Source organism: Citricoccus zhacaiensis, assembly GCF_014645315.1.
GTDB classification, from domain to species: Bacteria; Actinomycetota; Actinomycetes; order Actinomycetales; family Micrococcaceae; genus Citricoccus; species Citricoccus zhacaiensis.
In genome coordinates this window covers 173007-230677 of sequence record NZ_BMLQ01000001.1, presented here as the reverse complement: position 1 = coordinate 230677, position 57671 = coordinate 173007, and the positions used below count along the sequence as shown (strand labels likewise).

The 57671-nt window shown below is 69.5% G+C and carries 54 protein-coding genes and 1 tRNA gene (2 of these 55 cut by a window edge); 41 read left to right on the top strand and 14 right to left on the bottom strand.

All coding sequences use genetic code 11. The annotated features are described in order from the left end of the window. The 3 genes in view from IEX49_RS01005 to putP are tightly spaced (at most 9 nt apart) and all read left to right on the top strand, a layout consistent with a single transcriptional unit that may run on beyond the window. A protein-coding gene (locus IEX49_RS01005; protein ID WP_188803338.1) for an ABC transporter permease crosses the window boundary here: on the top strand, positions 1–444 show its 3' portion. It extends 543 nt beyond the left edge of the window; the window shows 444 of its 987 coding nt (coding positions 544–987); its start codon lies off the left edge, out of view; the stop codon is at positions 442–444. Beyond that, entirely contained in the window at positions 444–1235 is a 792-nt protein-coding gene (locus IEX49_RS01000) for an ABC transporter ATP-binding protein (protein WP_188803337.1), read from the top strand. The genes IEX49_RS01005 and IEX49_RS01000 overlap by 1 nt, the downstream gene beginning before the upstream one ends. Positions 1236–1244: 9 nt before the next feature. Next, positions 1245–2783, top strand: coding sequence for a sodium/proline symporter PutP (gene putP / locus IEX49_RS00995; RefSeq protein ID WP_188803335.1), 1539 nt, complete (start codon positions 1245–1247; stop codon positions 2781–2783). A gap of 18 nt (positions 2784–2801) precedes the next feature. Here putP and IEX49_RS00990 read toward each other — a convergent pair whose 3' ends face one another. Beyond that, a complete protein-coding gene (locus tag IEX49_RS00990) occupies positions 2802–3830 on the bottom strand; it encodes a GNAT family N-acetyltransferase (protein WP_188803333.1) in 1029 nt (342 codons plus the stop codon). A 29-nt stretch (positions 3831–3859) separates the two neighbouring features. On the opposite strand from IEX49_RS00990, the gene IEX49_RS00985 reads away from it, so the two are divergent. Beyond that, complete coding sequence (locus IEX49_RS00985; protein WP_188803331.1) at positions 3860–4195, top strand: META domain-containing protein; 336 nt, start codon at positions 3860–3862, stop codon at positions 4193–4195. A gap of 58 nt (positions 4196–4253) precedes the next feature. Here IEX49_RS00985 and IEX49_RS00980 read toward each other — a convergent pair. After that, positions 4254–4329: transfer RNA gene (locus IEX49_RS00980), tRNA-Arg, on the bottom strand. 129 nt (positions 4330–4458) lie between these two features. Between IEX49_RS00980 and argS the strand changes: the two genes are divergently transcribed. The 20 genes from argS (at position 4459) to IEX49_RS00880 (ending at position 25833) form a co-directional block, all read left to right on the top strand. Then, positions 4459–6123, top strand: coding sequence for an arginine--tRNA ligase (gene argS / locus IEX49_RS00975; protein ID WP_188803329.1), 1665 nt, complete (start codon positions 4459–4461; stop codon positions 6121–6123). 2 nt (positions 6124–6125) lie between these two features. Continuing rightward, complete coding sequence (lysA, locus tag IEX49_RS00970) at positions 6126–7583, top strand: diaminopimelate decarboxylase (protein WP_188803327.1); 1458 nt, start codon at positions 6126–6128, stop codon at positions 7581–7583. Positions 7584–7637: 54 nt separating this feature from the next. After that, positions 7638–9014, top strand: a complete 1377-nt coding sequence (locus IEX49_RS00965) for a homoserine dehydrogenase (protein WP_188803325.1) — start codon at positions 7638–7640, stop codon at positions 9012–9014. Between the two features lie 5 nt (positions 9015–9019). Next, entirely contained in the window at positions 9020–10147 is a 1128-nt protein-coding gene (gene thrC, locus IEX49_RS00960; RefSeq protein ID WP_188803324.1) for a threonine synthase, read from the top strand. Then, entirely contained in the window at positions 10147–11136 is a 990-nt protein-coding gene (gene thrB / locus IEX49_RS00955; protein ID WP_188803322.1) for a homoserine kinase, read from the top strand. Before thrC ends, thrB begins: the two co-directional genes overlap by 1 nt. 240 nt (positions 11137–11376) lie before the next feature. Further along, the gene (gene rho, locus IEX49_RS00950) at positions 11377–13563 is read left to right on the top strand and encodes a transcription termination factor Rho (protein ID WP_188803320.1); all 2187 of its coding nucleotides are present in this window, start codon (positions 11377–11379) and stop codon (positions 13561–13563) included. Between the two features lie 144 nt (positions 13564–13707). Next, positions 13708–14787 carry a peptide chain release factor 1 gene (gene prfA / locus IEX49_RS00945; protein WP_188803318.1) on the top strand — a complete coding sequence of 360 codons (1080 nt, stop codon included), beginning with the start codon at positions 13708–13710 and terminating at the stop codon, positions 14785–14787. After that, on the top strand, positions 14780–15715 hold the full coding sequence (gene prmC, locus IEX49_RS00940) for a peptide chain release factor N(5)-glutamine methyltransferase (protein WP_188803316.1): 936 nt from the start codon (positions 14780–14782) through the stop codon (positions 15713–15715). Before prfA ends, prmC begins: the two co-directional genes overlap by 8 nt. After that, positions 15712–16353 carry an L-threonylcarbamoyladenylate synthase gene (locus IEX49_RS00935; RefSeq protein WP_188803314.1) on the top strand — a complete coding sequence of 214 codons (642 nt, stop codon included), beginning with the start codon at positions 15712–15714 and terminating at the stop codon, positions 16351–16353. The genes prmC and IEX49_RS00935 overlap by 4 nt, the downstream gene beginning before the upstream one ends. Then, positions 16350–17465: an MraY family glycosyltransferase gene (locus IEX49_RS00930; protein WP_188803312.1), complete on the top strand. Its 1116-nt coding sequence runs from the start codon at positions 16350–16352 to the stop codon at positions 17463–17465. Before IEX49_RS00935 ends, IEX49_RS00930 begins: the two co-directional genes overlap by 4 nt. A gap of 8 nt (positions 17466–17473) precedes the next feature. Next, complete coding sequence (locus IEX49_RS00925; RefSeq protein WP_229672073.1) at positions 17474–17902, top strand: hypothetical protein; 429 nt, start codon at positions 17474–17476, stop codon at positions 17900–17902. Between the two features lie 306 nt (positions 17903–18208). After that, positions 18209–19021: a F0F1 ATP synthase subunit A gene (atpB, locus tag IEX49_RS00920; protein WP_188803308.1), complete on the top strand. Its 813-nt coding sequence runs from the start codon at positions 18209–18211 to the stop codon at positions 19019–19021. Positions 19022–19168: 147 nt separating this feature from the next. After that, on the top strand, positions 19169–19378 hold the full coding sequence (locus tag IEX49_RS00915; protein ID WP_188803306.1) for an ATP synthase F0 subunit C: 210 nt from the start codon (positions 19169–19171) through the stop codon (positions 19376–19378). A 70-nt stretch (positions 19379–19448) separates the two neighbouring features. Continuing rightward, positions 19449–20024 carry a F0F1 ATP synthase subunit B gene (locus IEX49_RS00910; protein ID WP_188803304.1) on the top strand — a complete coding sequence of 192 codons (576 nt, stop codon included), beginning with the start codon at positions 19449–19451 and terminating at the stop codon, positions 20022–20024. After that, the gene (locus IEX49_RS00905) at positions 20024–20833 is read left to right on the top strand and encodes a F0F1 ATP synthase subunit delta (RefSeq protein WP_188803302.1); all 810 of its coding nucleotides are present in this window, start codon (positions 20024–20026) and stop codon (positions 20831–20833) included. The genes IEX49_RS00910 and IEX49_RS00905 overlap by 1 nt, the downstream gene beginning before the upstream one ends. 80 nt (positions 20834–20913) lie before the next feature. Next, positions 20914–22551 carry a F0F1 ATP synthase subunit alpha gene (atpA, locus tag IEX49_RS00900; RefSeq protein WP_188803300.1) on the top strand — a complete coding sequence of 546 codons (1638 nt, stop codon included), beginning with the start codon at positions 20914–20916 and terminating at the stop codon, positions 22549–22551. Between the two features lie 89 nt (positions 22552–22640). Beyond that, positions 22641–23534, top strand: a complete 894-nt coding sequence (locus tag IEX49_RS00895; protein WP_115930932.1) for a F0F1 ATP synthase subunit gamma — start codon at positions 22641–22643, stop codon at positions 23532–23534. An 82-nt stretch (positions 23535–23616) separates the two neighbouring features. Further along, positions 23617–25074, top strand: a complete 1458-nt coding sequence (gene atpD, locus IEX49_RS00890) for a F0F1 ATP synthase subunit beta (RefSeq protein WP_188803298.1) — start codon at positions 23617–23619, stop codon at positions 25072–25074. A 5-nt stretch (positions 25075–25079) separates the two neighbouring features. Next, complete coding sequence (locus IEX49_RS00885; RefSeq protein WP_188803296.1) at positions 25080–25373, top strand: F0F1 ATP synthase subunit epsilon; 294 nt, start codon at positions 25080–25082, stop codon at positions 25371–25373. A gap of 1 nt (position 25374) precedes the next feature. After that, on the top strand, positions 25375–25833 hold the full coding sequence (locus tag IEX49_RS00880; RefSeq protein ID WP_188803294.1) for a DUF2550 family protein: 459 nt from the start codon (positions 25375–25377) through the stop codon (positions 25831–25833). Positions 25834–25911: 78 nt separating this feature from the next. Here the strand turns inward: IEX49_RS00880 and IEX49_RS00875 are convergent, their stop codons facing one another. Further along, positions 25912–27093 (bottom strand): N-acetylglucosamine-6-phosphate deacetylase, encoded by a 1182-nt coding sequence (locus IEX49_RS00875; RefSeq protein ID WP_188803292.1) that lies wholly within the window; start codon positions 27091–27093, stop codon positions 25912–25914. Then, complete coding sequence (gene nucS / locus IEX49_RS00870) at positions 27071–27766, bottom strand: endonuclease NucS (protein WP_188803289.1); 696 nt, start codon at positions 27764–27766, stop codon at positions 27071–27073. The genes IEX49_RS00875 and nucS overlap by 23 nt, the downstream gene beginning before the upstream one ends. Positions 27767–27845: 79 nt before the next feature. Between nucS and IEX49_RS00865 the strand changes: the two genes are divergently transcribed. Continuing rightward, positions 27846–28181 (top strand): Rv1322 family protein, encoded by a 336-nt coding sequence (locus tag IEX49_RS00865; RefSeq protein WP_188803287.1) that lies wholly within the window; start codon positions 27846–27848, stop codon positions 28179–28181. Between the two features lie 38 nt (positions 28182–28219). On the opposite strand, the gene IEX49_RS00860 is transcribed toward IEX49_RS00865, so the two are convergent. After that, positions 28220–29545: an AI-2E family transporter gene (locus IEX49_RS00860; protein WP_188803285.1), complete on the bottom strand. Its 1326-nt coding sequence runs from the start codon at positions 29543–29545 to the stop codon at positions 28220–28222. A 158-nt stretch (positions 29546–29703) separates the two neighbouring features. Between IEX49_RS00860 and IEX49_RS00855 the strand changes: the two genes are divergently transcribed. The 6 genes from IEX49_RS00855 (at position 29704) to IEX49_RS00830 (ending at position 37667) form a co-directional block, all read left to right on the top strand. Beyond that, entirely contained in the window at positions 29704–31614 is a 1911-nt protein-coding gene (locus IEX49_RS00855; protein WP_188803283.1) for a DUF8094 domain-containing protein, read from the top strand. A gap of 69 nt (positions 31615–31683) precedes the next feature. After that, complete coding sequence (locus IEX49_RS00850) at positions 31684–32706, top strand: tetratricopeptide repeat protein (RefSeq protein ID WP_229672072.1); 1023 nt, start codon at positions 31684–31686, stop codon at positions 32704–32706. A gap of 84 nt (positions 32707–32790) precedes the next feature. Beyond that, positions 32791–33609, top strand: a complete 819-nt coding sequence (locus IEX49_RS00845; RefSeq protein WP_229672071.1) for an ABC transporter ATP-binding protein — start codon at positions 32791–32793, stop codon at positions 33607–33609. Further along, positions 33594–35171, top strand: coding sequence for a transporter (locus IEX49_RS00840; RefSeq protein ID WP_188803282.1), 1578 nt, complete (start codon positions 33594–33596; stop codon positions 35169–35171). The genes IEX49_RS00845 and IEX49_RS00840 overlap by 16 nt, the downstream gene beginning before the upstream one ends. A 70-nt stretch (positions 35172–35241) precedes the next feature. Continuing rightward, positions 35242–35616 carry a DUF3039 domain-containing protein gene (locus IEX49_RS00835; protein ID WP_188803280.1) on the top strand — a complete coding sequence of 125 codons (375 nt, stop codon included), beginning with the start codon at positions 35242–35244 and terminating at the stop codon, positions 35614–35616. 206 nt (positions 35617–35822) lie between these two features. Beyond that, positions 35823–37667 (top strand): DEAD/DEAH box helicase, encoded by a 1845-nt coding sequence (locus tag IEX49_RS00830; protein ID WP_229672070.1) that lies wholly within the window; start codon positions 35823–35825, stop codon positions 37665–37667. 21 nt (positions 37668–37688) lie between these two features. Here IEX49_RS00830 and IEX49_RS00825 read toward each other — a convergent pair whose 3' ends face one another. Beyond that, positions 37689–38360 (bottom strand): isochorismatase family protein, encoded by a 672-nt coding sequence (locus tag IEX49_RS00825; protein ID WP_188803278.1) that lies wholly within the window; start codon positions 38358–38360, stop codon positions 37689–37691. Positions 38361–38414: 54 nt separating this feature from the next. Next, positions 38415–39743, bottom strand: a complete 1329-nt coding sequence (locus IEX49_RS00820; protein ID WP_229672134.1) for a nicotinate phosphoribosyltransferase — start codon at positions 39741–39743, stop codon at positions 38415–38417. Positions 39744–39849: 106 nt separating this feature from the next. Here IEX49_RS00820 and clpS point away from each other — a divergent pair, with 106 nt between their 5' ends. The 7 genes from clpS to IEX49_RS00785 all read left to right on the top strand — a co-directional run bounded on the left by clpS (position 39850) and on the right by IEX49_RS00785 (position 45767). Continuing rightward, on the top strand, positions 39850–40266 hold the full coding sequence (gene clpS, locus IEX49_RS00815) for an ATP-dependent Clp protease adapter ClpS (protein ID WP_188803273.1): 417 nt from the start codon (positions 39850–39852) through the stop codon (positions 40264–40266). After that, positions 40266–40976 (top strand): DUF2017 family protein, encoded by a 711-nt coding sequence (locus tag IEX49_RS00810; protein WP_188803271.1) that lies wholly within the window; start codon positions 40266–40268, stop codon positions 40974–40976. The genes clpS and IEX49_RS00810 overlap by 1 nt, the downstream gene beginning before the upstream one ends. Before the next feature lie 104 nt (positions 40977–41080). After that, a complete protein-coding gene (gene murI / locus IEX49_RS00805) occupies positions 41081–42139 on the top strand; it encodes a glutamate racemase (protein WP_229672069.1) in 1059 nt (352 codons plus the stop codon). After that, complete coding sequence (locus tag IEX49_RS00800; protein ID WP_188803269.1) at positions 42136–42957, top strand: MBL fold metallo-hydrolase; 822 nt, start codon at positions 42136–42138, stop codon at positions 42955–42957. Before murI ends, IEX49_RS00800 begins: the two co-directional genes overlap by 4 nt. A 103-nt stretch (positions 42958–43060) precedes the next feature. Continuing rightward, entirely contained in the window at positions 43061–43858 is a 798-nt protein-coding gene (rph, locus tag IEX49_RS00795) for a ribonuclease PH (protein WP_188803267.1), read from the top strand. Next, positions 43855–44526 (top strand): RdgB/HAM1 family non-canonical purine NTP pyrophosphatase, encoded by a 672-nt coding sequence (rdgB, locus tag IEX49_RS00790; RefSeq protein ID WP_188803266.1) that lies wholly within the window; start codon positions 43855–43857, stop codon positions 44524–44526. Before rph ends, rdgB begins: the two co-directional genes overlap by 4 nt. Further along, the gene (locus tag IEX49_RS00785) at positions 44526–45767 is read left to right on the top strand and encodes a 3'-5' exonuclease (RefSeq protein ID WP_188803264.1); all 1242 of its coding nucleotides are present in this window, start codon (positions 44526–44528) and stop codon (positions 45765–45767) included. The genes rdgB and IEX49_RS00785 overlap by 1 nt, the downstream gene beginning before the upstream one ends. A gap of 70 nt (positions 45768–45837) precedes the next feature. Here IEX49_RS00785 and IEX49_RS00780 read toward each other — a convergent pair whose 3' ends face one another. Together IEX49_RS00780 and IEX49_RS00775 are read right to left on the bottom strand one after the other, a co-directional pair. Continuing rightward, a complete protein-coding gene (locus IEX49_RS00780; RefSeq protein ID WP_188803262.1) occupies positions 45838–47715 on the bottom strand; it encodes an HNH endonuclease signature motif containing protein in 1878 nt (625 codons plus the stop codon). A gap of 276 nt (positions 47716–47991) precedes the next feature. Then, entirely contained in the window at positions 47992–48939 is a 948-nt protein-coding gene (locus IEX49_RS00775; RefSeq protein ID WP_188803255.1) for a LysR family transcriptional regulator, read from the bottom strand. A gap of 229 nt (positions 48940–49168) precedes the next feature. On the opposite strand from IEX49_RS00775, the gene IEX49_RS00770 reads away from it, so the two are divergent. Further along, entirely contained in the window at positions 49169–50485 is a 1317-nt protein-coding gene (locus tag IEX49_RS00770; protein ID WP_188803253.1) for a Glu/Leu/Phe/Val dehydrogenase dimerization domain-containing protein, read from the top strand. Between the two features lie 24 nt (positions 50486–50509). On the opposite strand, the gene IEX49_RS00765 is transcribed toward IEX49_RS00770, so the two are convergent. Beyond that, on the bottom strand, positions 50510–51259 hold the full coding sequence (locus tag IEX49_RS00765) for a maleate cis-trans isomerase family protein (protein ID WP_188803251.1): 750 nt from the start codon (positions 51257–51259) through the stop codon (positions 50510–50512). Then, positions 51256–52014 (bottom strand): maleate cis-trans isomerase family protein, encoded by a 759-nt coding sequence (locus IEX49_RS00760; RefSeq protein WP_229672068.1) that lies wholly within the window; start codon positions 52012–52014, stop codon positions 51256–51258. The genes IEX49_RS00765 and IEX49_RS00760 overlap by 4 nt, the downstream gene beginning before the upstream one ends. A gap of 237 nt (positions 52015–52251) precedes the next feature. Here IEX49_RS00760 and IEX49_RS00755 point away from each other — a divergent pair, with 237 nt between their 5' ends. Further along, positions 52252–53634 (top strand): amidase, encoded by a 1383-nt coding sequence (locus IEX49_RS00755; protein WP_188803247.1) that lies wholly within the window; start codon positions 52252–52254, stop codon positions 53632–53634. A 3-nt stretch (positions 53635–53637) separates the two neighbouring features. On the opposite strand, the gene IEX49_RS00750 is transcribed toward IEX49_RS00755, so the two are convergent. Beyond that, on the bottom strand, positions 53638–54180 hold the full coding sequence (locus IEX49_RS00750) for a DUF3830 family protein (RefSeq protein ID WP_188803245.1): 543 nt from the start codon (positions 54178–54180) through the stop codon (positions 53638–53640). Positions 54181–54199: 19 nt separating this feature from the next. Continuing rightward, the gene (locus IEX49_RS00745; protein WP_188803243.1) at positions 54200–55459 is read right to left on the bottom strand and encodes an aspartate aminotransferase family protein; all 1260 of its coding nucleotides are present in this window, start codon (positions 55457–55459) and stop codon (positions 54200–54202) included. Positions 55460–55569: 110 nt separating this feature from the next. Here IEX49_RS00745 and IEX49_RS00740 point away from each other — a divergent pair, with 110 nt between their 5' ends. Next, positions 55570–57042: an NAD-dependent succinate-semialdehyde dehydrogenase gene (locus IEX49_RS00740; RefSeq protein ID WP_188803240.1), complete on the top strand. Its 1473-nt coding sequence runs from the start codon at positions 55570–55572 to the stop codon at positions 57040–57042. A gap of 38 nt (positions 57043–57080) precedes the next feature. Here the strand turns inward: IEX49_RS00740 and IEX49_RS00735 are convergent, their stop codons facing one another. Continuing rightward, positions 57081–57671, bottom strand: partial view of an ADP-ribosylglycohydrolase family protein gene (locus IEX49_RS00735; RefSeq protein ID WP_229672067.1) — the 3' portion only. 570 nt of this gene lie beyond the right edge of the window; 591 of the gene's 1161 nt are visible here — the last part of the coding sequence; its start codon lies beyond the right edge, outside the window — the gene reads right to left on this strand; the stop codon is at positions 57081–57083.

Below are 57671 nucleotides of genomic sequence, written 5' to 3'. Positions count from 1 at the left end.
GCCCTGTCCAACGCCCTCGTCGGAGTCAGCGGGGCCGTGGTCGCCCAGTTCCAGGGCTTCGCGGACATCGGCATGGGCATCGGCCTCATCATCGCCGGCCTGGCGTCCGTGATCCTCGGCCAGGCCATCTTCGGCACGCGCTCGATCCTCGTGGCCGTCCTGGCCGTCATCGCCGGTTCCGTCCTCTACCGGGTGGCCATCCAACTGGCCCTCACGGTGGGACTGGACCCGAACGACATGAAGCTCGTCTCGGCCGTGCTGGTGGTGATCGCCCTGGTGGTACCGCAGATGCCGTTCTTCCGGCGTCGCAAGGCGCTGGTGAACCGGGCCGACCCGGGCGGTGCCGCCGCCGCGGGAGCCGAGGCGCCGACGTCGCCGGCCGGCGCGACCGCCGGGGCACCCGCAGGCGCACCGGACGCCCCCACCGCAGGAGGAACCCGCTGATGCTGACTCTGACGGACGTGAACAAGACGTTCTTCCCGGGCACCGTCAACGAGCGGCGCGCCCTGCGGGGGATCGAGCTCCACCTGAGCGAGGGCGACTTCGTCACGGTGATCGGCTCCAACGGGGCGGGCAAGTCGACGGTGCTGAACGTGATCTCGGGCGGACTGGCGCCGGACTCCGGCACCGTGACGATCGACGGGCGCAATGTCACGCGGCTCAAGGACCACCGCCGGGCCGCCCTGGTGGGCCGGGTCTTCCAGGACCCGATGGCGGGAACCGCGCCGCACCTGAGCATCGAGGAGAACATGGCGATCGCGGACAAGCGCGGCGCCACCCGGATGCTGGGCCGAGGCGTCACCCACGCCAAGCGCCGCCGTTTCAGGGAGGCGCTCTCCGTACTCGAACTGGGCCTCGAGAACCGGCTCAAGGCCAAGGTCGGACTGCTCTCCGGTGGCCAGCGGCAGGCCCTCAGCTTGCTCATGGCCACGTTCTCGGACCCGCGGATCCTGCTGCTGGACGAGCACACCGCCGCCCTGGATCCGCAGCGTGCCGAGCTCGTGACCCGGCTGACCGAGCAGATCGTCACGGATCAGGGGCTCACCACTCTGATGGTCACGCACAACATGGAGCAGGCGCTGCGGGTGGGCAACCGACTGGTCATGATGCACGACGGCCAGATCATCCTCGACCTCGACGAGGAGCAGAAGTGCGGCAAGACCGTGCGGGACCTGCTCGGCGAGTTCGAGAAGATCAAGGGGGCCACGCTGGACGACAAGACCCTGCTGCAGTAGGAGACCTCCATGGACACCACCTTCAAACTCATAGCGATCCTGTTGTACTTCGCCGCGATGCTGGCCATCGGCTTCTACGCGTCCCGGAAGAACAACGACCTCGACGACTACATGCTGGCCGGGCGAAAGCTCCCGCCGTTCGTGGCGGCACTCTCCGCCGGTGCCTCGGACATGTCTGGCTGGTTGCTCCTCGGCCTGCCCGGCGCGGTCTACGCCGCTGGCCTGGTCGAGGCCTGGATCGCCGTCGGCCTGACCATCGGCGCCTGGCTGAACTGGAAGTTCATCTCCCCGCGCCTGCGGGCCTACACCGAGGTGGCACGGAACTCCATCACCATCCCCTCGTTCCTGGAGAACCGCTTCCGTGACCGCACGCACCTGCTGCGGATCGTGGCCGGTGGGATCGTGCTGGTGTACTTCACCTTCTACGTGTCCTCCGGCATGGTGGCCGGCGGCAAGTTCTTCGAGTCCTCGTTCGGCTCGACCTACCTCGTCGGCATGCTGCTCGTGGCCGGCGTGACCATCGTCTACACCCTGTTCGGCGGCTTCCTCGGCGCCTCGCTCACGGACGTGGCGCAGGGCATGCTCATGCTGGCCGCACTCATCGCCGTCCCGGTGGTCGCCATCATCAACGTGGGCGGCTGGGGCGAGATGGTCAACCTGATCGGGTCCGCGGACGCCGGGATGGAGGAGGGCACCAACCGGCTGTCCTTCCTCGCCAACGCCACGTGGGTCGGTGTGATCTCCGCCTTGGCCTGGGGGCTGGGCTACTTCGGCCAGCCCCACATCATCGTCCGCTTCATGGCCCTGCGTTCAGCGAAGGACGCCGTGGCCGGACGTCGTATCGGCGTGGCCTGGATGGCCATCTGTGCCTTCGGCGCCATCATGACCGCGCTGGTGGGCATCGCCTACTTCCAGGCGAATCCCGGCACCACGCTGGACGATCCGGAGACGGTGTTCCTGGTCCTGGCCCAGATCCTGTTCCACCCCTTCGTGGCCGGACTGGTCCTCGCGGCCGTGCTGGCCGCCGTGATGTCCACGATCTCCTCCCAGTTGATCGTGTGCTCCTCCGCCCTGGTGGAGGACCTCTACAAGCTCTTCGGCCGCCAGGCCAGTGCGCGGAACGAGTTGTGGCTGGGCCGCGGCGGGGTCATCCTGGTGGCCATCATCGCGATCCTCATCGCCCTCGATCCCGAGGCCAGTGTCCTGGACCTCGTCAGCTTCGCCTGGGCCGGCTTCGGCGCCTCCTTCGGGCCGGTGGTGATCCTGGCCCTGTTCTGGAAGAGATTCAACGCCTGGGGCTCCCTGTCCTCGCTGGTGGTCGGCGCCGTCATCGTGTTCTGGTGGGGCAACATGCCGGACGAGGCCTGGGGTGGGGTCTTCGAGATGTATGAGATCGTTCCCGGCTTCGTGCTGGCCGCCATCGTGGGCATCATCGTCTCCCTGGTGACCCACCGCTCGGAGGCCGTGGAGACGGCCGAGATCAGCGCCGAGTTCGACGAGGCCGTCGCAGTGTCCAAGGGCAAGGAGTTCGTCGCCTCGGAGGCCTGAGCTGCGCGGTGGGACGGTTCACCCGGGATGCTGAGCTGTCACTCTCGGCCCTCGGTAGCCGCGCAGTGCCGCGTCTTCCCGCATCCCCAGGGACAGGTACAGGGCGTGCGCCGCCTCCCGGGACTCGCGCACCGTCAGGTGCAGCATCTCAGGATTTCCCGCGGCCAGTAGCCGTTCGGCGAGTCCGACGACGAGCCGACGGCCCAACCCGTGGCGCCGGGCTTCGGGGACCACGGCCGTGAAGTCCACATAGGCCTGCCCGTCGTCCTGGAGAGAGCCCGCGGCGTAACCCAGCACCGCGCCGGTGGAATCCTCGGCCACCACGGTGTGGTGGCGGGAGAGCAACTGGGCGGCCGTCGCGTAGGCCTCGCCGAACTCGACTGTGTGCAGCGGTTCCAGGAGCCCGACGTCGGCCGGTTCCGCCGGGCGGATATGCACCGGTTCCCGAGGGCGCACCGGCGGCGCCGCGCCGGCGTCAGACCCGGTGAGCTGGTCGGCTTGGTGGGTTTGGTGGGTTTGTTTGGCTTGTTCAGCCGGTGCTGCCGGCTCCGCCCACCGCGCCGCCGTACGGGCCGGGACCACCATGGCGTAGTTCACCTCCGTGGCGTTCCAGCCCAGGTCGGAGGCCAGCGCGGCCATGGACCCGTTCGCCACGTGGCCGCACATCTCGAAGCGTTCGATGCCCTCAGGGACGGCGTGGCACACCGCAGCCACCAGGGCGGCGCCGTGGCGGGCCACCTGCTCGGGAGCGCCCCACGGGCCGTGGACCCAGGCCATCGACGGCTCCGGGTCCCAGTCGACGGTGCACGCGGCGACGACCGTGCCGTCCTGTTCCACGACCTTCAGGCCCTGCAACCAGGGCTGGTCCAGGCCCTCGAGTTCGGCCTCGATCCCGGCGGCATCCTCCCCGAGGAACGCGGTGCCGGTGGCGGGGTCCTGTTGGCAGGCGATGATGAAGGCGAGGGCGGCGCTTCTGTCCACCGTGCTGCCCTCCACCGTGCTGCTGCCCTCCACCGCGTCTGCCGCCACTGGGTTTCTCTCGACCATGAGGGAATCGTCTGCCCTACGATGGCGTGATGGAAGAGCTCGCTGCCGAACTCGTCGATCACCGTTGGGGCTCTGACGCCCCGGGCCAACCGTGGCTGGGCTTTGAGGCCGGGGGCCGGCTGTACGGTTCAGACGGCTGCAATCGCCTGATGGGGGAGTGGACCCTGACGGAGGAGCGGGTCGACTTCGGCCGTCTGGTCTCGACGATGATGTTCTGCAAGGGTGTGGACACCTGGCTCAACGGCGCCGTGTCCGCACTGCTCCTCCGTGACACTTCCGGAGATCGGCTCGAGGTCCTCGATGCAGCCGGCCAGGTCATCGGCGCCCTGCTGCGGGCCGTGCCGGACTCCGGGACCACCGCGTGACGTTCAGGCTGTGGGTGATGCCGCCGACGCGGACATGAGGAGAGAGAAGAGGAGATGATGGTGCCCCCGGCAGGAATCGAACCTGCGGCCTTCTGCTCCGGAGGCAGACGCTCTATCCCCTGAGCTACGGAGGCGGGGGTCCCTCAAGCGGCGGGCCGATCAGGACTTGATAACCCTACCCCATGTGGGGCCGGTGCGGGAAACCGGCCCACCGTCCGGCGCAGGTTACGGACGGGGACCGCCAGAACATTAGACTGTCGCGGGTGACCCCCGAAGACCTTTCCACAGCCCTGGCCGCTTGTCTGCAGGATGCCGTTGATTCCGGCGAGATCTCTGTGGAGGTGCCCACCACGATCAAGGTGGAGCGACCGAAGAACCGAGAGCACGGTGACTGGGCCACCAACGTGGCCATGCAGCTGGGTAAGAAGGCCGGCCTGGCCCCACGAGACCTCGCGGCGCTGCTCGCCGAGAAGCTGGCGCAGGTCCCCGGTGTGGACCGGGTGGACATCGCCGGCCCCGGCTTCCTGAACATCACGCTCGACGCCGCGGCCGCGGGGGAGCTGGCCCGCACCGTCGTCGAGGGCGGAGCCGCCTATGGCCGGAACACCGCCCTGGCGGGCAGCGTGGTCAACATGGAGTTCGTCTCCGCGAACCCCACGGGCCCCCTGCACATCGGCCATACCCGCTGGGCCGCGCTCGGCGACGCGATCTCCCGGCTGCTGCGCGCCTCCGGGGCCGAGGTCACAGCCGAGTACTACATCAACGACGCAGGCAACCAGATGAACGTGTTCGCCCAGTCGGTCTACAACCGCCTGCACGGGCTGCCCGTGCCGGAGGGCGGCTACCCGGGCGAGTACATCCAGGACCTGGCCACCCAGGTGCGCACCGAACACCCGGACATCACCACCCTCACCGAGGAGGCGGCCCTCCCGGTCATCCGCGAGGCGGCCTACCGCCACCAGATGCAGGACATCCGGGACACGCTCGAGACCTTCGGCGTGCACTTCGATGTCTGGTTCTCGGAGAAGGAGCTGCACGAGTCCGGCGCCATCGGCCATGCCGTGCAGCGGCTGCGCGAGCAGGGCCACATCGACGACCGTGAGGGCGCCGTCTGGCTGCGCACCACCGACTTCGGGGATGACAAGGACCGCGTGCTCATCCGCGCCAACGGCGAGCCCACCTACTTCGCCGCGGATGCCGCCTACTACCTGTCCAAGAAGGACCGCGGCTTCATCGAGAAGATCTACCTGCTCGGCGCGGACCACCACGGCTACGTCGGCCGTCTCAAGGCCATCGCGGCCTGCGCCGGTGACGACCCGGCACGCAACATCGAGGTGCTCATCGGCCAGCTGATCTCCGTCAACGGAGCCAAGCTGTCCAAGCGGGCCGGCAACATCATCGAGCTCAAGGACCTCATCGACTGGCTCGGGGCGGACGCGCTGCGCTACTCCTTGGCCCGGTACCCGGCGGATTCCCCGATCACCATCGACCCGGAGATCCTCACGTCGAAGACCAATGACAACCCGGTGTTCTACGTGCAGTACGCCCATGCGCGGTCCCGGGGTGCGGCACGCACGGCCGAGGCGGCCGGCGTCGACCGTTCCGTCTTCGACGCCGCGCTGCTGACGCACGCGACCGAATCGGATCTGCTGGCCCGACTCGGCGAATTCCCGTCGATCGTGGCCCAGGCGGCCGAATTCCGCGAACCGCACCGCGTGGCCCGCCACCTGGAGGTCATCGCCGGCGCCTACCATTCCTGGTATGCCGCGTGCCGGATCGTGCCCGTGGCCGAGGACCGGACCGGCGACGTCCAGCCGGGGGAGATCACCGACCTCAACCGCACCCGCCTGTGGCTCAATGAGGCCACCGCGCAGGTGCTCGCCAATGGACTCGACCTGCTGGGCGTGAGCGCCCCGGAACGGATGTGACCGTGACTGCTTCTACTGCCCACGCCTCGCCCCTGGCACCCGACTGGTTGGACTACCCCGAAGACCCGAACGCCCTGGTCACCAAGCTCTGGGCCTCCGGAGTGGAACGGAACGACGACGGCGAGATCGCCGTCCAGGGTCTGCCCGCCTCCCAGCTGGCGCGGGACTACGGGACACCGCTCCTGGTCCTCGACGAGGACGACTTCCGCTCGCGCGCTCGTTCCTTCCGCGACGCCTTCAACGAGGCCTTCGCGGACCTGTGCGGGGGCGTGGACGTCTACTACGCCGGCAAGTCCTTCCTCTGCACCCCGGCCGCCCGCTGGGTGAGTGAGGAGGGCCTGCGCCTGGACACCGCCTCCGGGGGCGAGATGGCCACCGCGCTGCGCGCCGGCGTCGATCCGGCGCACATCGGACTGCACGGCAACAACAAGTCCGATGACGAGATGCGCCGGGCCCTGGCCGCCGGGGTCGGGCGGATCGTCGTGGACTCCCTGGACGAGCTGGACCGGCTCACGGAGCTGGCCGCCGAGGCCGGCGCGGTCGCCCCCGTGATGCTGCGGCTGACGCCCGGCGTGCACGCCCACACCCATGAGTTCATCGCCACCGCCCACGAGGATCAGAAGTTCGGACTCTCGATGGCGGGGCCGGCTGGAACGGACGGAGCGGCTGGAACGGCCGGGTCGCCGGCCGCAGAGGCCGTCGCGCGGGCGCTGGCCGCCGGGTCCATCGACCTGCGCGGACTGCACTGCCACATCGGCTCGCAGATCTTCGAGCCCGAGGGCTTCGGCGTGGCCGCCGAGAAGCTGCTGGGCTTCCTCGCCGAGATCAAGGCGGAGCACGGAGTCGAGCTGGAGGAGCTGGACCTCGGCGGCGGACACGGCATCGCCTACACCGCCGCGGACACCCCGCGGACGCCGCAGGACATCGCCACCACGCTGGCCGGCGTGGTCGGCGCGGCCTGCACGGCGCTGGGGATGGCCTGCCCTCGGATCTCGATCGAGCCCGGCCGTGCCATCTCCGGCCCGGCCGCCTTCACCCTGTACGAGGCCGGTGTCCGCAAGACCGTGACCGTGGACGGTGACCAGGGCACCACCCATCCGCGCCGCTACGTCTCCGTGGACGGGGGCATGTCGGACAATGCCCGCCCGGTCCTCTACGAGGCCGACTACTCCGTGGCCCTGGCCTCCCGTGTCTCCGGCGCCCCGGCGGTCCTCTCCCGGGTGGTCGGCAAGCACTGTGAGTCCGGGGACATCGTCGTCAAGGATGCCTACCTGCCGGACGACGTGGCCCGCGGCGACCTGCTGGCCGTGCCCGCCACCGGTGCGTACTGCCATTCGCTGTCCAGCAACTACAACATGCTCACCCGGCCGGCCGTCGTCGCGGTCCAGGGCGGGCAGGCCCGCGTGATCATCCGCCGCGAGACCGAAGAGGACCTCTTCGCCCGCGAGACCGGTCTGTAGCGGAGCCGACTTTTCCATCCCGACTTTTCCATCTCCCAGAACCAACGGAGGACCATGACCGTCACGACCCCGTCCGCCCCGCACGACTCGCAGCCGGCACTGAAGATCGCGCTGCTGGGCGCCGGCACCGTCGGCTCCCAGGTGGCGCGGATCCTCACGGAGGACGCCGAGATGCTGGCCGCCCGGGTGGGCGCGCGCCTGGAGCTGGCCGGCGTCTTCGTCCGCAATCCGGACGGGCGTCGCGACTACCAGCTGCCCCGCGAGCTGTACACCACGGACGCCGAGGCGCTGGTGGATTCCGCCGACATCGTGCTGGAGCTGATGGGTGGCATCGAGCCCGCCAAGTCGCTCATCGAACGGGCCATCGGCAACGGCTCGGCCGTGGTCACCGGCAACAAGGCCCTGCTCGCCCAGTCCGGCTCGGAGTTGTTCGCGGCCGCCGCGGAGGCCGGCACCCAGCTCTCCTTCGAGGCGTCCGTGGCCGGGGCCATCCCTATCTTGCGCCCGCTGCGGGACTCCCTGGCCGGGGACACCGTCACCCGCGTGATGGGCATCGCCAACGGCACGACGAACTACATCCTGGACCAGATGGACACCACCGGGGCGGCTTTTGATGATGCCCTCGCCGATGCCCAGGAGCTCGGCTACGCCGAGGCCGACCCGACGGCGGACATCGAGGGCCATGACGCGGCCGCCAAGGCCGCGATCCTGGCCAACCTGGCCTTCCACGCACCGTTCCGGATCGACGAGGTCTACTGTGAGGGCATCACCAGGATCACCGCCGCGGACAACGAGGCCGCCTCCGAGGCCGGCTACGTCATCAAGCTGCTGGCGATCGCCGAGCGGATCACCGCTGGTGACGGGACCGCCGGCGCCGTGCTGCGCGTGCACCCGACTCTGTTGCCGCGCGAACACCCGCTGGCCGCCGTCCGCGGCGCCTTCAACGCCGTCTTCGTCGAGACGCAGAACGCCGGCGAGCTGATGTTCTACGGGCCCGGTGCCGGCGGTGCCCCCACGGCCAGCGCCGTCATGGGGGACACTGTCTCCATCGCCCGACGGCTGGTGCGTGGCGGTGCCGGACGCACGCACACCCCTCGATCCGTGGTGCCGGCCCTGCCCGTGGGGGAGGCTCGCACCAGCTACATGGTGGTCATCCGGGTGGCGGACCGCCCCGGAGTGCTGGCCGCCATTGCCTCGGCCGTCGCCGAACACGGTGTGTCGATCGAGTCCATGCGGCAGGTCCCCCTGGCGGAGGACGACCTCGTCGTCGAGGAATCCGACGAGGCCTACACCGATGAGGCTCCCGAGTCGCTCCTGCGCATCATCACGCACGAGGCCAAGGAGCAGAACCTGGCGGCCACCGTGGCCACCATCAAGGAACTGGACGTGGTGACCGAAGTGGTCTCGGTCCTGCGAGTCGAAGGGAACTGAACACAGTGGCACACCAATGGCGCGGGGTCATCCGCGAATACGCCGACCGCCTGCCCGTCAGCAAGAGCACCCGGGTGGTCACCCTGGGCGAGGGCGGCACGCCGCTGATCGAGGCCCCCGCCCTGTCCCAGCTCGTGGACGGTGAGGTGTGGGTGAAGTTCGAGGGCATGAACCCCACCGGCTCCTTCAAGGACCGCGGCATGACCATGGCCATCACCGCTGCCGTGGAGCAGGGCGCCCAGGCCGTGGTCTGCGCCTCCACCGGCAACACCTCGGCCTCCGCCGCCGCCTACGCGACCCAGGCCGGGCTGACGTGCGCCGTGCTGGTCCCGGACGGCAAGATCGCCATGGGCAAGCTCTCGCAGGCCATCGCCCACGGCGCCACGCTGCTGCAGGTGGACGGCAACTTCGACAACTGCCTCGACGTGGCCCGCAAGCTCTCCGAGAACTACCCGGTCTTCCTCGTGAACTCCGTGAACCCGAACCGCATCGAGGGGCAGAAGACCGGTGCCTTCGAGGTCGTGGACGCCCTCGGCGATGCCCCGGACTACCACCTGCTGCCCGTCGGCAATGCCGGCAACATCACCGCCTACTGGAAGGGCTACCAGGAGTACTCCCAGCCCTATACGAACCCCCACCCCGGTGCCGTCCCCGCCGGGTCCGAGCCGGTCGAGCTGCCCGCGGTGGCCACCCGGACCCCCACGATGTGGGGTTTCCAGGCCGCCGGTGCGGCACCGATCGTCCTCGGTCATCCCGTGACCGAGCCGGACACCATCGCCACCGCCATCCGGATCGGCAACCCGGCCTCCTGGGAGCAGGCCGAGGCTGCGCGCGACGAGTCCGGGGGCATGATCGACTCCGTCACCGATGACGAGATCCTGGCCGCCCACCGCTGGCTGTCCGCCCGGGAGGGCGTCTTCGTGGAGCCCGCCTCCGCCGCCGGCGTGGCCGGACTCATCAAGCACCACGCCCTCGGCAACGTCCCGGCCGGCAAGCGCTGGGTCATCACGGTGACCGGTCACGGGCTCAAGGACCCGCAGTGGGCCCTGAGGAATGCGGACGGCTCGGACGTCGAACCGCAGAAGGTGCCGTTCGACGTCGTGGCCGTGGCCGAGGCCCTGGGGCTCTCCTGATGCCGAATCGGCCGGAGCGGAGTCTGGCACAGGGTCTGAGGAGCGTGCCCGCCGGGGTCACCGTGCGTGTCTCCGTCCCCGCGACCTCGGCGAATCTCGGCCCCGGATTCGATTCCATGGGCCTCGCCCTCGACCTGCGGGACGATGTTGAGGTGACCACCGTGGACGAGGGCTTCTCGGCCGTGGTGCAGGGCGAGGGGGCCGGAACCGTGCCCACCGACGCCTCGCACCTGGTGATCGCCACGTTGCGCGGATACCTGCTCGAGCGCGGCTGGAAGGTGCCCGGGCTGGAGCTGGTGGCCACCAACCGGATCCCGCATGGCCGTGGGCTCGGTTCCTCGGCCGCGGCCCATGCCAGCGCCATCCTGCTCGCCGACGCCCTGCTGCCGGAGGACGAACGCGCCTCCGCGGCGGACCTGCTCAACGCGGCCTCGCACCTGGAGGGCCACCCGGACAACGTGGCGCCGGCCCTGACCGGGGGGCTCACCGTCTCCTGGGAGGAGGACGGTCGCTACCGTTCCTCGGCCATGAGGCCGCATCCCGCGGTGGTGCCCGTGGTAGCCATCCCCGCGCAGCCGCTGAGCACCGAGACGGCCCGCGGGCTGTTGCCCTCGCAGGTCCCGCACCACGTGGCCGCCGCGAACGCCGGCCGGGTGGGGCTGTTGGTGCACGCCTTGACGCAGGAGCCGTCACTGCTGCTGGCCGGCACGCGCGACTGGCTGCACCAGGACCAGAGGGAGCCGGCCATGCCGGAGTCCGTCGGACTGGTGCGAGACCTGCGCCGGCAGGGGCTGGCCGCCGTGGTCTCCGGCGCCGGCCCGACCGTCATGGTGCTCGCCGACGGCATGGACCAGGCAGGCCGTGCCCGGGCAGCCCTGCAGGCAGGCCTTGAGGGGTCCGCGCAGCCGTGGCGTGTCAGCATTCTGCCCGTGGACGCCGCGGGTGCTAAGGTGGAGACACACCGCTCAGGCCAGCCCATCTCGGGCTGATGTCGACCGGGTTCCGCTGAGAGTGCGGATCCCGTGGTCGGTGGGAATCCAGGCTCCACGCGGACCAGTTCGGTCCCAGCGGGCTTCGACCTGTCTTGGCTCCCTGGATTGGACTTTCCCGGATCGAGTCCGATCCGGTACTGAATCCCGGTTTTCAGCCACCTGTTCAGGTGGCAGCCGGTACACACTTCGCGGGATCCCTCCAGTCGGATCCTGCCTGACGAGGGAGAAGGAACCTTCGTGACCGAAACCACTGAACTGCCCACGGCCTCCGCGGGCAATTCCGCCGAGGCACCCGCCGCGGCTGCCACCACTGCCACCACCGCCGCCCCAGCAGGCGGCGGACTGGCTGGCCTGAAGCTGGCCCAGCTGCAGGCGCTGGCCTCCCAGCTCGGCATCACCGGGGGATCCCGGATGCGCAAATCCGACCTGGTGGCCGCCATCTCCAGCCACCAGCGCGGCGGCTCCGTCGCGGACCGCAAGCAGGCTGAGAACACGTCCGGTGCCGCAGCCGGGTCGGACACCAAGGCCGGTGCCGACAGCAAGGCCGGCGCCGATGACGGCGCGGCCGCACCGAAGCGCCGTACCCGCGGCACCAAGGCCGCCGGCGCCCAGGCCGAGCAGAAGCAGGCTGAGCAGCCGGCTGACCAGAAGCAGGCTGACTCGTCGGCAGACCAGTCGGTCGAGCAGTCGAGCGACCAGAAGCAGCCCGCGACGTCGGCCGCGGGCACCGAGGGCGGCGCTCCCGAGCGTCCGGCCCGCCGGACCCGTTCACGCCGCGCCGAGTCGGCGGCCGGCACCACCGGCGAGGACCAGTCCGCCCCCGCGGAGACCTCGTCCGAGGCGGCGTCCGAGTCCCGGAACGGTGCCAGCGAGGGCGCCGGCCAGGGGACCGACGGCCAGCAGGAGCGCTCCAACGACCGGAACGCCCGCGGCGACCGCAACAATCGCTCCGGCCGTGGCGACCGGAATGACCGGAACAGCCGTAACGACCGGAACAACGACCGCAGCGACCGGAACGCCGATCGCCAGCAGGACAACAGGTCTGACAGCAACAGGTCTGACAGCAAGTCCGACAACGATCAGCAGTCCGGTTCCCGGGGCACCAACCGGAACAACGACCGCAACGAGCGGAACAACGACCGCGACGAGGACAGCCGCCGCAACCGCCGCAACCGCAATCGCAACGACCGCAACCGCAACCGCCGCGGTCGCAGCGGCCCCGAGGTCGACGACACCGAGATGACCGAGGACGACGTGCTGCTGCCCGTCGCCGGCATCCTGGACGTCCTGGACAACTACGCCTTCGTGCGGACCTCCGGCTACCTGCCCGGCCCGAACGACGTCTACGTCTCCCTGTCCATGGTCAAGAAGTACGGCCTGCGCAAGGGCGACGCCGTCGTGGGCGCCATCCGCGCCCCGCGTGACGGCGAGAGCCAGAACAACAACAACAACACCGGCGGTGGCAACCGGCAGAAGTTCAACGCCCTGGTGCGCCTGACCTCGGTCAACGGACAGCAGGCCGAGGACAGCCCCAAGCGCACGAAGTTCAACGACCTGGTGCCGCTGTACCCGCAGGAGCGTCTGCGCCTGGAGACCGATCCCAAGCTGGTCGGCCCGCGCGTGATTGACCTGGTCTCGCCGATCGGCAAGGGGCAGCGCGGCCTCATCGTCTCGCCGCCGAAGGCCGGCAAGACGATGATCCTGCAGTCCATCGCGAATGCCGTCACCACCAACAACCCTGAGGTGCACCTCATGATGGTGCTGGTGGACGAGCGTCCGGAAGAGGTCACCGACATGCAGCGCTCGGTCAAGGGCGAGGTCATCGCCTCGACCTTCGACCGTCCTGCCGATGACCACACCACCGTGGCCGAACTGGCCATCGAACGGGCCAAGCGCCTCGTGGAGATGGGCCGCGACGTGGTGGTCCTGCTGGATTCCATGACCCGTCTGGGCCGTGCCTACAACCTGGCCGCACCGGCCTCCGGCCGCATCCTGTCCGGTGGCGTGGACTCCTCGGCGCTGTACCCGCCGAAGCGGTTCTTCGGTGCCGCCCGCAACATCGAGAACGGTGGCTCCCTGACCATCCTCGCCACCGCCCTGGTAGAGACCGGGTCCAAGATGGACGAGGTCATCTTCGAGGAGTTCAAGGGCACCGGCAACATGGAACTGCGTCTGTCCCGCCAGCTGGCGGACAAGCGCATCTTCCCGGCCGTCGACGTCAACGCCTCCGGCACCCGCCGTGAGGAGAACCTCTTGACCTCCGACGAGATCAAGATCATGTGGAAGCTGCGCCGGGTGCTGTCCGGCCTGGACACGCAGCAGGCACTGGAGATCCTGACCAACAAGATCAAGGAGACGCAGTCGAACGCCGAGTTCCTCATGCTGGTCTCCAAGACCACGTTGGGTTCCAAGGGCGAGAAGTAGCGACCCACCCTGGCCCCCGTCCCTCCTCCGTCTGCGCTGTCCGGTCTCCACCGGGCACTGGACGGCGGAAGGGCGGGGGCCGAGTCGTTCGCCCCATCACCGGGAACCGGCCCCGGCTGCGCCCCTGACTGAAGGAAGACACCCATGTTCGAATCCGTGCAGGACCTGCTGGACGAGCACCACGAGCTCACCGAGAGACTTGCGGACCCCGCCGTGCACCAGGACCAGGCCCTGTCCCGGAAGCTGGGCCGCCGCTTCGCCGAGCTCGGTGCCATCGTCGCGGCGCACCGGGCGTGGACCCAGGCCGAGGCCGACCTCGCCGATGCCCGCGAGCTCGCCGAGGACGACGAGGAGTTCGCCGCCGAGGTGCCCGAGCTCGAGGCCGCGGCGGAGCAGGCCACGGAGAAGCTGCGCCGGTTGCTCATTCCCCGGGACCCGGCCGATGCGCGGGACGCCATCCTCGAGATCAAGGGCGGCGAGGGCGGCGAGGAGGCCGCCCTCTTCGCCGCGGACCTGCTGCGGATGTACGTGCGCTTCGCCGAGTCCAAGGGGTGGAAGACCGAGATCCTCTCCACCACGGAGTCTGACCTCGGTGGCTACAAGGATGTCCAGGTAGCCATCAAGGGCAACTCGACCGACCCGTCCCAGGGCGTCTTCGCGCACCTGAAGTTCGAGGGCGGTGTGCACCGCGTGCAGCGCGTCCCCGTCACTGAGTCCCAGGGCCGCATCCACACGTCGGCAGCCGGCGTGCTGGTGTTCCCCGAGGTCGACGCGCCGGAGGAGGTCGCCATCTCCGCCAACGACCTCAAGATCGACGTGTACCGCTCCTCCGGTCCGGGCGGCCAGTCCGTGAACACCACCGACTCCGCGGTACGCATCACTCACCTGCCCACCGGGATCGTGGTGTCGATGCAGAACGAGAAGTCGCAGATCCAGAACCGAGAGGCCGGCATGCGCGTGCTGCGTTCGAGGATCCTGGCCCACCGGCAGGAACAGCTCGACGCCGAGAACGCCGCCGTACGGCATTCCCAGGTCCGGACCATGGACCGCTCCGAACGCATCCGGACCTACAACTACCCGGAGAACCGGGTGGCGGACCACCGCACCGGATACAAGGCCTACAACCTCGACGCCGTCCTGGACGGCGACCTCGGCCCCGTCCTGCAGTCCTGCATCGAGATGGACGAGGCGCACCGATTGGAGGCGTTGGGGCAGCATGACTGACACTGTGACTGACCGGCAGGCTGACTTCCAGACGGACGCCGTGACGCTGGAGTCCTTGCTACGCTCCTCGACCGAGCTGCTGGCCGCGGCCGGCGTGGACTCGCCGCGCGCGGACGCCGAGCTGCTGGCCGCCCACGTCCTGGGTGCCGGCCGCGGCGAGGTGGCCGCCTGGGCCATCGCCGGACGGCGGATTGATCCGCTCCAGTCCGTCGACCTTCGCCGGCTGACGATCTCCCGCGCCACCCGCACCCCACTGCAGTACCTGACCGGCACCACGACCTTCCGTTCCGTGGAGCTGGAGGTCGGACACGGCGTGTTCCTGCCCCGCCCGGAGACCGAACTCGTCGCCGGAGCGGCCATCGACGCCGCCCGGGCCGTTCGGCCGGGACCGGGCGAACAGGATGGACACCCGCTCGTGGTCGATCTGTGCACCGGCTCCGGGGCCATTGCGGCGGCGGTGGCCAGCGAGGTCCCCGGAGCCACGGTCCACGCGGTGGAGGCCGATCCCGAGGCGGCCTGGTGGGCGGCCGCCAACCTGGACCCGCGCGGTGTCGCGTTGCACGTGGGGGACGCCGCGACCGCACTGCCGGACCTGGACGGCCGCGCCGACGTCGTGGTGTCCAACCCTCCGTACGTGCCGGACGGCCGCATCCCGGCCCAGGCCGAGGCGCGGCGTGATCCGGGGCTGGCCCTCTACGGCGGGGGAGCGGACGGCATGCGTATGCCGACCGTCGTGGCGGCCACGGCCACCCGACTGCTGCGTCCGGGCGGCACCCTGGTCATGGAACACGACGACACGCAGGGCGAACTGGTGGCCGATCTGTTGCAGCGGGAAGGGTTGTTCAGCGACGTCCGGACGCGAGAGGACCTCAACGGGCGGCCGCGTTATACGATCGCAGCGCGCACGGATGGGACAATGGCACGGTGAGCCTGCTGATCGACTGCACCACGGAATCCGGACTGGACGAGGCCATCGAGGCGGCCCGGACGGCACTGGCCGACCGCGAATGCGTGGTCCTGCCGACGGACACCGTCTACGGGATCGGCGCCGACGCCTTCTCCCCGCAGGCCGTGGCGGTGCTCCTGGCCGCCAAGGGCCGGGGACGTGCCATGCCGCCGCCGGTGCTGATCGGGAGCACGCGGGTGATGGACGGCCTGGCCGTCGATGTCCCGCAGGGCGCCCGGGACCTGGCCGAGGAGTTCTGGCCCGGTGCCCTCACCCTGATCCTCCAGGCACAGCCCTCGCTGACCTGGGACCTGGGGGAGACCCGGGGGACCGTCGCCCTGCGCGTGCCCGACGACCAGGTGGCGCGTGAGCTGCTCCAGGAGTACGGACCGCTGGCCGTCTCCAGCGCCAACCGCACGTCTCTCCCGGCGGCGACGACGGCCGGGGCCGCCCGCGAGATGCTCGGCGACACGGTGTCCGTCTACCTCGACGACGGCGAACGCACCGTCTCCGAACCGTCCACCATCATCGACTGCACCGTCTCGCCCTTCCGCGTGGTGCGTCACGGAGCCCTCTCCTACGGCGAGCTGGCCGCGGTGGTTCCGGACCTGGTGGAATGAAGGTCTACCTGCTGCTGCTGGGGCTTTCCGCCGTCATCAGCTTCGTCCTGACACCGGCGGTGCGCAGGCTCGCCCTGGCCGGGGGCGTCTACACCCCGCAGCGCCAGCGGGACGTACACCGCGAGCCGGTGCCCAAGCTCGGCGGGGTGGCCATGATCGCCGGCGTGCTAGTGGCGTTGGGGATCGGCGCCATGATCCCGTTCCTCGACGGCATCTTCTCCGACCCCGATCCGATCCGCGGGCTGTTGTTCGCCCTCGCCGTGGTCCTGGCGATGGGCGTGGCAGACGATCTGTGGGACCTGCACTGGACCCTCAAGCTCGCCGCCCAGGTGACGGCCGCCGCGCTGGTGGCCTTCCATGGGATCCGGGTCGAGGCCATGCCGGTGGGATGGATCGCGGTGGGCAACGAACCGATCCAGATCGGTCTGACGATCTTCATCCTCGTGCTGACCATGAATGCCATCAACTTCGTGGACGGCCTCGACGGGCTGGCCGCCGGGATGGCCGTCATCGGGGGCTCAGCCTTCTTCATCTACACCTACCTGCTGACCCGGACCATCAACGAGTTCGACTACTCGAACCTGGCCACCCTGCTCATGGCCGTCCTCGTCGGGTCCTGCCTCGGCTTCCTCCCGCACAACTTCAACCCGGCGAAGATCTTCATGGGCGAGGTGGGCGCCATGCTCATCGGCCTGCTCCTGGCAGCCGCCGCCGTGGCCGTGACCGCGGACGTGGAGGCGATGGAGGGCTTCCGCTTCCGGAACGTCCCGGCCTACATGCCGATCCTGCTGCCGATCGCCGTCATGGCTCTGCCGCTGCTGGACCTGGCCCTGGCCGTGGTGCGCCGGACGGTCCGCGGGGCCAGCCCGTTCTCGGCCGACCGCGGACACCTGCACCACAAACTCGTGGACGGCGGGTGGACCCACCGGCAGGCCGTGCTGCTGCTCTACCTGTGGACCTTCCTGATCGCCTACGGGGTGGTCTCACTGAACTTCTTCGACTGGCTGATCGTCCTGCCGGTCGTCGGCGTCCTGCTGCTGGGCGCCGGATACCTGACCCTGCACCCCTGGGTGCGCCGTTCGAGGGAATCATCGAGGGAACTCCGCTCATGAAGCCGTCCATGAAATCGTCCGTGAAGCGCGTCAACACCCGCGGCTGGTGGGGAATCCTCACCGCCTGCCTCATCGGCTCCGTGGCCGCACTGGCCGTGGCCGTGGTCGTCGCGTGGCTGGTGGTCGGGGGACCGGCCGGCGGAGCCGCCGCCGCGTCGCTGGGACTGGCCGGCGCCGCCGTCGTGGTTCTCTCCGGTCTCACGCTGCTCGTGACGGCCTGGTCCTGGGACCGCTGGCGGGAGCAGGCGGTGTTCATCGCCCTGTTCGGTTTCGTCCTGAAGATCATCCTGATGGCGGTGCTGCTGACCGTGGTGCCCACGCCGGCCTGGCTCGACACCATGGCCGCCGGACTCGGCGCGCTCGTGGCGATCGTGGCCTGGCAGGTGACCGAGGTCCTCGTCTTCGCCCGGACGCGGCAGCAGATCTACGACGACTGACCTCATCGGCGCCTCAATGCCTCGATGGATGACCAGGGGCGGCGAATGGACGCCGCATCACGGTCTGGTCACGGGCGGATGTCAGGCCGATGACGGTGTGACTTCGACACAACGTAGAAATAAATCGTCCCGAGGCGCGAAAACCGCGCCGAATTGGGCTTTTTGGTCATCAGCACCACGCCCGGTTTGATAGGCTCATCAACGATCAATAACGACGGTCGGGGCTGCGCTGTGCCGCCCGCCTGACCGCACCGGTGGGAACGCGCCGTACGCGTCCTGTTGACCGACACTGCAGAGAGGATCAGCGTGCTACCGATCGTGCTCGCCAGCTCCACCGATGAGGGTGGATTCGCTCCTCCCACGATCGACCAGACCCACCTGCCGGACATCCTGCCCTGGATGGCCGAGTATGGCACGGGTTTCGGCAAGCAGATGCTGATGATCATCCTCTCGGTGATCCTCATCTCCGCCTTCTTCATGCTCGCCATGCGCAAGCCGGGGCTCGTTCCGGGCAAGGTGCAGTGGCTCGCGGAGTCAGGCTACGCCTTCGTGCGCAACGGCATGGGCCGGGACATCATCGGCGAGAAGGAGTTCAAGCCCTTCGTCCCGTTGCTGTTCAGTCTGTTCTTCTTCGTGATCGTGAACAACCTGTTCGGCGCCGTGCCGTTCCTGCAGCTGCCGAGCTTCTCGCACGCCGGGTCGGCCTATGCCCTGGCGCTGATCGTCTACATCATCTGGATCGGCCTGGGCATCAAGCGCAACGGCCTCAAGTACTTCAAGCTGGCCGTGGTCCCCAGCGGTGTCCCCGGCTGGATCCTGCCGCTGCTGGTGCCGCTGGAAGTCATCTCCACCTTCCTTGTCCGCCCGCTGACCCACTCGCTGCGTCTGATGGCCACCATGCTCTCCGGCCACATGATCATCATGCTGGCCGGTGCGGGTGCCCAGTTCCTGATCATGGAGACGGGCAACGTCGCCCTTCAGGCCACCGGTGTCCTCGTGGTCCTCGGCTCCGTGGCCATGTACTTCCTGGAACTGCTGATCATGTACCTGCAGGCGTTCGTCTTCACCCTGCTCACCGCGATCTACATCCAAGGGGCGCTGGCCGCCAACGACCACTGACCTTCCGGGCCCGCCATCCTTGGGTGAAGGTGGGCACGGTTCGGCGGAGTGATCCGCCACCGCAGCACGTCCCGGTACCGGCAACCGCCGGATCCTCACCGGGAACCCTCCGCACAACCTGCCGTCAGGCATCTTGAAAGGAACACCATGGAAATCTCCGGCAACCTCAACTTGATCGGCTACGGCCTGGCCTCCATCGGCTCCGCCATCGGCGTGGGCCTGATCTTCGCCGCCTACATCAACGGCGTCGCCCGTCAGCCGGAAGCCCAGCGCATCCTGCAGCCCATCGCCCTGCTGGGCTTCGCCCTCGCCGAGGCCCTGGCCATCCTGGGCCTGGTCTTCGCTTTCGTCCTCTGATTCCTGCCCTTCCCGGCCGGCTCGCCGGCCATCCACAGAGCAGGAAACTTCACCAAAGGATGGTTGAAACATGATCAGGTCTGAAGCGATTCTCGCTGCAGCCGAGGGCGCCAACCCCCTCGTTCCCAACTGGTGGGAGGTGCTCGTTACCGCCGTTGGCTTTGCCGTGTTGATGTTCCTCGTGGTGAAGTACATCGCCCCGGCTCTGGAGAACTCCTACCAGAACCGCGTGGACGCCATCGAGGGCGGACTCGAGAAGGCCGAGAAGGCCCAGGCCGAGGCCAACGCCCTCAAGGCCGACTACGAGCAGCAGCAGCAGGAGGGCTACGCCGAGGCCAACCGCGTCCGCGAAGAGGCCCGTACCGAAGGCGCCCAGATCCTGGCCGAGGCCAGGGAGAAGGCAGCCGCCGAGGCTGCCCGACTGGTCGAGCAGGCCCAGGTCCAGATCGCCGCTGAGCGCCTGCAGGCCGAGTCCTCGCTCCGCACCGACGTCGGTGCCCTGGCCACCACCCTGGCCAGCCGCATCGTCGGCGAATCCCTGGAGGACGACGCCCGCTCGCAGCGCGTGGTGGACCGGTTCCTCGAGGACCTCGAGCGCAACTCGACCGCCGGCACCGCGTCCGGCACGGCAGGTGTGGCTGAGTAATGGCAGGTGCATCGAGCGATTCCCTGGCCACCGCCCGGCAGGAACTGGACAGTGTCCTGGTCTCCGGCGGCACCCAGCTGGCTTCCGAGCTGTTCACCGCTCTGGCGGCGGTGGACTCCAGCGCCCCGTTGCGCCGCGCCCTGACCGACCCCTCGTGGTCGGTGGAGCGTCGCACCGGAGTCGTCGGCTCACTGTTCGGGTCCAAGGTGTCCGAGGACGCCCTGCGGGTCCTCAACACCCTGGCCGGGCTCAAGTGGTCCCGCACCCGGGACTTCGGGGACTCACTCGAGCAGCTGGCCACCACGTCCGTGGCGGCCTCGGCCGAACGGGACGGGCTGGATGGACTCGGACGGCTGTCCGACGAGCTGTTGTCCTTCAACCGTGCGGTTCAGGAGTCCCATGATCTCCAGCGTGCACTGACGGATCCGCAGGCTCCCGCCTCGGCCAAGGGCAACCTGGCCGAGCGGCTCCTGGGCAGCGGTTCCGCCGAGGCCAAGCTCCTGGTCCGCCAGGCCGTGGAAGCACCGAGGGGCCACAAGCCCGTGGACCTCATCCGCGGCTTCGTGGACACCGTGGCGGAGCGTCAGCGGCTGTGGATCGCCGAAGTCACCGTGGCCCGCCCCCTGGCCCCGGCTCAGCAGGAGCGGCTTGCCGCTGCATTGAAGCGCCTTTTTGGCCGCGACCTGAAGTTGGACGTGGCCGTCGACCCCGAGCTGGTGGGTGGCATCCGGGTCCAGGTGGGAGACGACGTCGTCGACTCCTCCCTGCAGTCCCGTCTGCACGACCTCCAGCGGAAGATGGCCGGCTGAGGCCGGCCTGACGAACCCACAAGACACCTTCGGTCATCGGCATGTCGATGATCACCAACCCCAGAGAGCAGGGAACGCAGATGGCCGACTTGACCATCAACGCTGACGATGTTCGCAATGCCCTGAATGAGTTCGCGGCATCCTACGAACCGGCCGGCACCGAACGTGTGGAGGTCGGCCACGTCGTCTCCGCAGCAGACGGCATTGCCCGTGTGGAGGGTCTGCCCTCCGTCATGGCCAACGAGCTGCTGCGCTTTGAGGACGGAACCCTGGGCCTGGCCCAGAACCTCGACACCCGTGAGATCGGCGTCGTCGTGCTCGGCGACTTCCAGGGCGTCGAAGAGGGCCAGGAAGTCCAGCGCACCGGCGAGGTCCTCTCCGTGCCGGTGGGCGACGCCTTCCTCGGCCGCGTGGTGGACCCCCTGGGTGCACCCCTGGACGACATGGGTCCGATCGAGGCCGAGGCCCGCCGCGCCTTGGAGCTCCAGGCGCCGGGCGTCACCCAGCGCAAGTCCGTGGACGAGCCGCTGCAGACCGGCATGAAGTCCATCGACGCCATGATCCCGATCGGCCGCGGCCAGCGTCAGCTGATCATCGGTGACCGCCAGACCGGCAAGACCGCCATCGGCATCGACACCATCCTGAACCAGAAGGACAACTGGGAGTCCGGCGATCCGTCGAAGCAGGTGCGTTGCATCTACGTCGCCGTCGGCCAGAAGGCCTCGACCATCGCCTCCGTGCGCCAGACGCTCGAGGAACACGGCGCCCTGGAGTACACCACCATCGTGGCGTCCCCGGCCTCCGACCCGGCCGGCTTCAAGTACCTGGCGCCCTACGCCGGTTCGGCCATCGGCCAGCACTGGATGTACGGCGGCAAGCACGTCCTCATCATCTTCGATGACCTCTCCAAGCAGGCCGAGGCCTACCGTGCGGTCTCGCTACTGCTGCGCCGCCCGCCGGGCCGCGAGGCCTACCCCGGCGACGTGTTCTACCTGCACTCCCGCCTGCTGGAGCGGTGTGCCAAGCTGTCCGACGACCTGGGCGGCGGTTCCATGACCGGCCTGCCGATCGTCGAGACCAAGGCCAACGACGTCTCGGCCTACATCCCGACCAACGTCATCTCCATCACCGACGGGCAGATCTTCCTGCAGTCGGATCTCTTCAACGCCAACCAGCGTCCCGCCGTCGACGTGGGCATCTCGGTGTCCCGCGTGGGTGGTGCGGCCCAGGTCAAGGCCATGAAGAAGGTCTCGGGCACGTTGAAGCTGGACCTGGCCCAGTACCGCGACCAGCAGGCCTTCGCCATGTTCGCCTCGGACCTGGATCCGGCGACCCGCCGTCAGCTGGCCCGTGGTGAGCGCCTGACCGAGCTGCTGAAGCAGCCGCAGTACTCCCCGTACCCGGTCGAGGAGCAGGTCGTCTCCATCTGGACCGGCTCCAACGGCCACCTGGACGAGGTCCCGGTGGAGGACGTGCTGCGCTTCGAGCGTGACTTCCTGGACCACCTGCGTCGCAAGGAGGTCGTGCTCGGCCCGATCCGCGAGACCGGCAAGCTGGAGGACTCCACCCTCGAGGCGCTCAAGACCGAGGTCGAGGCGTTCAAGAAGGGCTTCTTCGGGGAGGGCGACAACAAGCTCGTCGCCGCCGGCCACGAGGAGCACGAGCCGCTGGCGGCCGATCAGGTCACCCAGGAAAAGATCGTCAAGCAGAAGCGCTGACCCGTTGTGCCGAGGGCAGTCCCGTCCGGTCCTTCCACCAGGAATGACCGGACGGGCGCCGGAGGCGGACGCGTAAGGAAAGGACCACCATGGGAGCCCAGATCCGGGTCTACCGCCAGAAGATCGCCTCGACCCAGTCGATGCAGAAGATCTTCAAGGCGATGGAGCTGATCGCCACGTCCCGCATCGGCAAGGCACGTGAGCGCGTGTCCGCGTCGCTGCCGTACGCCAACGCGATCACCCGCGCCGTGTCCGCCGTGTCATCGCAGCAGGACATCGAACACGTGCTGACGTCCGAGGTCGAGAACCCGAAGCGCGCTGCCGTGCTGGTCCTCTCCTCGGACCGTGGCATGGCCGGCGCCTACTCGGCGAACATCCTGCGCCATGCGGAGGAGCTGCTCGAGTCGCTGCACGCCGAGGGCAAGGAGACGGACATCTACCTCGTGGGCCGCAAGGCGCAGGGGTACTTCGACTTCCGCAACCGCGAGTACCAGGAGGTCTGGACCGGCAACACCGATGCTCCGGAGTTCCTGCGGGCCCGTGAGATCGGAGAGCGTCTCGTCGACTCGTTCCTGGAGGACACGGAGGCCGGTGGCGTGGACGAGATCCACGTCGTCTACACCGCCTTCCACTCGCTGGTCACCCAGGTCCCGACCGTGGTCCGCCTGCTGCCCCTCGAGGTGGTGGAGGAAGAGGTCAGCGACTCCACGGAGCTGTACCCGCTCTACGAGTACGAGCCGGCCCCGGAGGACGTCCTGGACGCCCTGCTGCCGAAGTACATCGAGTCCCGGATCTTCTCTGCCATGCTCCAGGCCTCCGCATCCGAACTGGCCAACCGCCAGCGCGCGATGAAGTCGGCCGGGGACAACGCCAAGGATCTGGTCACGGAGTACACCCTGAAGATGAACAACGCCCGCCAGGCCGAGATCACCCAGGAACTGACCGAGCTGATCGCCGGTGCGGACGCGCTCAGCGCATCCTGACCGGGCACCGGCTCTTCACCCGACGAGCCATCTGACTGCCAACTGACTGTCAACGTCCAGCCACACCAAAGAAGTGAGAGAGATGACTGCCACCACGAACGAACAGGGCACCGGTACCGCCACCGGTGGCGCCACTGGCCGCATCGCCCGTGTGATCGGGCCGGTGATCGACGCTGAGTTCCCCGCCGATGCCATGCCGGCCCTGTACAACGCACTGACCGCCGAGCTCACCGTCAACGGCGAGACCCACACCATCACCTTCGAGACCGCGCAGCACCTGGGCGACAACCTGGTCCGCGCCATCTCCCTGCAGGCCACCGACGGCCTGGTCCGCGGCTCGGCCGTGGTCGACTCGGGCGCCCCGATCTCCGTTCCCGTCGGTGAGGTCGTGAAGGGACACATCTTCAACGTCCTCGGCGAGTCCCTCGACGTGCCGACCTCGCAGCTCGAGGTCACCGAGCGCTGGCCCATCCACCGCCCGGCGCCGAACTTCGCCTCCCTCGAGGGCTCCACGGAGATGCTCGAGACCGGCATCAAGGTGATCGACCTGCTGACCCCGTACATCAAGGGCGGCAAGATCGGCCTGTTCGGCGGCGCCGGCGTGGGCAAGACCGTGCTCATCCAGGAGATGATCACGCGTGTGGCCCGCAACTTCGGCGGTACCTCGGTGTTCGCCGGCGTCGGTGAGCGTACCCGTGAGGGCAACGACCTCTGGGTCGAGATGGAAGAGGCCAACGTCCTCAAGGACACCGCCCTCGTGTTCGGCCAGATGGATGAGCCGCCGGGAACGCGTCTGCGCGTCGCCCTGTCGGCCCTGACGATGGCGGAGTACTTCCGTGATGAGATGAACCAGGACGTGCTGTTGTTCATCGACAACATCTTCCGGTTCTCCCAGGCCGGCTCCGAGGTCTCCACGCTGCTGGGCCGCATGCCCTCGGCCGTGGGCTACCAGCCGAACCTCGCCGATGAGATGGGCGTGCTGCAGGAGCGGATCACCTCCACCCGCGGTCACTCCATCACCTCGATGCAGGCCGTCTACGTGCCCGCGGACGACTACACCGACCCGGCTCCGGCCAACGTGTTCGCGCACCTGGACGCCACCACGAACCTGACCCGTACCCTGGCCTCCCGTGGCCTGTACCCGGCCGTGGACCCGCTGGCATCGACCTCCCGCATCCTCGACCCGCAGTACGTGGGCCAGGATCACTACGATGCCGCCACCCGCGTCAAGCAGATCCTGCAGAAGAACAAGGAACTGCAGGACATCATCGCGATCCTCGGTGTGGACGAGCTCTCCGAAGAGGACAAGATCGTCGTCTCGCGTGCCCGCCGCATCGAGCAGTTCCTGTCCCAGAACACCTACACCGCCAAGCAGTTCACCGGCGTGGAGGGTTCGACCGTGCCGATCAAGGACACCGTCGAGGGCTTCACCGCCATCGCCAACGGCGACCTTGACCACATCTCCGAGCAGGCGTTCTACAACGTCGGCGGGCTGGATGACGTCGAGCGCAACTGGGCCAAGATCCAGTCGGAGAACTGATCCGCATGGCTGAGCACGAACTCGAAGTCGAGATCGTCGCCGAGGACCGCTTCGTGTGGTCCGGGCCGGCGCAGTCGGTCAGCGCCCGGACCGCAGAGGGCGAGATCGGCATCCTGCCGGGTCACACCCCGATGCTGGCCGTGCTGGGCGACGGCGACGTGGTGGTCCAGCAGACCAACGGGCAGACCCTCACGGCACATGCCGAGGGCGGGTTCTTCTCCGTGGACAATGATCGCGTCGTGATCGTGGCCGGGGCAGCGAGCCTCGAGGGTGAATCCGCCGGCCAGGGCGCAGCCTGAGGTGACACCCGGGTGGTCCGCGCTGATCGCAGCGGTGCTGGCTGCCCTGGTGGCGGCCGTCCTGGTCGTCGCCTTCATGGTCTACTGGCGCTGGCGCACCTTGGTGCGTACCCCCGGGACCTTCACCGCCCGCATCCGCGGGGCAGGTGAGGGCACCGGGGGTGTTCGCGTCATCGGGCGGTACGACGAATCCGGTCTTGACCTCATGACGGTGGCGTCGGTGGATCCGCGGCCCCGCTGGTCGGCGGCGCGGCACATGCTGCGGCTGCATCGCGAGGGGGCGGTCCGCCAGGACGGCTCGGTGGTGGTGCGTGTGGACGGCGGGCCGGCCCCGGTCGACCTGGTCATCCAGGCGGACGCCTGCGCCGGACTCTCGGCCTGGATCGAATCCGGTCCGGCCGTGGGTTTCGGCACCTGGCGGGAGCTCCCGCCGCGGGGCTACCGGCGCAGGGCCCATTAGGACACCTCGACACCTCATGATCTGTACGTCAACAGGCATGCCGGCATCGCCGGGGTGCCTGTTGCTTTAAGGGGCAGCTTATGTGCCCGGAGCACCCGGAGGGACGACGACGGCCGGCGGGCCGGGCGCGATCGTCCCGTTCTCGGCGTCCCAGTCCCACTCGACCCACCCGGAGGCGCGGCGTGTGGACGGCAGGGTGAGGGCCGGCGTCGTGCTCACAGCGGGGACCGCGAGTTCCAGTGGAACACCCCACGCGAGCAGGTGCCGCAGCGCACCGTCCAGGGACACGGCTCCGGAGGCCAGGGTCGGCTGACCCGCCAATCGGGGTGCTCTGCTGTTCTGGTTCCCGGTGTTCCCGGTGGTCTCGATGGCGACCGCGCCCAGCGTGTAGGTGCCCGCGGGCGCGTCGGTGGCCGCGGAGGCGTCCGAGACCACGCAGACGGCCCCCGGGACGAGGCGCAGGACGTCCTGGATGACGTCGGGGTCCACATGGAGGCCGTCAGCCACCAGCTCGACGCGGAGGTCTCCGCGGGCCGCAGCGCGCAGGGCGGCCGGAACCGGTCCCGGGGCGCGGTGGTGGAATCCGGGCATGGCGTTGAACAGGTGGGTCACGGCGGGGAGCCGGTGCCGGCCCGTGCCGCCGAGGCCCAGGCCCGGCGTCTGCATCCCGGTCCACCGCTGCAAGGCCGTGCTGAACTCGGCTTCCGTGGCGTCGGTGTGGCCGGGGGAGGGCAGGATGCCCGCGGCGAACAGGGCGCGCTCCACCCACTCGGCGCCCTCGAGCTCGGGGGCATAGGTCATGGCGACGATCGCCTGGGCGTCCGGGCCGCCGTGGTCGGGGCGTCCGGCCTGCACCAGAGACTCCAGCAGCCGGCGTGACCGGTCCGATCCTGGCTCCAGGACATCTTCGGCGGATTGGGCCCCGCAGCGGTGGCGGGACAGGAACGGCCCCTCCAGGTGGAGGCCGGCCAGGCTGCCCTCCCAGACCAGCGGGGCGAGTCGCCGGACGGCGGCCAGCAGGTCCGGGGCGGGGAGGGTGGGGAGGGAGGCCACCACGCGGGTCACGCCCCGCCGGAACAGCTCCCGGAGTGCGTCACGGACGTGGTGCACGGGCGCCGTGGCGAAGTCCACGCCGGCCAGTCCATGGCAGTGCTGGTCGACGAGTCCGGGCGTGGTGAGCCGGTCCGTCCGCGGTCCGGAGCCGGATCCGAGGTGGGCCGCAGGGTCACGAGACGGCTCAGAAGAGCCGGGACTCGGCATCGTCCACGCCGCGCATGGCGTCGTAGTCGAGGGTGAGGCAGCGGATGCCCCGGTCCTCGGCCAGGGTGCGGGCCTGGGGCTTGATCTGTTGTGCGGCGTAGACGCCCCGGACCGGGGCCAGCAACGGATCGCGGTTCATCAGTTCCAGGTAGCGGGTGAGCTGCTCCACGCCGTCGATGTCCCCGCGGCGCTTGAGCTCCACGGCCACCGAGCCGCCGGTGGCGTCCCGGGCGAGGATGTCCACGGGCCCGATGGCGGTCATGTACTCGCGGCGCACCAGCGTGTGACCGTCGCCGAGCAGCTCGATCTGCTCGGCCAACAGCCGTTGCAGGTCGGACTCGACGCCGTCCTTGACCAGTCCTGGATCCACCCCGAGCTCATGCGAGGAATCGTGCAGGATCTCGAAGAGGTGCACGATCAGCCGGTCGTCCGACTTCGCGGCCTGCACCGTCCAGACTTGGACCACACCCTCGGCGGCCAGCTCCTCGCTGGGTTCGGCCGTGCGCAGGGTCGCCGGCGGGCTCATCCAGTTCAGCGGCTTGTAGGAGCCGCCGTCCGAATGCACCAGCACGGAGCCGTCGGCCTTGACCAGCAGCAGGCGGGTCGCCTGGGGCAGGTGGGCGCGCAGACGCCCCTCGTAGTTGACGGAACACCGGGCTATTACCAAACGCACACAGGGGAGTCTAGCGGTCCGGGGGAGGGGGCCGTGAAAGGTCCGTCCGTGCCTGGGCTGGCTGTGGAAGGATGGTGGCGTGCCACGCTCGAACCGCCCTCGCCGCTCCGGGCCATCCCGGCGCCCGGCACCGGCCCCCGGTCGGCAGGACCGGTTGGATGCCCTCCTGGGCCTGGATCCCGGGTACCGGCAGGAGCAGGGGCACGACGGCGGCTGGCATGTCCGCCAGATCGCCGCCTGGCGCGCGGTGAAGGACTACACCTGCCCCGGTTGCGGCCGGACGATTCCGCCGGGGATGGCGCACCTGGTGACCTGGCGCAGCGATTCCATCTTCGGTGACGAGGCGGCCGGCGCAGACCGGCGGCATTGGCACCAGCCCTGCTGGTCCAATCGCCGGCAGGACGGGCTCTACTGACGGGCTCTACTGACGGGTTGCCGGTGTCGCCGGGGCGCCTAGATCCGGTCCTGCCGGGGGATCAGCACTTCCTTGACCACCAGCATGACCGCCGCCGCGAGCGGGATGGCCATCAGGGCGCCCAGCACCCCGAGGAGGGCAGCCCCGGCGATCACGGCGATCACGGCGACGGAACCCGGCACGGCCACGGCCTTGCTCATCACCCGCGGTGAGACGAAGTAGGCCTCGACCTGGAGGTAGATGAAGTAGATCGCGGCGAAGATCAGGGCCGGTTGCCATCCGCCGGTCAGGGCCACGAGCGTCAGGATGATGCCGCCGGTCATCGCGCCCACGAGGGGGATGAAGGCCATCAGGCCGGCGAAGAAGGCTAGGAGCGCCCCGAAGGGGATCCCGGCGATGGAGATGGCGATGAAGGCGACCAGTCCGTTGAGGCCCGCCACGACCGACTGTCCGATGACGTAGTGGCCCACGGAGGAGGTGATCTCCTCGCCGAGGTACTCCACCCGGGGACGCCGGCTGCTGGGGGCCAGCCGGTAGGCCCAGAACTTCATGGCCGGCAGGGTGGCGAGGAAGTACAGGGTCAGCACCAGCACGATCAGCACGGCGAACCCGGTGTTGACGATGGCGGTGCCCACCCCGAAGAGTCCGCCGAAGACGGCCGTGACGTTGGACGAGTCGCCGATGAACTTCTCCAGCTCCGTCACCGCGATGTCCCGGATGCCGAACTGGCTGTCCAGGTCGTGGAAGAACTGTGACTCGAGGAAGTCGGAGACCATGGCCGGCAGGTCGTTGACGAAGGCCGTGGTCTGCTCGACCACGGTGGGGATGAGCAGGGAGAAGAACAGCGTCAGGATCGCCGCCAGCAGCAGTACGGCTGCAGCCACGCCCACCCCTCGGGGGGCACCCCACGACTCGATGCGCCGGACCACCGGGTCCAGCCCGAGGGAGATGAACAGGGCCGCGCCGATCCACACGAGCAGTTGCGTGTTGGCGGAGATGATCCCGTACAGCAGGAAGGCCAGGCCCACGCCGAACGTGAACAGGAAGCCGGTCTGGACGGGATGGGCCCACTGGACCAGCCGGACGCGGTGGGACGGGTCGGCGGCGTCGGCGGCACGGACTGCGGGTCCCTTGTTCGCCTCGGCCTCTGCAGCGGACACTGACGTGGCCGCCGGCCGCAGTTCGAATCGGGGACGGGGCCGTGCGCCGGGCAGCCGGCGCGCGGCCCACCACCGCCGGAGGAGGCCGGAGCGCGGCGCGGCGGCAGCGGCTGCCGGCGTACCGGAGTCAGCCCCGGAAGGGCTGCCGGAAGGGGCCTCGGGGACGGCATCGGAAGCCGCGTGGGGGGAGTCGTGGTCCTGCACAAGCCACAGATTACGTCACCGGCCTGAGTCCCGTGACGACCTGCGTCGTTATCATTTGGTGACCTTCTCGGTATACTGGGGTGTTGAGGTGCGGCCGGGTCCTCCCTCGGACCGCTCTCATCATCACCACCCCCCCAAACCACAGACAGGTAGACCGCGTGCGAGTTGTTTCCGGAGTAGTAGCCCTGATGCTGGGCCTTGCCGCCCTTGTCGGCGCCGTCGGCCTGCAGACGATCTGGGCCCCTCCGGCGACGCTGACGGCCACGACGGACCAGTCCTCCGTCGATGCCGCGCCGGAGGCTCCCCTGACCGTCATCACCGGTGGCATCAACGAGGTCGCGGAGGACCCGGTGGACTACACGCTCACCGGTGACGGTGACTACACGGTCATGCTCGGCCAGACCCGGGACATCGAGGCGTGGATCGGGGACGCCGCCCACAATACCGTCACCGGCGTCGAGACCGAGGTGCCGAACGGCCAGGATCCGCGGGTCGTGGTCGAGCACACCGAGGGTGAGGCCACGGTTCCCGACCCCGCAGGTTCCGATCTGTGGGTGGACACCCAGGAGGCCAGCGGCACGATCGAGCAGCGGTGGTCCGTGCCGTCCGAGGGGGATTGGTCCCTCTTGGTCGCCGCCGACGGCACCGAGCCCGCACCGGCCGAGATGACGGTGAGCTGGACCAACACCCTCGGCGACAGCCCGTGGATCGTCCCGCTGGCCATCATCGGCGGCCTGCTGGTCCTCGCCGGACTCGGCCTGCTGGTGTGGGCGCTCCTGATCCGTCGCCGTACGGCTCCGGGCAACACGGGAAACCGCCGCCACCACCACAACAACAACGACAACAACGACGGCGGCGCCGGCGGCACCAGCGCCGGCTCCCCGGACGTGCGAGGCAGCTCGGCCTCGAGCACTCCGAACACCTCGACCACTCCGAACACCTCGACCACGCCGCCCTCCGACGGCACCGGTCAGGTCTCCCGCACGCAGGCTCCCCGCATGCAGGTTGGCCGCCCTCATGCGTCCCGTGCCCGGCTCGCCGGCCTCCTGGCCGGAAGTCTGGCTCTGGCGGGTGTCCTCGGCGTGGGCCCGGCGACAGCACAGGGCACCCAGGGTGCTCCGGCCAGCGACGCGCCCCAGGCCTCAGACCAGGCGTCGGCCGACGAGAGCGACCAGTACCCGATCCTGACCGACAGCCAGTTGGAGCGCATCCTCGGCCAGATCGAGTCGGTCGTGGCCGAAGGTGATGCGGAGCAGGATCCCGAGGTCCTCAAGCCCCGCGTGGCCGACCCCCAACTGTCCATGCGGGGCGCCAACTACGCCAACGTCCAGGTCTCGGACGACGTGCGGGCGGCAGAGCCGGTGGCGGCCGCTCCCATCCGGTCCGTGCTGGCTCCCGCCGATCCTGCGTTCCCCCGCACGGTCACCGTGGTGACCCAGGGTGAGGCCAACGCCACCCCGCAACTGCTGATGCTGCGGCAGGATTCCGCGCGGGCGCAGTACCGGTTGGTGACCGCCGCCTCCATGATCCCGGGGGCCAGGCTGCCGGCCAGCGACCTGTCCAACACCGAGGTCGAGATGGTGGCGGAGGATGACGGCAGTGGTCTGGTCATGTCGCCCGCCACCGCCGTGGACGGGCTGGCTCGGTACCTGAATGTGCCGGACCATTCCTTCGGTGAGCAGTTCGCGCACAACAGCATGGTGGACGGCATCCACGACTACCAGGCCAGCATTGAGGAGGAGGCGCCGGATGCACGCCTGTCCCTCCTCCGTGAGTCCATTCCGGGGACGACGACCACGATGCGCCTGGCCGACGGCTCCGCCCTGGTGCTCGGACTCCTGGACGCCAGGATGACCATTGCCCCGCGCGAGGAGGGTGCCACGGTGATGGTGGACGAGGTGGCAGCCGCCCTGGCCGGCGAGGACAGCACTGAAAGCGACTCGCCGGTGGAGATGACGTACCGTGAGGTGGTGGCCCTGCGCATCCCGGCCGAGGGAGCCACCGGAGACGAGGCCAAGGTCTCCATGGTGGCCCTGACGGACGAGTTGCAGTCCGTCACCTACGAGTGACGGAGGGCCCCGACTCAACTCTCGATTCAGCTCTCGATCCAGCCTCGATCCCTTCAAGGAGTGCCCGGAATGTCCCAGCAGCCCCCAGCCATGCCGACCCACCTGCGCGGGGCCCTCGACCTGTCCGCTCTCAAGCGGCCGGCGGGCCAGCCCGGACCGCAAGGCCAGACCGGACAAGCGGGCCAGCCGGGGCAACCCGGACCAGCCGGCCAGCCGTCGGCCCAGGGCGCGCCGGCGGGGAGCTGGGTCCTGGACAACGCCAGCCAGGGTGACCTGCAGCAGCTGGTCCAGCTCTCCTCCCGGGTGCCGGTCCTCGTCCACCTGGCAGCACCCTCGAATCCCGCGAGCCAGCAGATCGATGATCTCGTGGCCCCCGCCGTGGACGCTCGGGGCGGTCAGCTGATCCTGGCCAGAGTGGATGCCGAGGCCGATCCGCAGGTCCTCCAGGTCTTCGGGTTGGCCGCCGGGCCGGCCGTCGTCGCGGTCCTGGCCGGTCAGCCGATCCCGGTCCTCAACCAGGCGGTTCCCGCCGATCAGCTCGAGCAGCTCCTGGACGAGCTGCTCGCCGCCGCCGCCCAGAACGGCGTCTCCGGCACGGTGCCTCCGCTGGCCCCGGCGCGCGACTACGGCCAGGGCGCCGGCGGGTCCGTGGGCAACGACGCTCCGGCCGCTCCGGCGCTGCCACCGCTGCACCAGGAGGCCCAGGACGCGCTCGAGGCCGGCCAGTACGAGGCGGCTAAGGACGCCTACCGCAGGGCCTTGGCCGAGAATCCCGCCGATGCCGAGGCCAAGGTGGGACTCTCCCGCGCCGGGCTGTTCGCCCGGACCGCGGACATGGACTCGAATGCCGTGCGTGAACGCGGTGCCACCGAGCCGGACGAGGTCCAGGCCCAGATCGACGTGGCCGATCTCGATGTGCTCGGCGGCCACGTGGAAGACGCCTTCAACCGATTGGTCCGTTTCATCGCCGGCCACCCGGGGCAGGAGCGGAACACCGCCCGCGAGCACCTCGTGGACCTCTACACCGTGGTGGGTGACCAGGACCCGCGCACGTCCGCGTCCCGCAAGGCGCTGGCCATGGCATTGTTCTAAGCAGCCTTCTCCTGACTTAAGTCATGGCCGTCCTGGCCATGGCGTTCTCGTGGTCTGGGCCCCGCCCTTGCTAGCGTCAGGGGCATGAGCAATCCTGAGAGCTCCCTGTCAACGCCGTTCCCGCCAGAGCAGTCCGGTGCCGTGCCGGATCCGGACACGGCCCTGGCCATCCGTGGCCTGGCCAAGCGCTTCGGGGAGAAGATCGCCGTCAACGGCATCTCCCTCGATGTGCCCGCCGGTTCGTTCTACGGACTGGTCGGACCGAACGGTGCCGGCAAGACCACTGCCATGTCCATGGCCACGGGACTGCTGCGCCCGGACCACGGACAGGTCTGGATCCACGGCACTGACGTCTGGTCCGAGCCGCTGACCGCCAAGCGGCGCATGGGCGTGCTCGCTGACGGCGTGCGTCTCTTCGACCGGCTCACCGGAGAACAGCTCGTCACCTACTCAGGGCTCCTGCGCGGGCTGGACCGGGACACGGTGGCCGAGCGCACCGCCGATCTCCTGCGGGTCATGGACCTCACGGGGGACGCCGGAAAGCTCGTGGTGGACTACTCGGCCGGCATGACCAAGAAGGTCGCGCTGGCCTCGGCCATGATCCATGCTCCCAAGGTCCTCGTCCTGGACGAGCCCTTCGAGGCCGTGGACCCGGTCTCCGCCGCCAACATCCGGGACATCCTGGCGCAGTTCGTGGAGTCGGGCGGAACGGTGATCGTCTCCAGCCACGTCATGGACCTCGTCCAGCGAATGTGTGACCACGTGGCCATCATCGCCCAGGGCAACCTGCTGGCGGCCGGGACCGTGGACGAAGTTCGCGATGGACAGAGCCTCGAGGACCGCTTCGTGGATCTCGTGGGCGGCCGTTCGACCGGAGAAGGACTGTCATGGTTGCGCACCTGATCCGCATGAAGCTGGCCATCACGGTCAACGGGTGGAAGAAGAGCACCGGCCAGCTGGTGCTGGCCATCCTGCTGATGGCGTATCTCGCCTTCGTCCTCGTGATGTTGGGCGTCGGAGCCTCGTTCATGCCCGAACTCGAGACGGACGCCCGGGGCACCATCCTCACGCTGGTGGGGGCCGTCGCCGTGCTCGGCTGGATCATCGTCCCCGTGTTCTTCACCGGTGTGGACCTGACCCTGGACCCGGCGAACTTCGCGACCTTCGGGGTCCCGTCCCGTCAGCTGGTCCTCGGCCTGGCCATGGCCGGACTCGCCACGATCCCCGGCGCGGCCACCCTCATCGGCTTCCTGCTGTCCACGCTCGCGTGGCGGGATCAGGCCGGCCCGATGCTGTTGGCGGTGCCGACCACCATCCTGGGAGCCGTCTTCTGCATCTGCATCTCCTACGCCGTGACCGGACTGCTGGCCGGGATCACCGGACAACGGCGGATCCGCGAGATCATGTCCATCGTCGCCTTCATCCCCCTGATGCTGGCCGGTGTCATCTTCGCCGGCATCGTCGAATCCGTGGAGGCGGCCCTGGAACAGCTGCCCGGCCTGGCGGCCATCATCGCCTGGACCCCGCTCGGCTCCTTCACGGGGGCACCCTGGGCGCTGGCCGAGGGGCGCCCACTCGAGGCCATGGCCCAGGCCGTATTGTGCCTGGTGTGGGTGGCCGGGGCCCTGTGGCTCTGGCAGCTGGCCGTGAACCGCAGCTATGCGCAGGTGCGCGGTTCCGGCCCCGCCAGCTCGAAGACCAAGACCGGATTGGGCCTGCTGGGGGTGTTCCCAGGGACGCCGGCCGGAGCCATCGCCGCCCGCTCGCTGATCTACTGGCTCAAGGATCCCCGCTACTCGGCCTCCCTGGTGGTGTTGCCGCTGCTGCTGGTGCTCTTCTGGTTCCTCGGTTACCAGTCCGGTGAGTACGTCATGATCCTGTTGATGGGTCCCATCACCGGCTTCATGCTCGGATACTCCATCTCCGCGGACATCAGCTATGACGGGTCGGCCTTCGCCCAGCACGTGACCGCCGGTGTCTCCGGCCGGGACGACCGCGTCGGCCGGACCGGCTCCCTGCTGGCGTGGGGGATCCCGGTGACGCTGCTGTTCACCGTCGCCACCGTGTGGATGGCCGCCCAATGGTGGCTGCTGCCCGGGCTGATCGGCGTCGGGATCGGCGCCCTGTTGACCGGGGCGGGTGTCTCCGCCCTGGTCTCGGCCCGGTTCATCTACCCGGTGCCGCCACCCGGCGCCAGTCCGTTCGCCACGCCTGAAGGCGGTGGCATGCGCATGATGCTCATCTCCCTCGGCGCCATGGTCGTGGTCGGTGCGCTCTGCCTGCCCGGCCTGATCCTCTACGTCGTGGCCCTGGCCACCGGCACCATGCTGCTGATGTGGATCACCCTCGTGGTGGGCCTGGGACTGGGCGTGTTCCTGCTGTGGCTGGGCATCCGGCTCGGCGCGAAGTGGTTCGACCGCTCCCAGGCAGAGACCTACCAGTCGGTGCTGGCCGCGACCGGCTGAGTGGCCCCTGACCTTGATCCTGCCCGCAGACTTGCCTCCACCCGGGTGCGGGGGCGGTAGACTGGTGGGCATGAGTTTGCCTGCCGATCCTGACCCCCATCAGCCTGGCGCCCCGGGGGCTCCCGGCGGCCCCAGCAGCGGCGGAGCTGCGGTCCTCGACCGCCAGGAGCAGCTGCAGGACGCCGAGCCGGGCGACCACGAGCGCTTCTCGCACTATGTCCGCAAGGAGAAGATCATGGAGTCTGCCGTCACCGGCGAACCCGTGGTGGCCCTCTGCGGCAAGGTGTGGACCCCGGGCCGGGACCCGGAGCGGTTCCCGGTCTGCCCGGAGTGCAAGGAGATCTACGACGGCCTGAAGTCCCCCAAGGACGGCGACTCCGGCGGGGACTCCGGCAAGGGCGGATCCGGCGGGGGACGGCGCGGCTGGTTCGGCGGTCGCGGCTGAGCCACGGTGCTGCTTTTCCGCACCGTTCAGCACCCGTCTTAACACCCGTCTTCACACCCGTCTTTCCCTGACCGCGCCCACGTGACGGACCGCGCCGCACCCGGCCGGCCGGCATCGTGCCGATGACTCTCTGATCACGCGGTCCCCGACCGTTCCACGCATGACGATGTGCATGCCCACGCCCGCGAGGAGGCCTCCGAAGATCCGTGTCTGATCCTGTGACTGATGCCGTGCCCGGCGCCCTGTTCCACATCGGTGACGACCTGCCGCCGGCGCTGCCGGAGCGGGCTGCCTGGGGTACCGCCCCGAAACTGCGCCAATGGCAGCAGGAGGCCCTGGAGCTGTACCTGTCCCGGCAGCCGCGGGACTTCATGGCGGTCGCCACGCCCGGCGCCGGCAAGACCACGTTCGCCCTGCGCGTGGCCAAGATGCTGCTGGAGGCCGGGACCGTCACCCGCATCGCCGTCGTTGCGCCGACGGAGCACCTCAAACGCCAGTGGGCGGATTCGGCGGCCCGCATCGGCGTCGCGATCGATCCCAACTTCAAGAACGCGGACGGACGGCACGGGGACGAGTACATCGGCGTCGCGCTGACGTACGCCCAGGTCGCCTCGAAACCCGTCCTGCACCGCAACCGCACCGAGAACGCACGGACCCTGGTGATCCTGGACGAGATCCACCATGGCGGCGACGCCCTGAGCTGGGGTGACGGCATCCGCGAGGCGTTCGAGCCCGCCACCCGGCGGCTGTCCCTGACCGGCACCCCGTTCCGCTCCGACACGGCGACCATCCCGTTCGTCGAGTACGTGGAGTACGACGACGGCATCCGCCGCTCGAAGTCCGACTACACCTACGGCTATGGCCCGGCCCTGCGCGACCACGTGGTGCGTCCCGTGATCTTCATGGCGTACTCCGGTCAGATGCGCTGGAAGACCAGCACGGGCGACATCATGGAGGCCCAGCTCGGCGAGGCCGCCACCAAGGACATCACGGCCCAGGCCTGGCGGACGGCGCTCAACCCGGAGGGGGAGTGGATCCCCTCGGTCCTGGCGGCCGCGGATCGTCGCCTCACCGAGGTGCGGCGCAATGTGCCCGACGCCGGCGCGCTCGTCATCGCGACCGACCACGAGGATGCGCGGGCGTACGCCGCGCAGCTGACGCGGATCACCGGCGAGGAGGTCACGGTGGTGCTCTCGGACGACAAGGGGGCCTCGGACAAGATCGAGGAGTTCTCGGCCGGGACCCAACGGTGGATGGTCGCCGTACGCATGGTGTCCGAGGGCGTCGACGTGCCGCGGCTCTGCGTGGGCGTGTACGCCACGTCCACGTCCACGCCGCTGTTCTTCGCCCAGGCCGTCGGCCGCTTCGTGCGTTCCCGCAAGCGCGGGGAGACCGCCAGTGTCTTCCTGCCGTCAGTGCCGCAGCTGATGCTGCTGGCCAACGAGATGGAGGCCGAACGGGACCACGCCCTGGACCGGCCCGAATCCGCGGCCGGGGTGGACGGGCTTGAGGACTTGTCCCAGTCTCCGGAAGAGGACCTGCTGGCAGCGGCCAACCGGCAGGAGCGGGCCTCGGACTCCCTGACGAAGTCCGAGTTCAAGGCCCTGGAATCCCAGGCGTCCTTCGACAAGGTCCTGTTCGACGGCTCCGAGTTCGGCACCGGCGGGGCGATCGGTTCCGAGGACGAGCTGGACTTCCTCGGCATCCCGGGTCTCCTGGACGCCGAGCAGGTGGGAGAGCTGTTGCGCCAGCGCCAGGCCGATCAACTCAAGCGCCGGCCCAGGACCAGCGGGAACGCAGCGGCGGACCAGGCACACCACGGTGCGGGCCCGGGGGCCGAGCAGGTGGTGGACCACCGCCGCCTCAAGCAGATGAGGTCGGAGCTGTCCAAGAACGTCTCCGCCTGGTCGGCACGGTCCGGGACCCCGCACGGGATGATCCACAACCGCCTCCGCGAGATCAGCGGCGGGCCGGCCGTGCCCCAGGCAACGGCCGAGCAGCTGGAGACCCGGCTGAAGACCCTCCAGGGCTGGTTCGTCGGCCGGAAGTGACGTGGATGTGAGGACGCGGCCCTAGTCCGCCGTGCCGCCCCACACCTGCAGCACGGCGCCGTTCTCCTCCATGAGTTCCAGGGCCTCCTCGGACCGCTCCGGGTCCACGCCCGTCACGAGGTCCGTGAACACGGAGGTGTCATAGCCGGCGTCGATGGCGTCCAGCACGGTGGCTCGGACGCAGTGGTCGGTGGCGATGCCGACCACGGTGACGGAGTTGATGCCCTCGGCACGCAGCCAGTCGTCCAGGCCCGGGGCGTCCTCTTCGACGGCCGTGGCGGCAGCAGCAGTGGCGCCGAAGGGGCCGGACGTGCCCTCGGGGGCGCCGGAGCGCACCATGTCCGGAACGCCGAGCTGCCCGTCGAAGCCGGAGTACGAGGCGTCGAAGCGGCCCTTCAGGAACTGGGCGTCGATGAATTCGGAGTCCAGCTCCGGATGCAGTTCGGCGCCGCCGGTTCCGGCGACGCAGTGCACGGGCCAGGTCTCGGTGTAGTCCGGCTCGGTGCCCTCGTCGGCGAAGTGGGGACCCGGATCCACGTGCCAGTCGCGGGTGGCGACGACCGCGGCGTAGTCCTGGGCGTGCTCGTCCAGGAAGGCCGTGATCCGGCCGGCCAGCCGAGCGCCGCCGTCGGTGCCGAGGCTGCCGCCCTCACAGAAGTCGTTTTGCACATCCACGATGACCAAGGCGCGCATGGTGAAGTTCTTTCCTGTTCTGACGCGGGGGTGTAGCGGTGGTGGGGGAGGCCCTCAGGCCTCGTTGAACACGGTCGGGATGACCGGTTCGCCGGGCTGCAGTCTACGCACAGCGGCGGGCAATTCCGCACGGGAGGCCCGGTGCCGGTCTGCCGCGCGGGTGACGGCGGCCGGTCCGGTCCAGCCGGGCTGGAGCTCACCATCGCGGACGAAGGCGTGTTGCAGCGGGCGGTTGTCGCCCTCGGATTCGGCCCGCTGGTTGACCGTGAGCAGTTCGGCGGTGGCGCGGCCGGACCCGTTGAGCCGGCGGACCGCGTGCTTGCGGCCGCCCAGGGAATTCTTGCCGGAGGCGGCCTTGGCCACATCGATCCATTCGCCGTTGCCGTCCTGGCGGCTGACCAGCTTGTAGACCATCGACGCCGTGGGGGCGCCCGAGCCGGTGACCAGCCGGGTTCCCACGCCGTACGAGTTCACCGGCGCCGACTGCAGGTGGGCGATGGCGTACTCGTCCAGGTCCGAGGTGACCATGATGCCGGTCTCGTGGTTGCCGAGCTCGTTGAGCAGGGAGCGCACCCAATGCGCCTGCTCCACCAGGTCACCCGAGTCCAGCCGCACGTTGCGCAGCTCCCGTCCGGCCACCTCGACGGCGGTGCGGACGCCGGACTCCACGTCGAAGGTGTCCACCAGCAGGGTGGTGTCCTTGCCCAACGAGGCCACTTGGGCCTCGAATGCCTCGCGTTCGGAATCGTGCAACAGGGTGAAGGAGTGGGCAGCGGTGCCGACCGTCTCCAGGCCGTAGCGGCTTCCGGCGGCGAGGTTGGAGGTGGAGGCGAAGCCCGCGATGACGGCCGCTCGGGCTGCGGCGACGGCGGACTCCTCATTGATCCGTCGCGAGCCCATCTCGATGCAGGGGCGGCCGTTGGCGGCGGAGGTCATGCGCGCTGCGGCCGAGGCCACCGCGGAGTCGTAGTTGAGCACGGACAGCAGGTAGGTCTCGAGGATGCAGGCCTCGGCGAAGGTCGACTCGACCTGGAGGAGCGGCGAATAGGGGAAGTACGCCTCACCCTCGGCGTAGCCGTAGATGTTGCCGGAGAACCGGAAATCGGCCAGCCACTGCAGGGTGGTGTCATTGACTACCCGTTGGTCGGAGAGGAAATCGAGTTCCTCGGTGCCGAAGCGAAAGGTGGCCAGTCCCTCGAGCAGGCGCCCGGTCCCCGCCACCACGCCGTAGCGGCGGCCCTCGGCCAGGCGGCGGGCGAAGACCTCGAATAGGCTGCGGCGGTGCGCTGCCCCTGACTGGAGGGCGGCCTCCAACATGGTCAGTTCATAGTGGTCCGTGAACAGGGACGTCGGGAGCAGCCAACCGGCAGGGCCGGTGGAAATCTGGTCGGTCACGACTGACACCCTACAACTCCTGACTCCGCTTGGACGCCGGGTGCAGGGTGCTGGACGCGGAGGGCTGGACACCGTCCGCCGTAGAATGGCTGCCATGTTCTCGACCCTCAGTTCCCCTGGCAGGTCCCCCGGGCTCCGGGATGGCGCTCACAGCGGTTCTCACCAGGACCGCCCCCGAGATCTTCCGGGCGGACGGCCCGGGACCGGAACAGACGTCTTGGAGCGGGAGGAGACCTCTGCCGGGACCGCTGAGCGCACCGCCGCTGACCGGCCCTGGCAGGTGGTCGTGTGGAATGATCCCGTCAACCTCATGAGCTACGTCTCCTATGTGTTCCGGTCCTATTTCGGCTTCAGCCGCACCAAGGCGGACTCCTTGATGCTCCAGGTCCACCAGGAGGGCAAGGCGATCGTCTCCTCCGGTGGCCGGGAGGAATCCGAACGCCACGTCCAGGCGATGCACGGCTACGGGCTGTGGGCCACCCTCCAGCACGAGCAGGGGGAGGGAGCCTGATGGCCCGTGCCTTCAAGAGCACGCCGAAGGGGTTCGTCGCCGACCTGGAGAAGGCCGAGCGGCGCCTGCTGCGGACCCTGTTCAAGGACGTGATCCAGCTGCTGGACGTGGAGCAGGAGGCACCCCCCTCAGCGCCCACGGGGTCTGCCTCCGATTCCGCGTCCACATCGGCAACCCCATCCTCTTCAGACCCGTTCTGGGACATCGTCGCGGGATTGGGGCCTCTGGGAGCGGACGATGCCGGTGGCGACGAGGCGGCCGGCGTCGGGAATTCCAGGGGTGCCGGCGAGAGCGCTCCGGTGCGGGCCGCCCCGCAGGACGAGGCCCTCGCGCGGCTGCTGCCGCCCGGGGTACACGGCGACACCCCCACCGAGCAGGCCGCCGCCGGCGAGTTCCGAGCCCTGACGGAGGATGGCGTCCGCCGGGCCAAGACGGCCGATCTCCAACGGGCGGTGGCGGCCCTGCAGGTCAACCCCGTGGTGCTGGACGAAGAGCACGCCATCGCCTTCAGCCGTGCCCTCAACGACGTGCGCCTGGTGCTCTCGGCCCGGCTGGGCATCGACACGGATGAGGATGCCGAACGGGTGCACGCGGTGGACGACTGGTCCGCGGCCAAGGACGTGGAGTCCTACATGGCGCTGTTGTACAACTTCACCACGTGGCTGCTCGAGACGCTGATGCTGGCCCTGTCCACCCGGCTTCCCGACTGAATCGTGCTTGACTGCAGACTGCTGGATCTGCACCTGCTGGATCTGCACCTGCTGGCTCCGCACCCGCTGGCATGACACCTGCTGACCGAAGGACCCACCCGACCATGACCAACACGCCCGTGCCGACGGCCCCCATCGGCGTCTTCGATTCCGGGGTCGGCGGGCTGACAGTCGCCCGCGCCATCATCGATCAGCTGCCCGGCGAACAGATCGCGTACGTGGGGGATACGGCCAACGGCCCCTACGGTCCGAGGACCATCGCCCAGGTGCGCGCCTTCGCGCTCGGCATCATGGACGAATTGGTCGACGCCGGCGTGAAGGTCCTGGTCATCGCCTGCAATTCCGCTTCGGCCGCCGTCCTGCGCGATGCCCGGGAACGGTACACCGCCCGGTACGGGATTCCGGTGGTGGAGGTCATCCAACCGGCCGTGCGCCGTGCCGTCGCCGCCACCCGCAATGGGAGGATCGGGGTCATCGGGACCGAGGCCACGGTGAGCTCGCGGGCCTACGAGGACACCTTCGCCGCCGCACCGCAGCTGGAGATCACCTCGGTCGCCTGCCCGCGGTTCGTCGAGTTCGTGGAGGCCGGTGTCACCACCGGGCCGGAGTTGCTGGCCACCGCCGAGCGGTACCTAGCCCCGCTCCAGGAGGCCGGCGTGGACACCCTGGTGCTGGGGTGCACCCACTATCCGCTGCTGACGGGCGTGATCTCGCTGGTGATGGGGGAGTCCGTCACGCTGGTCTCCTCTGCGGAGGAGACGGCCAAGGACGTGTACCGGGCGCTGGTCCGGCACGGGCTGGAGAGTCCGGCTGGTGATCCTGCTGGCGGTACAGCGGACGGTACGGCGGGTCGTGCTGCGGAGAACCCGGGTCATCGGTTCATGGCGACCGGCGATCCGCAGTCTTTCGAGGCGCTGGCCCGCCGCTTCCTCGGGCCTGAGGTCGGCGGCGTGCAGCAGGTCGACCACATCTCTGAGCGTTACCCGACCGGAGTGCTGGCCCGGATCACCCCGGAGATGCTCTCGGCGGCCCAGGGTGCGAGCGGGCGGGGCGGAAACGGACAGTACAGTGGTCCCAACGCAGGATCCCCCGTGCCGGCCTCGACCCTGTCGAGCTCGGGCCACCGGGGGATCGCCACGGATGAAAGGCCGGACGCAGGGTGAAGCTCACCATCATCGGGGCCTCAGGATCGTTTCCCGGTCCGGGCTCGCCGGCCTCGTGCTACCTCGTGACGGCTGAAGGGCCGGACCCGGGCGGGGCCCCCGGCAGCCGGAAGACCTGGCGGATCCTGATGGACCTCGGCAACGGTGCCCTGGGCACATTGCAGCGCTACATGGCTCTGGACGACATCGACGCGGTGCTGCTGACCCACCTGCACCCGGACCACTGCATGGACCTCTGCGGGCTGCACGTGGCCATCCGCTGGAACCCGTACGGCTGGAAGGGGATCCACGTTCCCGTGTACGGTCCCGCCGCCACCGCGGACCGCATGGCGACCGCCTATGGACTCGACCCTGACCCAGGCATGCATCCCGATTTCGACTTCCACCACTGGCAGGCGAACGTCCCCGTGAGCGTCGGCCCCTTCACCATCACGCCGGTTCCGGTGCGCCACCCCATTGATGAGGCGTACGCCCTGCGCCTGGAGGTCACCGAACCCGGCCCGGACGGGGAGCCGGTGCACCGGGTGCTGACCTACTCCGGGGACACGGACACCTGTGATGGCCTGGTCGAGGCCGCCCGCGACGCCGATCTGTTCCTCTGCGAGGCTGCCTTCCAGGAGGGCCGTGACGATGGCATCGACGGCGTCCACCTCACCGGCCGGCGGGCCGGGCAGATGGCCACCGACGCCGGCGCCCGCCGACTGCTGCTGACCCACCTTCCCGTGTGGACCGATCCGCTGGCCGCGTCCATCGAGGCGCGGGAGACCTATGCGGGCGACCTTGCCGTCGCGGTCTCCGGGGTCACCTACCGGGTCTAGACCGCTGTGGCGTGTCTGGTGTGTCTGGTGTGTCCAGCATGCCCGGTGCCCGATGTGCTCAGGTCCCGATTAACGCGTCCGGGCCCTCGGTAGGATGGCTTTCATGACCTCATCGACTTCCGGAGCTTCTGCCCTGCCCGAAAACGGCACGACCGGCGCCTCGTCCACCGCGACCCGCCAGGACGGGCGCGCCGTCAACGAACTGCGTCCCATCAGCATCACCCGTGGCTGGTCCCGCCAGGCCGAGGGATCCGCACTGATCGAGTTCGGCAACACCCGCGTGCTGTGCACCGCCTCGTTCACGCAGGGCGTCCCGCGCTGGCTCAAGGGCGAGGGCACGGGCTGGGTCACCGCCGAGTACGCGATGTTGCCTCGGGCCACGAACACCCGCTCCCAGCGCGAGTCCGTCAAGGGCAAGATCGGTGGCCGGACTCACGAGATCTCCCGTCTCATCGGCCGTTCGCTACGCGCCATCATTGACCTTAAGGCCCTGGGCGAGAACACCATCGTGCTGGACTGCGATGTCCTGGAGGCCGACGGCGGCACTCGCACCGCCTCGGTCACCGGCGCCTACGTGGCACTCGCGGAGGCGATCGCCTGGGCCAAGGGACAGGGAGTCATCCCGGCGTCCGCCCAGCCGCTGAAGGACTCCGTCTCCGCGGTATCCGTCGGCATCATCGACGGTGTCCCTATGCTGGACCTGCCCTACGTGGAGGACGTCCGCGCCGAGACGGACATGAACGTGGTGGTCACCGGATCGGGCGACTTCGTGGAGGTTCAAGGCACCGCCGAAGGTGCCCCGTTCAACCGTTCCGAACTCGACTCCCTGCTCGACCTGGCCGTGGCTGGGTCCGCCGAGCTGGCCCGCATCCAGCGCGAGACCCTGGCCGGCGAGCGGTGAGCGGCGGAGCAAGCGCCGCGTCCGAGCCCCGGCTGGTGCTGGCCACCCGTAACCAGGGCAAGCTGCGTGAACTGCGTGAACTGCTCCGTGGACAGGTGCCTGGACTGGACGTCGACACCCAGGTCGTCGACGCTGCGGCCCTGGAGGCCCCAGACGTGGTGGAGGACGGAGTCACCTTCGAGGAGAATTCCCTCAAGAAGGCTCATGCCGTCGCCCGGCACACCGGGCTGGTGGCTGTGGCCGACGACTCCGGCCTGTCCGTGGAGGTCCTCGGGGGTGCCCCCGGGATCTTCTCCGCCCGATGGGCCGGACGCCACGGGGATGATGACGCCAACCTGCGTCTGCTCCTGGACCAGATGGCGGACGTGAAGCCCGAGCACCGTAATGCCGCGTTCGTCTGTGCTGCCGCGGTGGCAACGCCGGCCGGCGAGGAGCATGTCGAACTCGGCTTCCTGGCCGGCACCCTGCTGACCGCGCCACGGGGCACGGGTGGGTTCGGCTATGACCCGATCCTGCAGCCGCATGGCATGCACGTCTCCGTGGCTGAACTGGATCCCGAGGTGAAGAACTCCATCAGCCACCGTGGCACCGCCTTTCGGCAGCTGCTCCCCGAACTGGTGCGTTTGCTGGCCGGGCCACATGATGACGCGTCCGGCGGAGGGCGCTGATGGCGCTCGACTTCACGGCGCTGGACTTTGAGACCGCCAACGGCTTCCGCGGTTCTCCGTGTTCCGTGGGCCTCGTGCGGGTCCGCAACGGCCAGCCGGTGGAACGCGCGTACTGGTTGATGAGGCCGCCAGTAGGCTTCGACCGGTTCGACGCTCGGAACGTGGGAATCCATGGCATCACGGCGGCTCAAGTGGCCGGCGCCCCGCGATTCGCCGACGTGTTCGGTGACATGGCGGACTTCATCGGCTCCGACCCCCTCGTGGCCCACAACGCCGGCTTCGACATCGGAGTCATCGAATCGGCTCTCGAGGTCTCCGGCCGAGACATCCCTCGCTTCGACTATGCCTGCTCCCTGGTGATGGCGCGGCGTACCTATGACCTGCCGTCCTACGCTCTGCCAGTGGCCGCCATGGAGGCGGGGCATCCACTCGAGAACCACCACGATGCCCTCGCCGATGCTGAGGCCTGCGCCTGGATCATGATCGATGTGGTCGAGCGTCGAAGGGCAGCCCGTCAACCGGCCGATCTGCAAATGGCTGGTCTGCAATTGGCTGATCCGCAGCTGACGGATCGACCGCTGCTGGAACGTCCGGACGCCGGCGCGCACTTCGCGACAGAGGGAGAATCGACGCCTCCGGTCACCACGGGCTCGGCGGGCACAGCGAGCAGAACACTGACCATGCGGTCCTCCACCGGGCTGCTGGAAGCGGGGCTAGCCGAGTTCCTGGCCCTCGACGGGGTGCGGTTGCGGCAGCTGGAGGCTCGCAGGGCCGGAACCAGCCCGGAATCCCGTGCCACCCGGCAGGCCCGCGGGCTCGGGCCCGTCTTCGACTCCACCGTGGTGCTGCCGCACGCCGAACGGATGCCTGACTTGATGCACTGGCCGGATGAGGGGATCAACCCCGAGCCTGCCGCCGACGCAGACCCGGCTCATCCCCTGTATGGACACACCGTGGTGTTCACGGGCAACCTGGGCATGCCGCGGCAGGAGGCCAAGAACCGGGCCGCCGCGTGGGGCGCGCGGACGGGCAGCCGAGTCAACGCGCAGACCACCATGTTGGTCGTCGGAGACGGCTTCCGCTCTGAGGACCTTGGCGCGGCAACGCGCGGCGGGGCGATCGGGCACCGCAAGACGCGGGACGCACTGGCTCGCCGTCAGCAGGGTCAACATGTGGAACTCGTCTCCGAACCGGAGTTCCTGCAGATGCTGGATGGCAACTGGCCCGACGCCGCTGTGTAGGTGATACTGGCAGCCACGGTGCGATGTGCCAGTCGCGCGCCCCGACTCATCGTGTCGGCTCGGCCCACGCCTAGGCCCGCCAGTACCGGTTGCGCTGGGGCGTCCTGAACGGGTCCAGGTAGGGTGCGGGGATGAACCAGGGGACGCCGCCGTCTTCGACGCTGATGTCCCAGGAGCCGCTGTGGACCGCGTGATGATGCCGACTGCAGAGCAGCACCCCGTTGTCCACGCTCGTCACTCCGCCGTGGGTCCACCACTGGATGTGGTGTACCTCGCACCATGGCGCGGGAATCGTGCAGCCGGGTGATGCGCATCCGCCGTCGCGGGCTGTGATGGCCCGGCGGAGCCGATGTGGAAAGAGCCGTTGGGTGCGCCCCACATCCAGGATCTGTCCTGAGCCGCCCATGACCACGGGCAGTATATCGGCGTCACAGGCGAGGGTACGGACGGTGCTGGGACTGATCGGACCGGTGAAGGCCGCCTCCGATCTGTAGGTGCCGAGGTCGAGGGGGAGCATGTCCGTCTCGTCGGGTGGGTCTGATGGGTCTGGTGGTTTCGGTGCGTTGGCCGATCTGGACTCGGGCGGGGAGGTCCCGGTTGTGGAATCCTGGCTGCTCCCGACCTGACCGGCGAGTGTCTCGTAGTCGATGGTCACCATGACCAGAGGGCGATTCCCGCCGGACGACGGCAGGCCGTTGCCCTCGACCAAGGCCAATGCACCCATGAGGGCGGAAGTCAGGCCGTCGAGTTGGCGCTGGTGACGGGACCGGCGGTCGACGGACATGACGTCGGCATCTGGCCAGAGGCCTGCTTCATCCGAGACGCCCTCGACAGGAACCTCCGACGAAGGGTTCTCCCCTCGAGGAACCTCTGCGGCGTTCGTGGGGTCGCCTTCGGCGCTGCCCGCTTCGCCAGCCTTGGAGGAGCTGCCTGCGGGTGTCTCCGCAGTAGTCCTCGCGCTGCTGGTGGGCGCTGCATCGCTCTGGAGAACATCGGTCTGCGCGCGGGGATTGGTCGCGGCGCCGGCGATGGTGCAGAGGACCTCATGCTGGAGGTCGTCCGCAGCGATCTTCCACAGATGGAAGCCCCGTCGCTTGCCTCGGTAGGAAAGCCCTTGCTGGACGGACGGGACAGCCTCGGACGGCTCTGCCCCATCCGGGTTGAGCGCGTGTTGGGCCCACTGACGCCAGCGGGTACAGGCATGTCGCATCAACTCCGGGTCCAGGACGGTGGCCTGGGCCGTCAGGGTCTCCTCGCCCCGGGACAGCCAATCCGCGGTCAAGGAGGGGTCCGCGTTCGTCGCCTCGGCCTCCTTTTTCGTCTGGTCCAGGGCAGTGGAGATCAGGTCGAGTGTGGCCGGGTCGAGATGCCCCTGCAGGAAGGCTTCAGCCAGGACAGGGTAGGCGGCACTGCGCTGGTGGCCGGTGATCTCTGGGGCCGGCGGCTGGATCTGGCGGGCACGGTGGATGCGTCTGCGTGCCTCCGGCCGGGGAATCCGCAGGGTCTTCACCATCCAGTCCGGGGCGTCCCGAAACGGCTTGGCCCCTCCGGGGATGCCGAGCAACGGCTCGCGGAGGGGGCCCTCACCCATGGCATGGGCGGCATGACCGGCCAACGACGTATGTACCGCTGTCAGAAGACGCCCCAGATCTTCGACCCTACGGTGGATGACGGGTAGCGAACCGGACGCGAAGGTCTCCGGTGCGGCCACGAAGTCGGGGCCGTGGGGCGACTCTCCCGGGGCAATCGGCGCGAGAGAGGTCAGCCCGGACCAGTCTGCATCAGCGGGTGGCAGGATCACGCGTTCGAAGGCATCGACCGTGGTGGGGCCGGACAGGCGTTCGGCCAATACTTCCAAGGCTTGGTGAGCGACATCAAGGACCTCCGGAGTGGCCCACTCGGCCAACTCGTCCAGGCCACGCGAGGGTTCGCTCTCCTCTGCCGTCATGCCTCTGCTCTCCTTCCGCCCTGTCGCCGCCAATTGTTCTAGTACATATATTCGATCATGTGTAACGGACGAGATAAGCACCCTCCCCCAGAATGTGGAGGGCCGAGCAAGGAAATCAGGGTGTGGAGTACTGCGGAGGGAAAAGTGGGCGCAGCGGACGCAGCGGTCGCAGCGGTCGCAGCGGTCGCTGCGGTCGGTGAGGATGGTGACAACGGTGAACCAAGATTCCGCAGCGAACTGAGGGCACCGCAGCGAACTCAGGACTCCGTAGCGCGCTCAGGACTCCCTAGCGGGCTCAGGCGAGGCCGGGGCTGAGCCGATGGCCAGTCCCTTCTCAGCGGCGGCCGTGCGGATCGCGTTAATGACGAGCTCGAGCGATGGTCGACGAGTGGGGGTGGTCCGGTAGGCGATGGAGACTGTCCGCATCACGGGTTCCTCCAGGGCGATGATGTCCACTCCGTCCGGGATCAGCTCCAGTGCGAGATCGGACACCAGTGTCACCCCGAGCCCGCCGGCGGCCATGGCCAGGGCGGTGGGCTGTTCGGCCACGGTGTGGACGATCCTCGGGTCGAAGCCCTTCTGGTGGCAGGCGATGCGGACCGCATGGCCGAAGTGGTCGCTCGCTCGGGCCAGGATCCACGGATAGTCGGCCAGCTGGGCCAGCCGCACCGTCTCGGCGGGGATCATCCCGGTGGGCACGGCGGCGTGGAGCCGCTCCACGGCGATGACCGTCCGGGTCAGGCTCGGGTCCCAGTCCACCGGAGTCACCGAGTAGTCGATGACGAAGGAGAAGTCCAAGGTGCCGTCCTTGACCGCACCCGCCGTCTGCTCCGGATCCAACTCCACGGTGCGGACCTCGATACCGGGATACTTCACCGCCAGTCTGGAGAGGGCCTGCGGAACGAGACTAGAGGCCACGGACGCCCACACACCCGCGGTGAGACGTGCCGTCACCCCATTCTGAGCCTGCTCCAGGGCCATGGTCGCCCGGTCCACCGAGCCGAGGATCTGTTCGGCATGTTCGGCGAGAACGAGCCCGAGGTCGGTGAGCAGTAGCCGGCGGCCATGCCGCTCCACGAGCCGGGCGCCGACGTCGCGCTCCAGCTGGGCCAACTGCTGGGAGATGCCGGACGGGCTGTAGTGCAGGGCGGCCGCCACGGCGGTCACGGTGCCGCGCAGGTGCAACTCCCGCAGCATCCTCAGCCGACGCAACGACAACTCCATGCGCGTCAGCATAGGGGCGGGCTGCCATGGCGAGGGAGACCTTGCAGTCCCGGTGCACAGCATCGTGCATGAACCGGCGATAGACGCCAAGGGCAACCCCCTCCACGCTGGGAGTACGAGCCGGAGCCGAGCCGGCGGAATCCGAACATTCACCGAAGCACGCACCGGAGCACGCACCGGAGGGCGAACCGCTGCGGGACCAACCGTGAACTCGATGGAGGTGGCGGGCATGACCCTGATCCAGAACCCTGATGGCAACCGAACGCATTACAGCACCAGTGGAGCAGCGCGCGGCACCAGGCCAGAAACCCTTCCCGGAGCGAGGCCAGAATCCCTGTCCGGGAATCCACCGGGAGAGCCGTTCACGCGTCCAGACCCCTTCGACCGCCCGCCGGAGCAGGAGATCGTGTGGACCGACCCGGTCACCGGCTCCCGGGGATGGCTCGTGCTGCACACCCTGGTGGCGGGCATGGCCACGGGCGGCACCCGCATGCGAGCCGGCTGCACCCGGGACGAAGTCGCCGACCTGGCACGCTGCATGGCCACCAAGACCGCGGCGTTCGGCCTGCCCGTCGGCGGGGCCAAGGCGGGCATCGACTGCGATCCGCGGGACCCGGACGCGCTGGGGGTCCTGGAGCGCTTCTTCGCGCACATGCGGCCGTGGCTCGAGAACTCCTGGGTCACCGCCGAGGACCTCGGCGTCTCCCAGTCGGACCTCGACGCCGTCTTCACCCGGCTGGGGTTGGACCAGTCCTTTCACGCCGCCATCCGGCGCTCGCCGGACCCGGCGGCCACCCTGGACCGCGTCCGCGCAGGACTCGAGACTGTGGACCGGGACGGCCTGCCGCTGGGTGACGTGATCGGTGGCTACGGGGTGGCCCAGGCCTGCCTGGGGACGGCGGCCGCTCTCGGATGGGAACCCACGCGGACCACGGTCGCCATCCAGGGCATCGGCACCATGGGCGGAGGGGCCGCCTGGTACCTGCACGAGGCCGGTGTCCCCGTGACCGCGATCGCCGACGCCGCCGGCACCCTGTTCTGTCCCCGCGGCCTGGACATCCCGGCCCTGCTGGCCGCCCGCGACCACTACGGCGAGATTGACCGGGCGACCGTACCGTCCGGCGTCGAGTTCCTGCCGCGCGAGGCGGTGCTCGTGGCGCCCGCGGACATCCTCGTCCCGGCGGCGGTCTCCTATGCGCTGGGGGTCGGGTCCGTGGCGGACGTCGCGGCCCGGGCGGTGGTCGAGGCCGCGAACTCACCCACGACGCCGGACGCGGAGGAACGCCTGGCCGTGCGCGGGATCCCGGTGATCCCGGACTTCGTGGCCAACGCCGGGGCCGCGGCTTGGGCCTGGTGGTTGCTGCAGGGTCAGGTGGGCACCGACCCCGAGGATTCGTTCCGCCGCCTGCGGCAGGAGATGCAGGGCAAGGTGGCCTACATGCTCGCAGAATGGAGCGGTGCCCGGGTGAGCCCCCGGCGCAGTGCCTGGGGATTCGCCAGCGCCAACCTGGAGGCACTCGCCGGTCGCCAGATCACCATTCCCTGACCGCGCCGGGCGCTGCCGGCACCACTACACCCGCGTGAACAACGCGCCCAGCCGGTCCGAGACCACCGGCGAGCCGGCCAGCCGGAGACCGTGCCAGATCGTGACCTGGTTGGCCGTGAGAACGGGCTTGCCCAGCCGGCCCTCGATCGCGGGCAACACGTCCAGCGTGTGCATGGCTGTGTCCGGAATGAGCAGCGCCTCGGCGGCCGGATGGTCGTTCTGCAGGGCCAGATCCATCACCCGGGCGCCCTCCAGGGAGCCCACCTCCGCCGCCGTGTCGATCGCGGCACTGCCCCGGGCCACCACCTCGATCCCCGAGGCGGCCAGGAAGTCGGTGAAGAGCACCGCCACCTCCTCGGGATAGCTGGCCGCCACGGCGACCCGTCCGACGCCGAGCGCGGCCACGGCGGCCACGAACGACTGCGACGTGCTCGCCGCCGGCACTCCGGCCACCGTGGCCAGCTGGTCGGCCTGCTGGCGAACGCCCGCGTGGCCGTAGACGAAGCTGCCGGAGGTGCAGGCCCACATCACCGCGTCCACTGCGCCCGCCGACGCGTCCACCGGGCCCACCGCGTCCGCTGCCACGGCCGCGATCAGCCGCGAGACCCCCTCCGCGAGCTTCTCCGGGCTGCCCAGATCGAGGAGTTCGGGAACCGCGTGGAGGTCGGTGCCGTAGATGTGCACGACCGGCAGGCGCACGCCGAGCAGGCTCGCCGCAGTCGGGTATTCGTCCTCGGCAGCGTGGTCCGGGTAGATGATGCCGATGGTGGTCACGAGGGGGATTCCTCTCGGAAGACGTCGGCCAGCCAGCGGCCCGGGCCGACCATCGGCAGGCCCATGCGGCCGAGGCAGGCCCAGACTGTCAGTTGGTTCGCGGTCAGAACGGGCTTGCCGAGCCGGCGTTCCAGCGGTTCGACGATGTCGTAGGTGGGCAGGTTGGTGCAGGAGACGAAGATGGCCTCGGAGTCTGGGGTGTCCGCCGCGAGGATGAGCTCGGCCACGGTGCGGTAGTTGACCCGCCAGATCCCGCCGCCCAGGCCGAGGTAGTGACACTGCGGCACGGCCACTCCGAGTTCGCCGAGGAAGGCCACCAGGCGGTCCGTCAGGTCGGCGTCATAGGGGGTGATCACCGAGACCCGCCGCAGTCCCAGGGCCCGCACGGCCTCCGCCAGGGCGCCGGAGGTGGTGACGGCGTCGGGAGCTCCGGCCTCCAGGATGGACCGGCGGAGTTCGGATTCGTACTCGAGCCCGTGGATGAAGCTGCCGGCGGTGCACAGGTAGGCCACGACCTCCGGATCCACGCCGAGCACGTCCCGGGTGGCTGTCTGCACGTGCCGCCTCTCGGAGACGAGCTCGGCCATCCTCAGGCTGACCGGCACCGGCTCGAAGGGCGTCCGGGCGAGGTGGAGGCTGACGTCCAACGGCGTCCACCGCCACAGTTCCCGCTCCAGGGCCAGGTCGAAGGGCGCGATCACGCCGATGCCGCGCTGGGTCACGGGACCGTCGAAATCGATGTCTGACAGGTCCACTGCCGCCCCCGCCCCCTTCCACGTCGGTCTGCCACGTCGATCTGCCGAGTTGATGATGGGCTGAATCATAGGGGCGCCACCGTCCTCGCGACCATGGGCGGGTCACGACGCGTGGGCCCTTCCATCCGCGCAGATCAAACCCCCATAATGCGGGGACGTGACGGCCGTGAACCTGAGCGTCCACGAAGCCGTCCGGACGATGTCGCCGAACACCATGTCACCTACCGGGAGCTGCAGATGGACCCCACCCAGATGACCGCCGTCGAGCTCGTGGCCGCCTATGGGAGCCGGTCGCTCTCGCCCGTCGAGGCCACCACCGCGATCCTGGACCGGATCGGGACGGCGGACGGCGAGCTGGGGGCCTACTGCCTCGTGGACGGTGACCGTGCGCTGGACCAGGCCCGCGCGTCCGAGGCCAGGTGGCTCAGTGACCACCCCCAGGGGCTCCTGGACGGCGTGCCGGTCTCCATCAAGGACATCTTCCTGACGGACGGCTGGCCCACCCTTCGGGGTTCCCGGTCCATCGATACGGACCAGCCGTGGACGGTGGACTCGCCCGTCGCGGCCCGGCTCCGCGCGGACGGCATGGTCTTCCTCGGCAAGACCACGACGCCGGAGCTCGCCTGGAAGGCGGTCACGGACAGTCCGCTGACGGGCATCACCCGCAACCCCGCCGATCCGCGGTTGACCGCCGGCGGCTCCTCCGGTGGTTCTGCGGCCGCGGTGGCCGCTGGCATGGGGCCGTGCTCCGTGGGGACCGACGGCGGCGGCAGCGTCCGCATCCCGGCCTCCTTCTGCGGCATCGTGGGCTTCAAGCCCACCCATGGTCGGATCCCGCTGTACCCGGCCAGCCCGTTCGGTCCGCTGGCCCATGCCGGGCCGATGACGCGCACGGTGGAGGACGCGGCCCTGATGATGGACATCCTGGCGCTGCCGGATCCCCGGGATCCCACCTCGCTGGCGCCGCCGCAACGGACCTTCCGCGGAGAATTCAACCGGGAGGTGGCCGGACTGCACGTGGCCTACTCGCGTGACCTCGGCTACGCGACCGTGGACGGCGAGGTCGCGGCCGTCGTGGACGCGGTGGTGCGGCGGATCGACGAGGCGGGGCTGCCCGTCACCGAGGCCGATCCCGGCTTCACCGATCCGATCGAGGCCTTCGAGGTGTTGTGGGCCAGCGGAGCCGCCACCCTGCTGGACACGATGGCCGCCAGCTCACCCGGCACCCGGGAGAAGGTCGATCCGGGTCTGGGTCGGGTGTGGGACCGGGGGGAGACGATCAGCGCGGTCGAGTACCTCCGGGCCCGGGACGTCGCCGCGCAGGCGGGGATCACGATGGGCTCCTTCCACGAGGAGCACAACGTGCTGCTCACCCCCGCCGTGGGGATCCCGGCGTTCGAGGCCGGGCACGAGGTCCCTCCCGGCAGTGGACTGGAGCGTTGGCCGCAGTGGGCGACGTTCAGCTTTCCGTTCAACCTCACCCAGCAGCCGGCCATCAGCATCCCCGTGGGCGTCACCGCCGCCGGTCTGCCCGTGGGGCTGCAGATCGTGGGTCCGCGGCACTCCGACGACCTCGTGCTGGCCGTCGCACGGTTCGTGGAGTGGCTGCTGGAGCAGTAGCCCCTACTCGCGCTCGAACACCAGCCGCTCGCCGGCGAATCCGTTCCGCCACAGGTCATTGCAGGCCGCGGCCATGGCCTCGAGCCCGGCGGAATCGGTCGAGCTGTCCGGGCCGTCTGCTGAGCCGTCCGGGCCCGCCACGACCGTGCCGAACACGTTGCCCGGGACCCAGCCGACGTCGCCGTTGAGGAGCAGGTTGTTCCGGTCGTAGAACAGGGCCAGGTCCGTGGCGCCCTGTGCCTCATGGGCGGTGGTGCCGGGAGCATAGCCGTAGGCCGGGTTGCCGATCTCCCAGGGCTCGAAGTCGAACAGGCACACGTCCCCGGGGATCGGCGTGACCGTGGGGTTCTCCCGCCGGGGTGCCGCCGTAATGCGGGGCAGCAGGGCGTACACCTCGTTGCGGGCGAACTTCGCGTGATAGGCGTCCCCGGCCAGCGGGAGGGCTTCCCAGACGGCCGCACACGTGGCCGGAGCGAGGTCGTCGAGCAACCGGACGCGGCAGGACACTCCGCGGGTGGCGAGCGTGAGCGTGAGGTGGCGTGGCATCGGGTCTCCGTAGTTCTTTCTAGATCTCCGCGAGGACCTCGGACCACAGGCCGAGCCCCTCATCGATCTCCTCCGCGGTGACGACGAGCGGCGGGATCATCCGTACCACGTTCATGTAGGCGCCACAGGTCAGCATCAGCAGTCCCTTGTCCGCCGCCACGGTCAGGGCGGCCTTGGCCCGGACCGGATCGGGGGTGCCGTCGGCGGCGGTGAACTCGCTGCCCACCATCAGCCCGAGCCCGCGGACGTCCCCGATCCCACTGGCACCGGGGGAGCCGGCCGTGGCGGCCGACCGGGCGCCGTCGAGCAATTGGGTGCCGCGTTCGGCGGCGTTGCCCACGAGCCCCTCGTCCTCGATCACCCGCAGGGTCGCGACGGCGGCCGCACAGGACACGGCGTTGGCACCGTAGGTGCCCCCCTGGGACCCCGGCCAGGCGCGGGCCATCACCTCTGCGGTGGCGGCGATCCCGGACAGCGGGAAGCCGGAGGCGATGCCCTTGGCGAAGGTGATGATGTCCGGAAAGACGTCAAAGTGCTGGTGCCCGAAGTACCGTCCGGTGCGGCCGAATCCGGTCTGGATCTCGTCCATGACCAACAGGATGCCGTGCCGGTCCGCCCGCTCGCGCAGCCCGGCGAAGAAGGCGGTGTTCCCGGGGATGTAGCCCCCTTCGCCGAGGACCGGCTCCACGATGAACGCCGCCGTCTCCTGCGGGGACGTCACGGTGGCGAAGAGGTAGTCCAGCTCCCGCAGGGCGAAGGCCGTGGCCTCCTCCTCGCTCCAGCCGTAGCGGTAGGCGGTGGGGAACGGGGCCACGTGCACCCCGGACATCAGGGGACTGAACCCGGCGGAGAACCGCGTGCCGGACGTGGTCATGGTCGAGGCGGCCACCGTGCGGCCGTGGAAGCCGCCGTGGAACACGATGACGTTCGGCCGCGCGGTGGCCTGCCGGACCAGGCGCAGCGCCGCCTCCACGGCCTCGCTGCCGGAGTTCGCGAAGAACAGAGAGTCCAGGTGGCCCGGCAGCACCTCGGCCAGTTTCTCGGTCAACTCGAGCAGGGGCCGGTGCATGACGGTCGTGTACTGGCCGTGGATGAGGGAGGCCACCTGCTCCTGGGCGGCTGCCACCACGCGCGGATGGCAGTGGCCCGTGCTGACTACCCCGATGCCGGCGGTGAAGTCGAGGAACCGTCGCCCGTCCTGGTCGTAGAGGCAACTTCCGAGGGCATGGTCCACGATCACGGGACTGGCCTGCTTCAGATGGGGTGACAACGCCGTCATAGATGAGCCTCCGGTCGAGGAGTGGGTACTGGGTCGGTGGCTGCGGTTGGGTGTTGACAGTACTTCTACGATGGGCGGACCGGCAAGGATCCACGACGCGGAGGCAGCCCATGCGCCAGTCAACCCCCTCTTCAACCACCGAGGCAGCGGCCATCGCCTCCGTGCCGACCGGCCTGTTCGCCGGCGGCCGGTGGCAGACCACCGCCCGTTCCATGCCCGTGGAGGATCCGTCCACGGGAGAGGTCCTGACCGAGGTGGCCGACGCCAGCCCGGAGGAGGCCGCCGGCGCCCTGGACGCCGCGGCGACGGCCCAGGCCGACTGGGCGGCGACCCCGCCACGGCAGCGCAGCGAGATCCTGAGCCGGGCCCACCGGCTCATGGTCGAGGAGACCGACCGGCTGGCCCTGGTCATGACCCTGGAGATGGGCAAACCTCTGGCGGAGGCCCGCGGTGAGGTGGCCTACGCGGCCGAGTTCTTCCGCTGGTTCGCCGAGGAGGCGGTGCGGATCGACGGGGGCTACATGACCGCCCCTGCCGGCGACTCCCGCTTCCTGGTGGCCCGCGAGCCCGTGGGGCCCTGCATCCTCATCACGCCGTGGAACTTCCCGCTGGCCATGGGGACCCGCAAGATCGGCCCGGCGCTGGCTGCCGGGTGCACCTGCGTCATCAAGCCCGCCTCCCACACGCCGCTGTCCATCCTGGCCCTGGCCGAGATCCTCGTCCGCGCCGGGGTTCCGGACGGGGTGGTCAACGTGGTCACCACGAAACGCAGCAACGACGTGATGACCCCTCTGATCCTCGACCCGAGGTCCCGCAAGCTGTCCTTCACCGGCTCCACCGAGGTGGGCAAGGGACTGCTGGAACTCGCCGCGAAGACCGTCATGCGCACCTCGATGGAACTGGGCGGCAACGCCCCGTTCCTGGTCTTCGAGGACGCCGACCTGGATGCCGCCGTGGAGGGCGCGATGCAGGCCAAGATGCGCAACATCGGCCAGGCCTGCACCGCCGCCAACCGCATCCTGGTCCAGCGCTCGGTGGCCGCGGACTTCGCCGATCGGCTCACCCGGCGCATGGCCGAGCTGCCGCTCGGGCGCGGTGTGGAGGACGGTGTGGTCGTGGGGCCGCTCATCAATGCCGGGGCCGTGGACAAGGTCACCGAACTCGTGCGCGACGCCGTCGGGCGCGGGGCGGAGGTGCGGCTGGGCGGGCAGGCCGTGGACCGGCCGGGTCACTACTATCCGGCGACGGTGCTCACCGGGGTGCCGGCCGACGCCGAGATGTGCAGTGCCGAGATCTTCGGGCCCGTGGCCGCGCTCTCCGAGTTCGACACCGAGGAGGAGGCCGTGGCGATCGCCAACGACACCCCCTACGGGCTGGTCTCGTACCTCTACACCACCGACCTGGCGCGCGGCTTCCGCGTCAGCCACGCACTGGAGACGGGGATGGTCGGCCTCAACCGCGGGGTGGTCTCCAACCCGGCGGCACCCTTCGGCGGTGTCAAGGAGTCCGGGGTGGGCCGTGAGGGCGGATTCAGCGGCATCGACGAGTTCCTGGAGACGAAGTACATCAGCGTCGGACTCTGATGCCAGCCTTTGATACCAGTCTCTGATCGTGCTCCGGCTCAGCTGGTCGCGGCGACCCACCGGCGGGCGGCCTCGGCCACGATATCCCGCTCACCGATCCATGCGGGGACAGCGGCATCGGGGAAGATGGTCATCCCGTAGTGGGCCCCGAGGAGTTGGCCGGCCAGGGAGCCGGTCGAATCGGAATCGCCGCCGTGGTTGACGGCCAGATGCAGGGCCGATCGGAAATGCAGCGCCGCGCGGAAATCGACGGGCACCAACGCCTCGGCTTCCGGGTCCATGGCGACGGGATCCACCGCACCGCCCGTCACCAGCACGGCGTAGACGGCGATGGCCAGGGCCTCCTCGGCCACCCAGCCCTCGCCCAGTGCGGCGGGGAGAGCACCGGTACTTGCAGATCCGTCAGATCCGTCCGGTCGGTCAGCGCCGACCGACCCGGCCAGAGCGACGGCCGCACGGACCGCCGCGGCCGTGCCGCCGTCGTCGGGCACGGTGTCCAGCCACTCCAGCGCGGCGGTGACGGACGCGTCGACCGTGTGCCCTGCCATGAGCCGGGAGATCATCAGGCCGAAGGCGGCGGCCGAGGTCCAGGCCGCCGGATGGCCGTGGGTCAGGACGGCACCCCGGCG

Excerpts from the sequence above, each read along its gene's own strand:
- IEX49_RS01000 (WP_188803337.1), top strand. The coding sequence starts at position 444 with ATGCTGACTCTGACGGACGTGAACAAGACGTTCTTCCCGGGCACCGTC.
- putP (WP_188803335.1), top strand. The coding sequence starts at position 1,245 with ATGGACACCACCTTCAAACTCATAGCGATCCTGTTGTACTTCGCCGCG.
- IEX49_RS00990 (WP_188803333.1), bottom strand. The coding sequence starts at position 3,830 with ATGGTCGAGAGAAACCCAGTGGCGGCAGACGCGGTGGAGGGCAGCAGC.
- IEX49_RS00985 (WP_188803331.1), top strand. The coding sequence starts at position 3,860 with ATGGAAGAGCTCGCTGCCGAACTCGTCGATCACCGTTGGGGCTCTGAC.
- IEX49_RS00965 (WP_188803325.1), top strand. The coding sequence starts at position 7,638 with ATGACCGTCACGACCCCGTCCGCCCCGCACGACTCGCAGCCGGCACTG.
- thrB (WP_188803322.1), top strand. The coding sequence starts at position 10,147 with ATGCCGAATCGGCCGGAGCGGAGTCTGGCACAGGGTCTGAGGAGCGTG.
- prfA (WP_188803318.1), top strand. The coding sequence starts at position 13,708 with ATGTTCGAATCCGTGCAGGACCTGCTGGACGAGCACCACGAGCTCACC.
- prmC (WP_188803316.1), top strand. The coding sequence starts at position 14,780 with ATGACTGACACTGTGACTGACCGGCAGGCTGACTTCCAGACGGACGCC.
- IEX49_RS00930 (WP_188803312.1), top strand. The coding sequence starts at position 16,350 with ATGAAGGTCTACCTGCTGCTGCTGGGGCTTTCCGCCGTCATCAGCTTC.
- IEX49_RS00925 (WP_229672073.1), top strand. The coding sequence starts at position 17,474 with ATGAAATCGTCCGTGAAGCGCGTCAACACCCGCGGCTGGTGGGGAATC.
- IEX49_RS00915 (WP_188803306.1), top strand. The coding sequence starts at position 19,169 with ATGGAAATCTCCGGCAACCTCAACTTGATCGGCTACGGCCTGGCCTCC.
- IEX49_RS00910 (WP_188803304.1), top strand. The coding sequence starts at position 19,449 with ATGATCAGGTCTGAAGCGATTCTCGCTGCAGCCGAGGGCGCCAACCCC.
- IEX49_RS00905 (WP_188803302.1), top strand. The coding sequence starts at position 20,024 with ATGGCAGGTGCATCGAGCGATTCCCTGGCCACCGCCCGGCAGGAACTG.
- atpA (WP_188803300.1), top strand. The coding sequence starts at position 20,914 with ATGGCCGACTTGACCATCAACGCTGACGATGTTCGCAATGCCCTGAAT.
- IEX49_RS00895 (WP_115930932.1), top strand. The coding sequence starts at position 22,641 with ATGGGAGCCCAGATCCGGGTCTACCGCCAGAAGATCGCCTCGACCCAG.
- atpD (WP_188803298.1), top strand. The coding sequence starts at position 23,617 with ATGACTGCCACCACGAACGAACAGGGCACCGGTACCGCCACCGGTGGC.
- IEX49_RS00885 (WP_188803296.1), top strand. The coding sequence starts at position 25,080 with ATGGCTGAGCACGAACTCGAAGTCGAGATCGTCGCCGAGGACCGCTTC.
- IEX49_RS00875 (WP_188803292.1), bottom strand. The coding sequence starts at position 27,093 with ATGCCGAGTCCCGGCTCTTCTGAGCCGTCTCGTGACCCTGCGGCCCAC.
- IEX49_RS00850 (WP_229672072.1), top strand. The coding sequence starts at position 31,684 with ATGTCCCAGCAGCCCCCAGCCATGCCGACCCACCTGCGCGGGGCCCTC.
- IEX49_RS00845 (WP_229672071.1), top strand. The coding sequence starts at position 32,791 with ATGAGCAATCCTGAGAGCTCCCTGTCAACGCCGTTCCCGCCAGAGCAG.
- IEX49_RS00840 (WP_188803282.1), top strand. The coding sequence starts at position 33,594 with ATGGTTGCGCACCTGATCCGCATGAAGCTGGCCATCACGGTCAACGGG.
- IEX49_RS00835 (WP_188803280.1), top strand. The coding sequence starts at position 35,242 with ATGAGTTTGCCTGCCGATCCTGACCCCCATCAGCCTGGCGCCCCGGGG.
- IEX49_RS00825 (WP_188803278.1), bottom strand. The coding sequence starts at position 38,360 with ATGCGCGCCTTGGTCATCGTGGATGTGCAAAACGACTTCTGTGAGGGC.
- clpS (WP_188803273.1), top strand. The coding sequence starts at position 39,850 with ATGTTCTCGACCCTCAGTTCCCCTGGCAGGTCCCCCGGGCTCCGGGAT.
- IEX49_RS00810 (WP_188803271.1), top strand. The coding sequence starts at position 40,266 with ATGGCCCGTGCCTTCAAGAGCACGCCGAAGGGGTTCGTCGCCGACCTG.
- murI (WP_229672069.1), top strand. The coding sequence starts at position 41,081 with ATGACCAACACGCCCGTGCCGACGGCCCCCATCGGCGTCTTCGATTCC.
- rph (WP_188803267.1), top strand. The coding sequence starts at position 43,061 with ATGACCTCATCGACTTCCGGAGCTTCTGCCCTGCCCGAAAACGGCACG.
- IEX49_RS00785 (WP_188803264.1), top strand. The coding sequence starts at position 44,526 with ATGGCGCTCGACTTCACGGCGCTGGACTTTGAGACCGCCAACGGCTTC.
- IEX49_RS00780 (WP_188803262.1), bottom strand. The coding sequence starts at position 47,715 with ATGACGGCAGAGGAGAGCGAACCCTCGCGTGGCCTGGACGAGTTGGCC.
- IEX49_RS00775 (WP_188803255.1), bottom strand. The coding sequence starts at position 48,939 with ATGGAGTTGTCGTTGCGTCGGCTGAGGATGCTGCGGGAGTTGCACCTG.
- IEX49_RS00770 (WP_188803253.1), top strand. The coding sequence starts at position 49,169 with ATGACCCTGATCCAGAACCCTGATGGCAACCGAACGCATTACAGCACC.
- IEX49_RS00755 (WP_188803247.1), top strand. The coding sequence starts at position 52,252 with ATGGACCCCACCCAGATGACCGCCGTCGAGCTCGTGGCCGCCTATGGG.
- IEX49_RS00750 (WP_188803245.1), bottom strand. The coding sequence starts at position 54,180 with ATGCCACGCCACCTCACGCTCACGCTCGCCACCCGCGGAGTGTCCTGC.
- IEX49_RS00745 (WP_188803243.1), bottom strand. The coding sequence starts at position 55,459 with ATGACGGCGTTGTCACCCCATCTGAAGCAGGCCAGTCCCGTGATCGTG.
- IEX49_RS00740 (WP_188803240.1), top strand. The coding sequence starts at position 55,570 with ATGCGCCAGTCAACCCCCTCTTCAACCACCGAGGCAGCGGCCATCGCC.